Annotated in this window: 48 protein-coding genes (2 of these 48 cut by a window edge); 35 read left to right on the top strand and 13 right to left on the bottom strand. The window is 66.2% G+C overall.

Features of this window, described 5'->3' with window-relative positions; translation table 11 throughout:
- Positions 1-189, bottom strand: the 5' end (the start) of a protein-coding gene (locus BQ8008_RS05030) for a DEAD/DEAH box helicase (protein ID WP_108833071.1). 2382 nt of this gene lie to the left of the window's left edge; 189 of the gene's 2571 nt are visible here — the first part of the coding sequence; its start codon is at positions 187-189; its stop codon lies beyond the left edge, outside the window.
- 423 nt (positions 190-612) lie between these two features.
- Between BQ8008_RS05030 and BQ8008_RS05025 the strand changes: the two genes are divergently transcribed.
- The 6 genes from BQ8008_RS05025 (at position 613) to aspS (ending at position 9885) form a co-directional block, all read left to right on the top strand.
- Positions 613-978 carry an Imm51 family immunity protein gene (locus BQ8008_RS05025; RefSeq protein ID WP_108833070.1) on the top strand — a complete coding sequence of 122 codons (366 nt, stop codon included), beginning with the start codon at positions 613-615 and terminating at the stop codon, positions 976-978.
- A gap of 137 nt (positions 979-1115) precedes the next feature.
- Positions 1116-2528 (top strand): enterochelin esterase domain-containing protein, encoded by a 1413-nt coding sequence (locus BQ8008_RS05020; RefSeq protein ID WP_325048118.1) that lies wholly within the window; start codon positions 1116-1118, stop codon positions 2526-2528.
- 262 nt (positions 2529-2790) lie between these two features.
- Positions 2791-4317, top strand: a complete 1527-nt coding sequence (locus BQ8008_RS05015) for an ATP-binding protein (protein ID WP_159086768.1) — start codon at positions 2791-2793, stop codon at positions 4315-4317.
- 449 nt (positions 4318-4766) lie between these two features.
- A complete protein-coding gene (locus BQ8008_RS13425; RefSeq protein ID WP_199907935.1) occupies positions 4767-7100 on the top strand; it encodes a hypothetical protein in 2334 nt (777 codons plus the stop codon).
- 87 nt (positions 7101-7187) lie between these two features.
- The gene (locus BQ8008_RS05000; RefSeq protein ID WP_234415235.1) at positions 7188-7955 is read left to right on the top strand and encodes a DNA-directed RNA polymerase II; all 768 of its coding nucleotides are present in this window, start codon (positions 7188-7190) and stop codon (positions 7953-7955) included.
- 130 nt (positions 7956-8085) lie between these two features.
- Positions 8086-9885: an aspartate--tRNA ligase gene (gene aspS / locus BQ8008_RS04995; protein ID WP_108833065.1), complete on the top strand. Its 1800-nt coding sequence runs from the start codon at positions 8086-8088 to the stop codon at positions 9883-9885.
- A 96-nt stretch (positions 9886-9981) separates the two neighbouring features.
- On the opposite strand, the gene BQ8008_RS04990 is transcribed toward aspS, so the two are convergent.
- The 3 genes from BQ8008_RS04990 to BQ8008_RS04980 form a co-directional block, all read right to left on the bottom strand.
- Positions 9982-11535, bottom strand: a complete 1554-nt coding sequence (locus BQ8008_RS04990; protein WP_108833064.1) for a serine/threonine-protein kinase — start codon at positions 11533-11535, stop codon at positions 9982-9984.
- Between the two features lie 212 nt (positions 11536-11747).
- A complete protein-coding gene (locus BQ8008_RS04985) occupies positions 11748-12071 on the bottom strand; it encodes a hypothetical protein (protein WP_043539125.1) in 324 nt (107 codons plus the stop codon).
- Complete coding sequence (locus BQ8008_RS04980) at positions 12055-12384, bottom strand: ArsR/SmtB family transcription factor (protein WP_108833063.1); 330 nt, start codon at positions 12382-12384, stop codon at positions 12055-12057. Before BQ8008_RS04980 ends, BQ8008_RS04985 begins: the two co-directional genes overlap by 17 nt.
- 695 nt (positions 12385-13079) lie before the next feature.
- Here BQ8008_RS04980 and BQ8008_RS04975 point away from each other — a divergent pair.
- The 16 genes from BQ8008_RS04975 to BQ8008_RS04900 all read left to right on the top strand — a co-directional run bounded on the left by BQ8008_RS04975 (position 13080) and on the right by BQ8008_RS04900 (position 31059).
- Positions 13080-13853 (top strand): glycerophosphoryl diester phosphodiesterase, encoded by a 774-nt coding sequence (locus BQ8008_RS04975; protein WP_108833062.1) that lies wholly within the window; start codon positions 13080-13082, stop codon positions 13851-13853.
- Between the two features lie 46 nt (positions 13854-13899).
- A complete protein-coding gene (locus tag BQ8008_RS04970; RefSeq protein WP_108833061.1) occupies positions 13900-15288 on the top strand; it encodes an MFS transporter in 1389 nt (462 codons plus the stop codon).
- A 166-nt stretch (positions 15289-15454) separates the two neighbouring features.
- Positions 15455-16072: an L-threonylcarbamoyladenylate synthase gene (locus BQ8008_RS04965; protein WP_108833060.1), complete on the top strand. Its 618-nt coding sequence runs from the start codon at positions 15455-15457 to the stop codon at positions 16070-16072.
- 105 nt (positions 16073-16177) lie between these two features.
- A complete protein-coding gene (locus tag BQ8008_RS04960) occupies positions 16178-17584 on the top strand; it encodes a replication-associated recombination protein A (RefSeq protein ID WP_108833059.1) in 1407 nt (468 codons plus the stop codon).
- Positions 17585-17973: 389 nt separating this feature from the next.
- On the top strand, positions 17974-18597 hold the full coding sequence (gene rpsD / locus BQ8008_RS04955; RefSeq protein WP_108833058.1) for a 30S ribosomal protein S4: 624 nt from the start codon (positions 17974-17976) through the stop codon (positions 18595-18597).
- A 233-nt stretch (positions 18598-18830) separates the two neighbouring features.
- Positions 18831-21542 carry an alanine--tRNA ligase gene (gene alaS, locus BQ8008_RS04950; protein ID WP_108833057.1) on the top strand — a complete coding sequence of 904 codons (2712 nt, stop codon included), beginning with the start codon at positions 18831-18833 and terminating at the stop codon, positions 21540-21542.
- 72 nt (positions 21543-21614) lie between these two features.
- Positions 21615-22082, top strand: a complete 468-nt coding sequence (ruvX, locus tag BQ8008_RS04945; RefSeq protein WP_442778217.1) for a Holliday junction resolvase RuvX — start codon at positions 21615-21617, stop codon at positions 22080-22082.
- Positions 22079-23296, top strand: a complete 1218-nt coding sequence (mltG, locus tag BQ8008_RS04940) for an endolytic transglycosylase MltG (RefSeq protein ID WP_108833055.1) — start codon at positions 22079-22081, stop codon at positions 23294-23296. The genes ruvX and mltG overlap by 4 nt, the downstream gene beginning before the upstream one ends.
- A complete protein-coding gene (locus BQ8008_RS04935) occupies positions 23289-24263 on the top strand; it encodes a shikimate dehydrogenase (protein WP_108833054.1) in 975 nt (324 codons plus the stop codon). The genes mltG and BQ8008_RS04935 overlap by 8 nt, the downstream gene beginning before the upstream one ends.
- A 70-nt stretch (positions 24264-24333) precedes the next feature.
- Complete coding sequence (gene aroC / locus BQ8008_RS04930; protein WP_108833053.1) at positions 24334-25554, top strand: chorismate synthase; 1221 nt, start codon at positions 24334-24336, stop codon at positions 25552-25554.
- Between the two features lie 80 nt (positions 25555-25634).
- Positions 25635-27554 (top strand): 3-dehydroquinate synthase, encoded by a 1920-nt coding sequence (gene aroB / locus BQ8008_RS04925; RefSeq protein ID WP_108833052.1) that lies wholly within the window; start codon positions 25635-25637, stop codon positions 27552-27554.
- The gene (locus tag BQ8008_RS04920; RefSeq protein ID WP_108833051.1) at positions 27551-28105 is read left to right on the top strand and encodes a shikimate kinase; all 555 of its coding nucleotides are present in this window, start codon (positions 27551-27553) and stop codon (positions 28103-28105) included. The genes aroB and BQ8008_RS04920 overlap by 4 nt, the downstream gene beginning before the upstream one ends.
- A 90-nt stretch (positions 28106-28195) precedes the next feature.
- Positions 28196-28759 (top strand): elongation factor P, encoded by a 564-nt coding sequence (efp, locus tag BQ8008_RS04915; protein ID WP_108833050.1) that lies wholly within the window; start codon positions 28196-28198, stop codon positions 28757-28759.
- Positions 28759-29250, top strand: a complete 492-nt coding sequence (gene nusB, locus BQ8008_RS04910) for a transcription antitermination factor NusB (RefSeq protein ID WP_108833049.1) — start codon at positions 28759-28761, stop codon at positions 29248-29250. Before efp ends, nusB begins: the two co-directional genes overlap by 1 nt.
- A 376-nt stretch (positions 29251-29626) precedes the next feature.
- Positions 29627-30214 (top strand): hypothetical protein, encoded by a 588-nt coding sequence (locus BQ8008_RS04905; protein WP_234415234.1) that lies wholly within the window; start codon positions 29627-29629, stop codon positions 30212-30214.
- Positions 30211-31059 carry an SDR family oxidoreductase gene (locus tag BQ8008_RS04900; protein ID WP_108833048.1) on the top strand — a complete coding sequence of 283 codons (849 nt, stop codon included), beginning with the start codon at positions 30211-30213 and terminating at the stop codon, positions 31057-31059. Before BQ8008_RS04905 ends, BQ8008_RS04900 begins: the two co-directional genes overlap by 4 nt.
- 25 nt (positions 31060-31084) lie before the next feature.
- Here the strand turns inward: BQ8008_RS04900 and BQ8008_RS04895 are convergent, their stop codons facing one another.
- Entirely contained in the window at positions 31085-31948 is an 864-nt protein-coding gene (locus BQ8008_RS04895) for a glycoside hydrolase family 16 protein (RefSeq protein WP_108833047.1), read from the bottom strand.
- A gap of 391 nt (positions 31949-32339) precedes the next feature.
- On the opposite strand from BQ8008_RS04895, the gene pyrR reads away from it, so the two are divergent.
- The 12 genes from pyrR to BQ8008_RS04835 all read left to right on the top strand — a co-directional run bounded on the left by pyrR (position 32340) and on the right by BQ8008_RS04835 (position 47062).
- A complete protein-coding gene (gene pyrR / locus BQ8008_RS04890) occupies positions 32340-32993 on the top strand; it encodes a bifunctional pyr operon transcriptional regulator/uracil phosphoribosyltransferase PyrR (RefSeq protein ID WP_108833046.1) in 654 nt (217 codons plus the stop codon).
- Positions 32990-33979 (top strand): aspartate carbamoyltransferase catalytic subunit, encoded by a 990-nt coding sequence (locus BQ8008_RS04885; protein WP_108833045.1) that lies wholly within the window; start codon positions 32990-32992, stop codon positions 33977-33979. The genes pyrR and BQ8008_RS04885 overlap by 4 nt, the downstream gene beginning before the upstream one ends.
- Positions 33976-35283: a dihydroorotase gene (locus BQ8008_RS04880; RefSeq protein WP_108833044.1), complete on the top strand. Its 1308-nt coding sequence runs from the start codon at positions 33976-33978 to the stop codon at positions 35281-35283. The genes BQ8008_RS04885 and BQ8008_RS04880 overlap by 4 nt, the downstream gene beginning before the upstream one ends.
- Entirely contained in the window at positions 35276-36499 is a 1224-nt protein-coding gene (carA, locus tag BQ8008_RS04875; protein ID WP_108833043.1) for a glutamine-hydrolyzing carbamoyl-phosphate synthase small subunit, read from the top strand. The genes BQ8008_RS04880 and carA overlap by 8 nt, the downstream gene beginning before the upstream one ends.
- A gap of 1 nt (position 36500) precedes the next feature.
- Positions 36501-39851, top strand: coding sequence for a carbamoyl-phosphate synthase large subunit (gene carB, locus BQ8008_RS04870; protein WP_108833042.1), 3351 nt, complete (start codon positions 36501-36503; stop codon positions 39849-39851).
- Entirely contained in the window at positions 39848-40732 is an 885-nt protein-coding gene (gene pyrF, locus BQ8008_RS04865) for an orotidine-5'-phosphate decarboxylase (RefSeq protein ID WP_108833041.1), read from the top strand. Before carB ends, pyrF begins: the two co-directional genes overlap by 4 nt.
- 120 nt (positions 40733-40852) lie before the next feature.
- Positions 40853-41164: an integration host factor, actinobacterial type gene (gene mihF / locus BQ8008_RS04860; protein WP_108833040.1), complete on the top strand. Its 312-nt coding sequence runs from the start codon at positions 40853-40855 to the stop codon at positions 41162-41164.
- Positions 41165-41209: 45 nt separating this feature from the next.
- Entirely contained in the window at positions 41210-41803 is a 594-nt protein-coding gene (gene gmk, locus BQ8008_RS04855; protein WP_108834679.1) for a guanylate kinase, read from the top strand.
- A gap of 45 nt (positions 41804-41848) precedes the next feature.
- The gene (gene rpoZ / locus BQ8008_RS04850; protein WP_108833039.1) at positions 41849-42247 is read left to right on the top strand and encodes a DNA-directed RNA polymerase subunit omega; all 399 of its coding nucleotides are present in this window, start codon (positions 41849-41851) and stop codon (positions 42245-42247) included.
- 11 nt (positions 42248-42258) lie between these two features.
- The gene (gene coaBC / locus BQ8008_RS04845) at positions 42259-43593 is read left to right on the top strand and encodes a bifunctional phosphopantothenoylcysteine decarboxylase/phosphopantothenate--cysteine ligase CoaBC (protein ID WP_108833038.1); all 1335 of its coding nucleotides are present in this window, start codon (positions 42259-42261) and stop codon (positions 43591-43593) included.
- Positions 43594-43661: 68 nt separating this feature from the next.
- A complete protein-coding gene (gene metK, locus BQ8008_RS04840) occupies positions 43662-44867 on the top strand; it encodes a methionine adenosyltransferase (RefSeq protein WP_108833037.1) in 1206 nt (401 codons plus the stop codon).
- 38 nt (positions 44868-44905) lie between these two features.
- Positions 44906-47062 (top strand): primosomal protein, encoded by a 2157-nt coding sequence (locus tag BQ8008_RS04835; RefSeq protein ID WP_108833036.1) that lies wholly within the window; start codon positions 44906-44908, stop codon positions 47060-47062.
- 48 nt (positions 47063-47110) lie between these two features.
- On the opposite strand, the gene BQ8008_RS04830 is transcribed toward BQ8008_RS04835, so the two are convergent.
- From BQ8008_RS04830 to BQ8008_RS04800, 8 genes are all read right to left on the bottom strand, one after another.
- Positions 47111-47836 (bottom strand): TetR/AcrR family transcriptional regulator, encoded by a 726-nt coding sequence (locus BQ8008_RS04830; protein WP_234415233.1) that lies wholly within the window; start codon positions 47834-47836, stop codon positions 47111-47113.
- Positions 47837-48027: 191 nt separating this feature from the next.
- Positions 48028-48438 carry a hypothetical protein gene (locus BQ8008_RS13290; protein ID WP_159086767.1) on the bottom strand — a complete coding sequence of 137 codons (411 nt, stop codon included), beginning with the start codon at positions 48436-48438 and terminating at the stop codon, positions 48028-48030.
- Between the two features lie 1155 nt (positions 48439-49593).
- Positions 49594-51225: an MFS transporter gene (locus BQ8008_RS04825; RefSeq protein WP_108833035.1), complete on the bottom strand. Its 1632-nt coding sequence runs from the start codon at positions 51223-51225 to the stop codon at positions 49594-49596.
- Between the two features lie 148 nt (positions 51226-51373).
- The gene (locus BQ8008_RS04820) at positions 51374-52387 is read right to left on the bottom strand and encodes a DMT family transporter (RefSeq protein ID WP_108833034.1); all 1014 of its coding nucleotides are present in this window, start codon (positions 52385-52387) and stop codon (positions 51374-51376) included.
- A 182-nt stretch (positions 52388-52569) separates the two neighbouring features.
- Positions 52570-53697, bottom strand: coding sequence for a serine/threonine protein kinase (locus BQ8008_RS04815; protein ID WP_108833033.1), 1128 nt, complete (start codon positions 53695-53697; stop codon positions 52570-52572).
- Between the two features lie 210 nt (positions 53698-53907).
- On the bottom strand, positions 53908-54888 hold the full coding sequence (gene arcC / locus BQ8008_RS04810) for a carbamate kinase (RefSeq protein ID WP_108833032.1): 981 nt from the start codon (positions 54886-54888) through the stop codon (positions 53908-53910).
- A 3-nt stretch (positions 54889-54891) separates the two neighbouring features.
- Entirely contained in the window at positions 54892-55899 is a 1008-nt protein-coding gene (gene argF, locus BQ8008_RS04805) for an ornithine carbamoyltransferase (RefSeq protein ID WP_108833031.1), read from the bottom strand.
- 86 nt (positions 55900-55985) lie between these two features.
- A complete protein-coding gene (locus BQ8008_RS04800) occupies positions 55986-57209 on the bottom strand; it encodes an arginine deiminase (RefSeq protein ID WP_108833030.1) in 1224 nt (407 codons plus the stop codon).
- Positions 57210-57553: 344 nt separating this feature from the next.
- On the opposite strand from BQ8008_RS04800, the gene BQ8008_RS04795 reads away from it, so the two are divergent.
- Positions 57554-57671, top strand: partial view of an HAD family hydrolase gene (locus BQ8008_RS04795; protein WP_234415232.1) — the start only. 530 nt of this gene lie beyond the right edge of the window; only the first 118 of its 648 coding nucleotides appear in the window; its start codon is at positions 57554-57556; its stop codon lies beyond the right edge, outside the window.

Genomic DNA, 57671 nt, shown 5'->3' with positions numbered 1-57671 from the left:
GGAAGTGGTGTCGTCGGAGTGGTGCGGTGCGGCAACGGTGTCGTCGTCGCTGTCTGTGTCAGCCGGGTCAGCCGACCGGCCGCCGGAGAGTTCGGCGGAGAAGAGCGCGTCGAGACTCAGGGGGCCGTTGCTTTCGGTGCCCTGAGCGTCGTCGGAGGCGCCAGGCACAGTGCTGCTGGAGGTAGTCATGAAGTTTTCCCATCTCTGTCCCCGTGAAGTGCTTGGGGACTGCGGCGGAGTGTGGGGGAGGACCTTTTGTCCTCCGCTCTTTGCCGTACCTGGCCCACCACACTCGCCCCGCATCCGGACTGACCGGATGGCTCATGGGCTAACACGCACAGACTCACGGGACGCTCCTGCCGCACGCCAGGTGCGGCAGGACCCGAACGGGGTCATCAGGGCACGGATCGCTCCTGCAACCCAGGCTACGGGAAAATGGCAGTATTCTGTGCTTCCACGAGCCGGATCACAGGTGAGGTCCGTCTCTCCACAACGCTGGGAGAGACGAAAGGCGAACATGAACGGGCATGATGCCCAATACTCGTCGTACGCGAGGGGCTCCTGACGCACCAGCCGCTCCACCGAACCAGCCCACAACTCGATAGGACTTCCATGACCGACCACGACAAGAACTACGATGACACCCTCATCCTCATCAAGGATGTCGAGACTGACAGCGGCTCCTGGACCTATCTGAGCATCGACGCGGGCACCCCGCCGACAACCGAGACGATCGCCTCCATGGGTCACGAGCCGAACGGCTACTTCTGGGACGGTGTCGTGCGTCGGCTGGTGGAGCTGAACCGGACTCCGCAGCTGGAGGATGCGGATCCGGAAGGAGGCGCTTTCTTTGCCCGGGGAAGCCGGGAGGATCTCGAGGCACTGGCTGTCGCTCTGACGCCCTACCTCACTGATGACGACGCCATCACCTCGCTTGTGCGCGAGGCCGATGCCGCGGGCTTCGACTTCGACGACTGACTTCTCCTTCCCCCACTTCCCGGGACCATGGCGGTGAAGCGCCGGGACTCCCACGGCTGTCGACTTCTCCCCGGCGGCTCTATCTCTCGCGGGTGGTGCTGCGATGGGAATGGAGCGAGTCCGATAGGGTCGCCGGTGTGAGCGGTACCCGTCCTGACGATGACCATCAGGCACAGGACACCCGCTGGAGAGAGCTGCGACCGACTCCAGTGGCTCCCGGCGGCGGCTTGCTCCGCACGGCTCCGGACTGGTGGCCGTCTCATCCTGATGACAACGCCCTGGCCGCTGCTGCAGCCGGCGGTACGCCGGTACTGGGGGAGACCCGTGTCGTTGACGGTGTCGAGATGCGTGAGGCGACCTTTCTGTGGCGCGACGACCGGCGGCACGGTGCCAGTCCCAGCGTTCTCATCCATCTCAACACGCTGACGGACAATCATCGCACCCACATCTCCCCGGCGCTCGCCACCCGGGTCCCAGGAACCAGCTGGTGGGCGCACCACGTTCTGCTGCCGGAGGACGCCCTCGTGGGGTACCGGCTCGTCGTGACTCGGGAGCCGTTACCCGACGATGCCGGAGCTCGGCGGGGGACCTGGAAGCGGGTCCACGCCGAAGGGCGTCCGGATGCCTTCAATCCTGATCGCCTGCACGACGGCTTCGGCTTCGTCTCCTCCCTGTGGGAGGGACCGACGGCATCCACCCACCCGGAGTGGGCGGCCACGGAGCAGCCCTGGAGCACTTCTGAGGTCAGCGGTGGAGGGTATGGACGCAGCACTGATCTCAGCGGCACGGTCCTCAATGGCTTCGACGTCCCTGGCGACTCGGCGCGACGTGTCACCCTGTGGCAGCAGGACCTCATCGACGCCCGTCAGGGAGCCGGCTGCGGGGATGGCTCGGGGAGCACGGGGAAGGAGTACGGGCTGCTGGTTCTTCTCGACGGAGAGATCTGGCGCCGCAACGACGTCGTCGGCCGTCTTGGTGCCAGGGCGGCGTCCTGGGACCTGTTGCTCATCGACTCCGGCGACCTGTCCATGCGTGCACGGGATCTGGCGGATCCTCGACGCAGCAGGGAACTGCTGATGAGGTGCCTGAAGGCCGCGGAGGAGGGCCGGCGACGCTGGAGCCCGCAGCAGGTGGTGGTGGCCGGTCAGTCGCTGGGTGGCTTGGCCGCGGCGGATCTCGTCCTGCACAGGCCTGATGTCGCGGGACGAGCCATCGCTCAGTCGGCGTCCTTCTGGTTGGGATCGGGCCGCCGGGGCGAGGGTGAGGGAGAGCTCCTGGCCTGGTTGCGCCGTCGGGGGGATTCGGGACATATGGGCGCGAATGAACCCTTGTCGGCGCGGCTGGTGGTTCAATGCGGCGTGCATGAGGGGGTCCTGCGTCAGGGAGCGCGGACGGCGGCGGAGCTTCTCATGGCCGAAGGGGCTCTGCTCGGCTACCGGGAGGAGCGCGGAGGCCACGACTACGCATGGTGGCGCCATGGACTGTCCTGGGGACTCGACGCCCATGAGCAGGATCTCGACTCGGGGCGTGAGCCGACAGTGACAAGGTGACCGTTGTCGCACTGAAGCACAATAAAAAATGTTAGCGTTGCTAATATCGCTTAGGTCTACCTCTCCTGGAGGCCAGGTGATCCGGCGCAGCTCAGTGCGCCTCCCCCGAATGTTCCGGACACGGTGCCGGACGAGCTCACGGAGGTACTCCATGGACCGTCACCAGCAATCCCCTCCATCCCCATCCGACCCCACACCCCTGTCCGTCTCCCGGCCGTGCCGCAGGTCGGCTCTGACACGAGTCGGGGCGTTCACATCCGCTGTGGCGCTGAGTCTGGTTGGAGTCGTCGGGACGGCTGCCTATGCGGCTGACGAGACGCCACGTCCCGCGGCGGGCTCCGCAGCTACCGCGGCCGCCGAGGCGTCGTCGACATCGGCCGGCACTGAGGCCCAGTCCGATCCTTCAGGAGTCGACAGGAATGCCGCTGTGACCCCCGTGCCGGGAACCACCGGTGAGCCTGGAAGCGTTGTCGGAGTCGAGTCGTCCATTGCGCCCGGCCTCTACCAGACCGCCTACTCACCCAGCCGCAGCTCCCTGTACGTCACCTCCGCCGTGGGGCGCCCGCCCGTCACGCAGTCCTCGTTGATCAAGCTCGACGCAGACACGCTGGCTTACCAGAATCACGTCGTCCCTGAGGTGGACCCGACTGCGACCGGCAGAGACGGCAAGCCGCTCGAGGGGGCTCGCTATGCCGTCTACGGGGTGGCCGTCGATGACGAGCACGGCACCGTGTGGGTGACCAACACCCGTCAGAACACCGTCGCCGTCTATGACGCCGACACGCTCGCCCTCGTCAAGCAGTTCGACAAGGACATCGTCTCCCACAGCCGCGACGTCGTCATCGACGCGGCGCGCGAGCGCGCCTACGTCAGCAGTGCGCGTTCCAACAAGATCGCCGTGTTCGACACGTCCACCAACACCCAGCTGGCCGACATCACCGTGGGTAAGGACTCAGACGACTTCAGCGCCATGTCCCTGTCCCTCGACGAGGCCTCGGGAACCCTGGTCACTGTTTCGGCCTCCAGCACCAAGGCCGCCATCATCGACGTCGCCTCCGGCAGTATCACCGAGGTGCCCCTGCCCGCCAATGTCGCGCGCGCCTCCGGAGTCGCCTACAACCCGGCAACCGGGCGGATCTATGTCGCCAGCCAGGGATCCGGCGACCTCGTCGTTGTCGAGAAGGACGGTACGGTGGTCAATCAGGTCGTCACCGCCACAGACGTGAAGGACGCCGACGGCAAGGATGTCTCCTCAGGGGCGCTCAACGTTGCGCTCGATCCGATCAACTCCCTGGTCTATGTCACCAACCGCAATGCCGGGACCATCACCGTGCATGATCGTGACGGAACGATCAGGCAGACGATTGACGCCGGTCGCAACCCCAACCACGTGCTGCATGACGGGCGGGGGAACGTCTACGCCGTGAACAAGGGCGGCAGTCGCGATGGCAGCACCAAGAACGACTATGTTCAGCGCTTCTCCGTCGTCGCGGCCTCTCTTCCCTCCGCGACGCCCACTGCGGCACCCGACGCCGCGCCGACCAGACCCAGTACCCCCTCACCGGCAACGGTGAGCACTCCCAGTGCGATCGCGTCTGCCGCCGTTCAGACCTCCGGTCGCGCTGAGGGCCGGAACGACGGCGCCAGCGTGGTGGCGGTCTCCGTCTCTGACGGAGGCGGGAGCGGTTCGGGTCTGGCCAGGACGGGGGTCTCGCTGGGAGCCGCGGTCGCCGCGGCAGCCCTCGTGATCGGCGGGGTCTTGTTGGTGCGCGCTCGGCGTCACGCCTGACCAGCCGCCACCCGCACCGGACCATCCGGTCTGATCGGGAGAGCGGGACGATTGCTGTTGGGGTTGTTCAATGCGCGGTTCGCGTTGAACAACCCCCAGTTCGTTCTCGCGCTAGAAACCGTGACTGAAATGAAATCTGAGCAACGGCATGATCACACGCCCTGATTTATCGTTACCAACACAGGAGTTTCCTCAGTGATTTCAGAGTTGAATGGTCTCGCTCCGACCGATTGTCGGGTTACTGCTGTGTATACTTAACCTGGAATCGACGTCGTAAGCGATGTTTTCTCAAGATGTGGATTCTTAGAAGGGAGTAGTCCATCTATCATCGCTTACGAAAGGCAGTCGTATCTGTTGCTTGGTGCGTTCCTTTCCTCGTCGTCCGCTCCAACCGGCTGCGGACTGTGCGAGTAAGTCCACCTGCCCCCGTCCACGAACGAGATCCCTCGATGCACTACCCTCAGCGGCTACTGGCCGCCCGCCCTGTCACCAGGACTGGTGCGCGTTCGATTCTTGCCGTCCTGACGGCCTTCGGTATTCTGACCACCACCGCCGGTGTCGCGGCCGCACCCCTCCTGACCGGAAGTGAGATCGTCAATGACGCCGGCGCGAAGACCGAATGCCGCCCTGCAGCCTCCCTGAACTATCCCGAGGGGCAGTCGAAGCCGGAGTACGTGGTCCCGGTCTACAGCACAGGGGCGATGGGCGGTGTTGATGCCTTTCTGACCGGCTGGTGTCATGACGGTGGCAGGCTTCTGTCAGACCCGAGCGTCACTGTCAACGTCATCGACGGTGGCACGGTGTCGTCCTACCCTATTTCCTGGCTCAAGGTTGAGCTTGATCCAAAACTCGGGAGCGGTGACCAAAGCGCTTTCATTCCCACCGACTACCTCGTCAAAGGAATGCGGGAGGCAACGGGTGACCAGAGCTGGGATGTCGGGACGAAGCTCTTCAGTCTGACCTACACCAGTGGCACCGTGAGTGCCACAACGGGCATGTTCTCCTTCGTCAAGCAGGACCCGAACATCGTCGATCCTCCGGTGCCTGAGCCCACACCCGAGCCCACTGCGGAGCCGACGTCCGAACCGACTGTGGAACCGACGTCCGCCCCCGCACCGGAGCCCGAGCCCACCACAGAGCCGAGTTCAGAACCGGCTCCCACCACCACTCCCACAGCGGATTCTGCTACTGATCCTGCAACAGAGCCCACAGTCGAGCCCACGAGGACCCCCGAACCGACCTCTGCGCCCACGCAGTCCGCCGCGCCGGAGCCGCTGCCTACGGCAGAGCCGAGCCCATCACCCAGCCCGACGCCGTCGCAGACTTCAACGGCTCAGGCCTGCCAGGCCAAGCCGGTCGTCACCGTCCTCAATCCAGACGGCTCAGACCCCAAGGACGGCTACCCCGACTACAAGCCCGAACGCAGCATCAGGATCGCCGGCAGCGGCTGGTGTGAGAACGGAGCGATGCTCGACGGCGACAAGCAGATCGAGATCAAGCTGGTCGCCTACGGCGGCTACGGGGTTCCGGGAACCGTCTCGTTGCCCGTCACCTTCACACAGGGATCCTTCGACGCCCAGCTCAACCTGTCCTCCCTTTACGCCGGGACGCATCTGACGACCAACCGCTACTTCCTCCAGGTCTCCCCGATCGGTAGCGGGCTGACCGAGTCGACCAACGTCTTCAGCTACGAGGTCCCGGTGGCTCCCGAACCCACACCGACACCCGCAGTGACGCCTTCCCCGTCTCCGACTCAGACGGTCGCCCCGCAGCCAGAACCTTCTCCGGTTCCTTCTGCGGAGCCTGACGATCCTTCCAATGAACCATCCACAGCGCCATCAACGGCACCTTCGCCCCCGTCCCCACAGACTGCCACGCCGGTACCGCACTCGGATCCTGGGTCAACCACCTCTGACCAGACAGACCCCACTGATCAGGGGGGCGGCTCTGGAGACCTCCCCGGTTCCGCTGACTCCTCTGGTTCGTTGGAATCACAGTCCGGTGCCGGTTCTCATGCAGGCGGTGGCTCTCACAGCGCGCCTCAGCGCGCTCCTGGTGCCTTCGACCTGAGTGCGGACTCCTCGTCTGGCAGTGCCTCTGCCGAGCGGAGCGCCGATCGAAGCCGAAACCAGCGCAGCGCCCAAGAAGGTGGCCTAGGCGATGGTCGAGGTAGTGACGCCGGTTCCTCTGACGCAGAGGACTCAGAGTCCTTGTCACAGGCCTCCGCCGGCACCGCAGAGGACCGTACCGTCCGTCCCAACAGGAACCCGGTGCCCCCGGTGACCAGCGCGGCGCAGCTGAGTGCGGACAACGCCGGATCCCTGTCCGGCTCGCGCCAGGGCAACATCGTCAATCTTGTTCTTCCCAAGGCCAAGGCCTCAGCGGGGGAGTGGGTCTCGGTGTTCGTCTTCCCTGGAGCAACCACCAAGGGCTGGGTGCAGGTCGATGACGCCAACAGCGTCTCCATCGACATCTCGACATTCGGGTCAGGATCCTACGAGCTGGCGGTGGCCGATCGTGACAATAGTCTCCTGGGATGGGCGAAGCTGGAGATCACCTCGGCCTCCTTCGATCCCCAGAGTCCGAGCCAGGCCCAGCTCCTGACGTTCCCGGACAAGGGTGCCTCAACCTCCAAGGGGCTCAGTGCCAACGACATGCTCCTAGGGGGAGCCGGAGGACTGCTCGTCATCGGAGCGGGCAGCCTGCTGGTCGCCGCACGTTCAGGACTTCCGCTCCGTGCGCCGAGGATCCCCCGACGGCTGCAGACGCCGCGTGGACGCTGAGCGGCCCCGGGAAACCGCTCAGGACATCATCAAGGAAACAGTCCACGGAGTCAGAACATGCAGCGACAGAAAGGAGGTGAGGGACAGATGATTCAGTTGAGCCAGTTGATGCCGGTAGGTCGGCGTCGTATCGCCAACCGGTACCTGGTGCGGATAGCACGTACGCTTCTCATCGTCTGCTCCGTCCTACTCGCCTCCTTGGCGGCACTGGTCTCCACCAGTCCCATTGCCAGAGCGGACACCAAGACGGACCCCTCCACCACGGGCACCGCCTCGACCGTCAGCCCGTCGACGGTCGCCGTCGGAGGAACGATCATGTACACGGTCTCTGGATTCCCGGGAGGTGTGATGGTCCAGGTCCTCATTGACGACGGAACGCTGGTCAGTTCTCACCCCTCGGAGTCCGAGGTGGTCACCACTTTCACGATCGCCCAGGACGGAACCGCCTCCGGCTCCTTCGAGCTGCCCGACTACGTCGATCAGGGCAACCACTGGTTACGCTTCCGCGTCTTCGGGGCCCAGGGGATGAGTGCCCAGGAGGGTAATGCGGCGGACTACACCAACAAGAGCCCCTACTTCACCGTCTCAGGCGTCACGGTCATCGGAGGGGCCGCCCCTCCCACCGTGCCGGCAGCGCCGACGCCGCCGCCCCACCAGGTCGCTGCGCCGGGAGGCTCGGGGCGATCGGGAGCCTCGGGCATCCAGGCGGCCGGCCCGACCACCGAGCCCGTCGGATTCCCGATCATCGGAGCCTCTATCCTCGCACTCAGTATGATCCTGGTCGTGTTGTCGGTGCTCGTCGCGGTCAACCGCCGCAGAATGGCGGCCTATCAGCGCCGTCGGGTCACGGCCTGACACGGTGTGAGGTTGCCGCGTCAGCGCCTGAGCGCCGGGCTCCTTGTAAACTGCCGCCGGCGCCCACCCGTCTCGTGGTGCGCCCCGACGGGTACCGGTTCAGTGCCCCACACGGAAGGAACACAGCACCGTGCTGCGAACCCGCACCGCAGGCTCCCTGCGCGCCTCAGACATCGGCCAGGTCGTCACCCTCACCGGATGGGTGGATCGGCGCCGTGATCATGGCGGCGTGGCCTTCATCGACCTGCGGGACGCCTCGGGCATCGCCCAGGTCGTCATCCGCGAGGAGGTCGCCCACGACCTGCGCGCCGAGTACGTCCTGGCAGTCACCGGGGAGGTGAGTGCCCGGCCCGAGGGCAACGCCAACCCGAACCTGCCCACCGGAGAGATCGAGGTGGTCGTCTCCGACGTCCGGATCCTCAACGCCTCAGCCCCGCTGCCCTTCCAGGTCTCCGACCACGCCGAGGACGCCGGGCAGGTCGGCGAGGAGGCGCGCCTGCGCTACCGCTACCTCGACCTGCGGCGCAGCCCCATGCAGCACGCCATCCGCCTGCGCGCCAAGGTCAGTCAGGCCGCTCGCAGGGTCCTGGACTCCCACGACTTCGTGGAGATCGAGACGCCGACCCTGACCCGCTCCACCCCGGAGGGCGCCCGCGACTTCCTCGTGCCCGCCCGCCTGGCACCGGGCTCCTGGTACGCCCTGCCGCAGAGCCCGCAGCTGTTCAAGCAGCTCCTCATGGTCGCCGGCATGGAGCGCTACTACCAGATCGCCCGCTGCTACCGCGACGAGGACTTCCGCGCCGACCGCCAGCCCGAGTTCACCCAGCTCGACGTGGAGATGAGCTTCGTCGAGCAGGACGACGTCATCGCCGTCGCCGAGGATGTGCTGCGCGAGGTGTGGGCCCTCATCGGCTACGACCTGCCCACCCCCATTCCTCGCATGACCTACCACGACGCCATGGAGAGGTACGGCTCGGACAAGCCCGATCTGCGCTTCGGATGCGAGTTGGTGGACCTGACCAGCTACTTCAAGGACACCACCTTCCGGGTCTTCCAGAACCCCTACGTGGGCGCCGTCGTCATGCCCGGCGGGGCCTCCCAGTCGCGGCGCACCTTTGACGCCTGGCAGGAGTGGGCCAAGCAGCGTGGTGCCAAGGGTCTGGCCTACGTGACCGTCGCCGAGGACGGGACCCTCGGCGGTCCCGTCGCCAAGAACATCACCGACGCCGAACGGTCCGGCCTGGCCCAGGCGGCCGGTGCCGAGCCCGGTGACTGCATCTTCTTCGCGGCCGGCCCCGTGGACTCCTCGCGTGCCCTGCTGGGTGCCGCTCGCCTGGAGATCGGCAAGCGCTGCGGTCTCATCAACGACGACGAGTGGTCCTTCGTGTGGGTCGTGGACGCCCCGCTGTTCAAGCCCTCCGCCGAGGCTCGGGCCGACGGTGACGTGGCCCTGGGCAAGTCGGCCTGGACTGCGGTCCACCACGCCTTCACCTCGCCCAAGCCGGAGTGCCTGGAGTCCTTCGACAGCGACCCGGGCAACGCCCTGGCCTACGCCTACGACATCGTGTGCAACGGCAACGAGATCGGCGGCGGCTCCATCCGTATCCACCGCAGCGACGTCCAGGAGCGTGTCTTCAACGTCATGGGGATCGGCGAGCAGGAGGCTCAGGAGAAGTTCGGCTTCCTGCTGGACGCCTTCAAGTTCGGTGCTCCGCCGCACGGCGGTATCGCCTTCGGATGGGACCGCATCGTCTCCCTGCTGACCAAGGCCGACTCCATCCGCGACGTCATCGCCTTCCCCAAGTCCGGCGGCGGCTTCGACCCGCTGACCGAGGCGCCCGCTCCAATTACGCCCGAGCAGCGCAAGGAGGCCGGGGTCGACGCCGAGCCTGACAAGGCTGAGAAGCCTGCGGGTGCCAACAAGGCCTGAGAGCCGGCCGAGCTCTCGGCGCACCGATAGTCAACGGGTGCGTGCCAGAGCGATCGCTCTGGCACGCACCCGTGACGGCTCGGAGGTTCTGTAGATCTACAGCCGGCCCAGGACGCAGGCGAAGCCGCGATCGCCTGCGGCCCACTCCTGATCACTGGGACCAAGTGTATTGATCGAGTAGCTGGTGGACAGGTCGAGTCCGTAGAGCTCCGCGTAGGTGCTGGTGCAGGCGGCCCTGACCTGGGGGTCATCCGTCATGGCCTCGGTGGCGCTGGAAGCGGTCGTGGCAGGGTCGAAGGTGCCGCCGGCGAAGACGATCCAGTCGGCCTGGGAACAGTCGACCTGGCTGACGCTCGTGCCGCCTACGACCGAGGTGGTTCGACTCAGGCAGGTCCCCAGGGGCCACGGCATGTCGTCGGAGTAGGGGATGCCCTGAGCGTTGACCTGTGCCGGAGCTGGAGCGGTCGCCGGAGACGGTGAGGCCTTCTCGGAGCCGAGGACAGTTGCCTGAGCCGTGGCCGTGGCGTCACCGGCATCCTGACTCGCCAGGGTGCCGGTGCTCGAGACGGGTGTCGCCGGGGCCTGCTGGGCGGTCCGGTTCGCCGAGGATGCCGATGGAATGAGGCTCGCGGTCGCGAGTACGACGGCGGAGATGGCGACGCCTGCTGTGACGCCGAGTGTCAGGAGCACGAATGCCCTGCCTGAGCGTCTTGCACCGGATGCAGCGGCAGGGACTGGGGCAGCGGCGGGATCGGATGTCCGCATCGCTGCGTGAGGGGTATTGATCACCGAGCCTGAGATGCCGCCGACCCGGGCCAGTGCCTCGGCGAGCTCATTGCCGTCACGGTAGCGCCGCGCGGGGTCGGGGTGCAGTGCCCGATCGAGGATCGAGCGCAATGCCTTGGGTATACGCGGGTCCGAGGTGTCCGCGGGCAGGGACAGGCGGTTGATGATCTCCGGTAGGCTCCGGGCCGTACCGTCGGCGGTGCGACGAGGACCGCGGCCGATCAGGAGCGTGAACAGGACGGCCCCCATCGACCATACGTCGCCGCTGGGTGAGGGCTCCACCAGGGTGAAGGCCTCCGGTGGAGCGAAGTCCGGCGTCATCGTCTCCAGGGTGACGGAGGACTGGATGCCCTCGCGCTGGATGGCGGCAAGGCCGAAGTCGCTCAGGCGTGGGCTTCCGTAGGCGTCAATGAGGATGTTTCCGGGCTTGATGTCACGGTGGAGGACCCCGGCTTCGTGAGCGGCCCCCAGGGCGGATGAGACGGCCGTGACGATGCTGACGGCCTGGGCTGCGCTGAGCTCGCCGCGCTCCAGGACCTGGGCCAAGGAGCCTCCGTCGCAGCGTTCCATGACCAGGTAGGGACGTCCGTCGGGCAGTACTCCGGAGTCGATCAGCGAGACCGCGTGCGGGTGTCCGCTGATCCGGCTGGCCGCCGCCATCTCCCGCATGAAGCGTCGACGGTTGCGTTCGTCGTGCAACGGCCTGGAGTCGATCTTGACAGCCACCGGACGCCGCAGTGAGACCTGCTCCCCGGCGTAGACGGTGGCGAAGCCTCCCTGCCCCAGTGGCTCCCCCAGACGCACACCGGGCACAGGCGGTGCGACGTGCGCAAAGGCGTCGGGAACGGGGAAGGGACTGCTCATGGGCTCATGATCGTTGCGAGCGCGTATCGGCGCAAACCTGTTCGGACCCGATCATCAGTCTCCACTCGCTCATCTCCGATCTGTCTGCGCTCGTCCTGATCACGGCGCCACGAACCCCAGTGGGGGCCTCCTACCGAAGATCTTCCTCCGGCAGGAGGCCCCCACAGCAGTACGCTGCAAGCGGTGCGCGTACAGGGTTACGACTGAATCGACTAGGCGGCGTGCGTGCAGGTGGGGCAGGAGCAGTCCTCACAGGCGCACGAGGAACAGGAGTCCGAGCAGTGCTCACACGAGCAGGTGTTGTGGTTGCAGGTCGGACAGGTGCAGTCCTCGCACTCGCAGACGGCGCAGGAGTCCGAGCAGTGCTCACACGAGCAGGTGTCACACTCGTCGTAGTGGCCGTTGTCCTCGTGGTGGGCGTGGCCGTTGTGGATGTAGTCCACGTGGTCACCGTGGATGACGGCGAGGTGGCCGCAGTTCGGGCCGTGAGTGTGGTGGTGGGCCTCCGCGGGGCGGTGCTCAGTGGTGGCAGTCATGGTCATGCTCCTTCGTGTGCTCGAGGGTGTCGATGAAGATCGATGCGACATGGTCGTCGATGAGGGAGTAGCTCTGGCGTCTGCCGTCACGGACCGACTCGACCAGGTGGGCCTTGCGCAGGACCCGCAGGTGGTGAGAAACCAGAGGCTGAGATACACCGAGAAACGTCACCAACTCGGTGACGTCAGCCGGTGAGCTGATGAGGCGGTAGACAATGCTTGCCCTCATGGGGTGAGCGAGCGCCTTGAACATCTGCACCACGGCGGAGTCGTCCCCGAGAGGGGCCTCCGGTGGAGTTGCGACCTTTCGCATGCAAGAGATTTTATATCAAAGTAACTTGATGTCAAGGCTTCAGTCGGCCCGTTGTGCAGCCAGGTATGGGGTGAGTCCGCTGGCCAGGAGCGGTTTCATCCCCATTCATCATCGAGTTCGGCAACCGGCTAGGACGCTGCACCGCAGCCGCTGAGAGAAGGCGCTGCGGTTGACCCGAGATTGACCCAAAGTGACTTCACTCACTCTTTGACGGGAATGTCGGTGAGGCTGAGGGGGTGTTGGGGCGGGTAAGGCGCTTGGAGGTTTCAAGGTCGAGAGTGACGGTGTCCTGTCCGGTATCGGGCCACACCAGCGTCAGGGTGGTGGCGTCGCCGTCGCCCGGCAGAACCCGATCCCGCGCCGCAGGATGCCGCTGAGCCGTTGTTCTTCTTCCTCCTGCTCTCCCGGCCCAGGCAGGCGGCCAGGACCGCTACCACCAGAACCGATCAGCCACCCACCAGCAACGCACGAGCAACGCACGCCCCAGCACCATCACTCCCTCTCCACACAACGCACCATCACCTCTGAGCCCATCCCAGCCACAGAGACGTACTCGAACAGGACAACCACCACACTAGGACTCGGCTCTCTGCAGGCGCGCCCTTGAGCACCATGTTTTTCCTCCGTGTTCTCGGCCCTATTCGCAGGCTTCGACGATCCCCGGGTGCTGCCGCCGCTCCTGTAGCATTCGGCCCATGTCATCGGTGACTACAGAGAGTGACAGGTTCTTGTCCAACGGCGAGCGCATCATCATCGGGCATCGAGGCCTGAGCTCGCTCGCCCCGGAGAACACCATGGCCGCCTTCCGCAGCGCGGTGGACCACCAGGTGGGCTGGGTGGAGGCTGATGTCGACATCATCGCTGACGGAACGATCATCATCTGCCACGACTCGACTCTGGATCGCACCACGAACCGGACCGGCCGGTATGACGACCTGACTGTTGCCGACCTGGCGGGCATCGACGCCGGCGGCTGGTTCTCCTCCCAGTTCGAGGGCGAGCCGCTCCCCGCCCTGCGGGACCTCATCGAGCTCATGAACGAGGCCGGTCTCAACGCCAATATCGAGATCAAGCCCAATGAGGGCGGTAAGGAGGCGACGCTGCGGCTCATCGACGGCGTGGTCGCTCAGCTCGAGCGACTGCGCCCAGGGCTGAAGGTCATCGTCTCCTCCTTCAGCCACCTCCTGCTCCACCTGTTCAAGCAGCGCGCTCCACACGTGCCCGTGGGCTGCCTCTACGAGAGTCGCACGCTCTCGGACGACTGGAGGAGCACGCTGGAGATCGTGGGAGCCGACTACATCCACCCTGAGGACTCGGGGCTGACACGCGAGAAGGTCCAGGCATTTCGGGCAGCGGGATACGGTGTCAACGTCTGGACCGTCAACTCGCTCAGCCGGGCGAACGAGCTCTTCAACTGGGGAGCCACCGGTGTCTTCTCCGATATCGCCCACCAGATCCCTCGCCGCTGACGTTTCGCTCGACTTACTCATCCTTCGAAAGGACGGACCGGGTCCCATGACTGCGTCCTCACCTGAGTCCTCCCCCCACTCGCCCGCCGATACGATCTCGGTCCCGATACCCGACCGACGTACCGATGCTGAGCCGCATGACGGCCCGGCCGGCCACCGGCGCCCGGTATTTCTTCGCCGTGACCGCCTCGGCGCATTCCTCAGCATCGTGCTGTCCGGTCAGCTCGTGTACTCCGCCTTCGAGGCGCTCAAGGGCTCCCTCATGCTGCAGGTCTCCGACGTGCTGGGGATCGGAATCGATGGTTTCGGCGCCATGATGAGCATCATCGGTTTGGCCATGTACATGTACGTTCCGGCCGGCTGGATCAACAATCGCTTCACCATCCGGTCGATCCTGGTGACGTGGTGCGCCTGGAGGCTTGTCACGCTTCTGACCATCTACCTGGCTCCTGGGCTGTCATTCAGAATGATGCTTGTCATCGCCTTTACGTGGGCGATCTGGGACGCTATCGGGTGGCCGGCGGTGGTCAATGGCCTCACCTTCATCTCCCGGGATGATCGCGGCCAAGGCAGGGGCATGATCATGGGCTTCTTCGAGGCGATCAGGCGTGGCGTGGAGTTCATCCTGGCCACGATCGTCGTCGGCTGCGTCTGGGCCTTTCCTCAGCACTGGAAGGTCATCGTCATCGGCTTCGCGGTCGGCTATTCCCTGCTGCTCATCCCGCTGATCGCCTGCCTGCTCCACTTCGTACCGAGGAACGCGATCGCCCACCAGGACAACACCTCGGCGAACACCGCCGCCCTCATTGGGCTGCTCAAGGTGATGGCGCGCCCCCGTATCTGGCTGGCCGGGCTGGCGGCCATGTGCTTGTACTGGACCTACGTCAACCTCATTTACTCCTCGGCCCCCTACCTCAAGCTCGTCTACAACGTCTCCGACGGCGTCTCCGGACTGTTCGGGGCTGCCGCCACCAGCCTCGTCGGCGCGCTCATCTGCATCCCGACGGGATTCGTCGCCGACTACGTCTTCAGGTCGTCGGCCGCCATGATGACAGCGGCTCTGACTGTCATCGCGATCAGTGCCGCGGCGGTGTATATGCTGCCGTCGTCGAAGATGATGATGTGGCCGGCGATCATTCTCCTCATCGTCATGTCAGTGGGGGTCTTCATGGGTAAGTCGGTCATCCTGGCCCCGATCGCCGAGCTCGATCTGCCTGAGGAGATCAATGGCTCCGCCATGGCGGTCGCGTCGTTCCTCGCCTACGCCTCTATTATCTGGGGCAACTCAATGACCGCCGGGATCGTGGAGTCTTATCGTCACAACGCCTACGAGGGATACCAGATCATCTTCCTCATCACCCTGGCCGTGGCGCTGGCAGGCGCTGCTTGCGCCTTCGCCCTGGCCGTCGTCGGACGCCGCCGTCAGCAGGGGTGAGGGGCGGGCGCGTTGCGCCGGGTTGTGCGGCACGAACCCACCGTTGGACCGGAGAGGAGGATACGGGACGCGTCGTCACAAGTCCCAATGCCTTCCCTATCGTGGCTGACGCAGTGCATGGTCCGGAATGCCGTGTGAGCGCAGTCACCAGGGGTAGGGTGGAAGCATGTCACGCTACATCGAGCTCCATCCCGTCAACCCGCAGGCACGTCTGGTTGAAAAGGTCGTCGACACGCTGCGCGACGGCGGCCTGGTCGCCTATCCCACCGACTCCGGCTACGCCCTGGCCTGCGCGCCCGGGAATAAGGAGGGCCTGGACCGTATCCGCACCATCCGCCAGCTCGACGGCAAGCACAACTTCACCTTCGTGTGCGCCGACTTCGCCCAGGTGGGCCCCCTGGCCATCGTGGGCAACAACGCCTTCAGGCTCATCAAGCGCCTCACCCCGGGACCGTGGACCTTCATCCTCAAGGGAACCAAGGATGTTCCCCGAATGACGCTCAACCCCAAGAAGCACACGCTGGGCGTGCGCATCCCCGACCACGCCATCACTCAGTCCCTCGTGGCGGAGTTCGGCGCCCCCATCCTGTCGTCCACCTTCATCCGTCCCGATCAGGAGGAGCCGGAGACCAACGGGTGGGAGGTCGAGGAGTCCCTCGGTCATCTCATCGACGTCGTCATCGAGGGGCCCGTGGGACAGGGCGAGCCGACCACCGTCGTCGACCTGACCGATGACGTCCCCGAGGTGGTTCGTGAGGGCGCGGGAGACATCAGTCTGCTCTGAGCGATCCGGCTGCAGCCCTTTCCGCGGCACTCGCCGGGCCCGCATCGGCGTCGGCCCCGTTCTGTCACCGTGATCGGGGGAGGACGGGGAGGATAGGGTCGGTACATGGATCTGTTCGAGTCGGCCGGCACTGATGAGGCCGGACTCCCCGCGGACTCCCACGCACCGCTGGCCGTGCGGATGCGCCCCCGCACGCTCGACGAGCTCGAGGGGCAGGCGCACCTGTTGGCGCCCGGATCACCCCTGCGACGCCTTGTGGAGCCGTCACAGACCGCGGAGCAGGTGGATACGGTTGCGCAAGGAGGCTCTAAGGCTCGGCGGCCCGGAGCGTCCCTGTCCTCAGTCATCCTGTGGGGCCCTCCCGGTACGGGGAAGACGACGCTCGCCTACCTGGTGGCGCGGGGCAGTGGGCGACGCTTCGTGGAGCTGTCGGCGGTGACCGCGGGCGTCAAGGACGTGCGCGCCGTGGTCACCGATGCCCGACGGCGTCTGGCGTCGGGGGAGGAGACGGTGCTTTTCATCGACGAGGTCCACCGCTTCTCCCGTTCCCAGCAGGACGCTCTCCTTCCCAGTGTGGAGAACCGCTGGGTCACTCTCATTGCCGCCACCACGGAGAACCCCTCTTTCAGCGTCGTCTCCCCGCTCTTGTCCCGCTCCCTGCTCCTGACTCTTCACCCACTGGTGGCAGACGACGTCGAGCGCCTGGTAGACCGCGCCCTGAGCGACGAGCGGGGCCTTGCCGGAGCCGTCCAGATCAGTGAGGAGGCCCGCGAGCAGATCGTGCGCATGGCCGGGTCTGACGCGCGCAAGGCCCTCACCCTGCTGGAGGCTGCCGCGGGCACGGTGCTGGCACAGGAGGACGATCTCAGTTCCCCGCCCCTGATCGAGGTGGCCGACGTCGAGCAGGCCGCCGACGTGGCAGCAGTACGTTACGACCGCGCCGGGGACCAGCACTATGACGTCATCAGCGCCTTCATCAAGTCCATGCGCGGCTCAGACCCCGACGCCACCATGCACTACCTGGCGCGCATGATCGCGGCGGGGGAGGACCCCCGTTACATCGCCCGTCGCATCGTCATCCACGCAGCGGAGGACGTCGGACTGGCCGACCCCGGGGTGCTGTCCACCGCCGTGGCCGCACAGCAGGCGGTCGCGATGATCGGGATGCCCGAGTCCGGGCTCATCCTGGCCCAGGCTGCGCTCGCCGTGGCCACCGCTCCCAAGTCCAACGCGGTCACCGTGGCTCTGAACGAGTCGCTGGCGGATGTGAGCTCGGGCAAGGCCGCAGCTGTGCCCGTCCACCTGCGCGACGCGCACTACGCGGGCGCCGAGGGGCTCGGGCACGGCAGGGGATACCGTTACCCGCACGACTTCCCGCACGCCGTCGTCGGCCAGCAGTACCTGCCCGAGGGGCTCGAGGGCAGCCGGTACTACCGGCCCACAGGCAACGGCTTCGAGAAGCAGCTGGCCTCCCGCCTCGAAGCCGTGCGGCGCATCCTCGAGAAACGATGACAACGATGGCGCCGCGGCCCTGGCCGTCCCGGCCGGAACCGCCGTCGCCGCGCGCGTCAGTCCCGAGATCGGCAGCCTTCTGTTCAACCTCTCCCTGGCCGCAGTCGTGCTCAACACGCGGCTGAAGGAGCGTCGGCATCTCGAACTGGCGAAACGTCATGGGCGACGTTGAGGACCGCCTCACACCGGTGGTTCCGACATGGGTTTTTCCTGACAAGCGCGCTAGAGTTCTCGAGTTGTTCACATCGAAGACGACGGACGGCACCAGCAGGTTCCGTCCGTCGGTGACGATGTGGGCCTCCTGGGGTCCCGGCCCGAACCGCGGCTGACCCCGCGCCGTCGGCACCAGCCCACGGCGTGCGACCACCAATCCGACAGGAATGAAACACATGAGCTCTTCGCGCTCCCGCCGCCAGGTGCGTCTGTCTCGCGCCCTCGGCATCCCGCTGACCCCCAAGGCCGTGCGCTACTTCGAGCGCCGCCCCTACGGTCCTGGTGAGCACGGCCGTGCCCGCCGTCGCACCGAGTCCGACTACGCCGTCCGTCTCAAGGAGAAGCAGCGTCTGCGCGCCCAGTACGGCATTCGCGAGGCCCAGCTCCAGCGCGTCTTCGAAGAGGCCCGTCGTGGCCAGGGGCTGACCGGTGAGACCCTCGTCGAGCTGCTCGAGATGCGCCTGGACGCCCTTGTCCTGCGCTCAGGGATCGCCCGTACCATCGCCCAGGCCCGCCAGGACGTGGTCCACCGCCACATCCTCGTCGACGGCAAGGTCGTGGACCGCCCCTCCTACCGCGTCAAGCCCGGCCAGACCATCCAGGTCCGTCCCCGCTCCCAGGTGATGGTGCCCTTCCAGGTCGCCGCCGCCGGCGCCCACCGCGACGTGCTGCCGCCCGTCCCGGACTACCTCAACGTGGACCTCGAGAAGCTCTCGGCCACGCTGGTGCGCCGCCCCAAGCGCGACGAGGTCCCCGTGACCTGTGACGTCCAGATGGTCGTCGAGTACTACTCGCGCTGACGCCCACGCAAACCTGACGCCGGGGCGCCCCGGACCCATGAGAGGTTCGGGGCGCCCCGGCGTGGGAGTAGGCTCGCCAGGGAGCAACCAGACCGGCTCGTAGTCTCTTCGGCCTCCTGGACACCAATTGGATACGAATCCTGCCGGTCAACCACACCACACCGTCCACACGCCCCAGCACGCGGCCCGAGCGCCACGTGAGCGGGCACCCCTCGAACAGGATGAGGACCCCCATGCGCACATCCGAGATCCGCAGCCGCTGGCTGGACTACTTCGCCGCGAACGAGCACGAGATCCGCCCCTCGGTCTCCCTGGTGTCCCCCGAGCCCTCCATCCTGTTCACCGTGGCGGGCATGGTGCCCTTCATCCCCTACATCCTGGGTACTGAGAAGGCCCCCTGGCCCCGGGCGGCCTCGGTGCAGAAGTGCATCCGCACCAACGACATCGACAACGTCGGCATCACGACGCGTCATGGCACCTTCTTCCAGATGAACGGCAACTTCTCCTTCGGCGACTACTTCAAGGAGGGGGCCATCTCCTACGCCTGGGGCCTGCTGACGGGCCGTCGCGAGGAGGGCGGCTACGGCCTGGACGGCGAGCGCCTGTGGATGACGATCTGGGAGGAGGACCAGGTCTCCTTCGACTACTGGACCCGTGAGATCGGTGTTCCCGCCGAGCGGATCCAGCTGCTTCCCTTCAAGGACATCTCCTGGTCCACCGGTCAGCCCGGCCCGGCCGGATCCTGCTGCGAGATCCACTACGATCGCGGCAGCGCCTACGGGCCCGACGGCGGGCCCGCCGTCGACACCCAGGGCGACCGCTTCCTTGAGATCTGGAACCTCGTCTTCGACGAGTTCCTGCGCGGAGAGGGCAAGGGGCACGACTTCGAGCTCCTGGGCAAGCTCGACCAGACGGCCATCGACACCGGTGCCGGCCTGGAGCGCCTGGCCTTCATCATGCAGGACAAGCCCAACATGTATGAGATCGACGAGGTCTTCCCCGTCATCAGGGCCGCCGAGGAGCTCTCCGGCAAGGTCTACGGCCGTGGTGCCGCAGGCCCCGAGGCCGGGGACGCCTACCACGACGACGTGCGCATGCGAGTCGTGGCCGACCACGTGCGCTCGGCGCTCATGCTCATCTCCGACGGTGTGCGCCCCGGCAACGACGGGCGCGGCTACGTCCTGCGCCGACTCATCCGCCGTGCGGTGCGCTCCATGCGTCTGCTCGGTGTCGACGAAGCCGCCATGCCAACGCTGCTGACCGTCTCCAAGGACGCCATGAAGGCCTCCTACCCCGAGCTGGAGACCGGCTGGAGCACCATCTCCGAGGTCGCCTACGGCGAGGAGGACGCCTTCCGCCGCACCCTGGCCGCCGGTACCACGATCCTGGACACCGCAGTGGCCACGGCCAAGAGGGACGTAGACCGTACCGGGCGCCCTCTGGTATCCGGCAAGAGCGCCTTCGAGCTGCACGACACCTACGGCTTCCCCATCGACCTCACCCTGGAGATGGCCGCCGAGCAGGGGGTCGACGTCGACGAGAGCGCCTTCCGCACCCTCATGAACGAGCAGAAGGAGCGCGCCCGGGCTGACGCCCGCGCCAAGAAGACCGGCCACTCCGACATCCGCGTCTTCCGCGAGCTGGAGAAGGAGATGGGCGGTGGCTCGGCCTTCCTGGGCTACACCGAGTCCTCCTCCGAGGCCACCGTGGCCGGCGTCCTTCTCGACGGCGTCCCGCAGAGCGTCGTCACCGCCCCGGCCGAGGTCGAGGTGATCCTCGACCGGACCCCCTTCTACGCCGAGATGGGCGGCCAGCTCGCCGACCAGGGCACCATCCGCCTGGCTGACGGGGGCACCGTCGAGGTCAACGACGTCCAGGCCCCCGTCAAAGGCCTGCACGTCCATCGCGGCACCTTGACCGAGGGCACGATCGCAGTGGGCGAGAAGGCCTTCGCCCAGATCGACACGGACCGCCGCCTGGCGATCGCCCGCGCCCACACCTCCACCCACATGGTGCACAAGGCGCTCCACGAGATCGTCTCGACCAATGCCACCCAGGCCGGCAGCGAGAACTCCCCCTCCCGCATGCGCTTCGACTTCCGCCACGGCTCGGCACTCGCTGGTGACCAGGTGGCCGGCATCGAGGAGCGGGTCAACGCCAGGCTCTCCGAGGACCTGGCCGTCACCGACGAGATCATGGACATCGACGCCGCCCGCGCGGCGGGCGCCATGGCCCTGTTCGGGGAGAAGTACGGCAAGGAGGTACGGGTCGTCTCCATCGGCGGCGACTGGTCCAAGGAGCTGTGCGCCGGGACCCATGTGCCCACCACCGGGCATATCGGCCGCATCGCGGTCCTGGGCGAGTCCTCCATCGGCTCGGGTGTGCGCCGCATCGACGCCCTCGTCGGCGACGGCGCCTACGGTTACCAGGCCAAGGAGCACGCGCTGGTCTCCCAGCTCTCCACCATGGTAGGCGGCCGTCCCGAGGACCTCCCTGGGCGCGTCGAGGGCCTCATGACGCGTCTGAAGGACGCCGAGAAGCGTCTGGCCGCGGCCGAGCAGGCGGCTCTGGCGGCGCGCACCGCTGGCATCGTCTCCGACGCCGTGCGCGTGGGCGAGGTCCGTCTCGTCTCCGCAGACCTCGGCGCCGTCGGCTCGGCGGACGCCGTGCGCTCCGTGGCCCTGGACGCCCGCAGCCGACTCGGCGACTCCGATCCCGCCGTCATCGCCGTCGGCGGAGTCGTGAACGCACGCCCGGTCGTTGTGGTCGCCACCAACGCCGGTGCTCGGGACAAGGGCATTCGTGCCGGCGCGCTGGTGCGCACTGCGACTCAGGTCCTGGGCGGCGGAGGAGGCGGCAAGGATGACCTGGCTCAGGGCGGTGGGCAGAACCCCGACGCCCTGGATGAGGCGCTTCGCTCCGTCGCCGACCAGATCCAGGCATGAACCGGGGATTCTGTGTCAGATCACGTGTCAGATTCACTGGGAGACCCGACTCCGGCGGGACTCCGTCCGGGCGTGCGGCTCGCCTTCGACGTCGGAAAGGCACGTATCGGTGTCGCGCGTTGCGATCAGGACGCGATCATGTCGGTTCCTGTGGTAACTCTCAGGAGGGACCGTTATGGTGCTGATCTCGATGAGGCCGTTGACCTCGTCGAGGAGTACGGTGCCTTCGAGGTGATCGTCGGTCTGCCCAAGCACATGGGCGGCGGCAGCTCGAGCTCGACCAGGGATGCCCGCAGGTGGGCCCGAGACCTGGCGAGTATCCTGCCGCCGCAGGTGTGTGTCCGGCTGGTCGACGAACGGCTCACCACCGTCACTGCTCACCGGGATCTGCACGAGGCCGGCCTGAAGGAAAGGAGCTTTCGCGGTATCGTCGACCAAGCGGCCGCGGTCGTCATCCTTGAACAGGCCATCAGTACCGAACGGACATCCGGGGTGCCGGCCGGTGAGCGAGTCCACCCGATCAAGAGAGGCAGAGCGTGAGCCACGACGATTTCTTCGCCGAGCTCGGCATCCAGCGCGATGGAGATGCTGGCAGCGCCACCGACAAGCCCAAGAGTCGCAAGCAACGGCGCATGGAGAAGGTCGAGCGCCGTCAGCGCAAGCGGCGTCGGCACCGGTTGACGAGCATCGTCATCGTCGCCACTCTTGTGGCCGTTGGCATCGTGGGCTACAAGGCCATCGGCATTATGCGCGACGCCTCCGCTCAGGCCACCCACGCCGAGGACTACCGCGGCAATGGTGAGGGCGAGGTTACGGTGACGATCCCGGAGGGAGCCTCTGGGCTGGACATCGGCGACATCCTCCATGGCAAGGGGGTCGTCGCCTCCGGCAAGGCCTTCACCAACGCGGTCAAGAACAATCCCAAGGGCAACACCATCCAGCCGGGGACCTACAAGCTCAAGAAGAAGATGTCGGCCAACGCCGCGCTTCAGGCGCTGCTCGACCCCGAGACCAAGAGCGATCACACTCTGACGGTCTCCGCCGGCAACACCAAGCAGATCATCAAGGACCGGCTCAAGCAGGTCAGCAACTTCACCGATGAGCAGATCGAGGCGGCATACGCGGATACAGCGTCCATCGGCCTGCCCGCAGAGGCTGGCGGCAACGTCGAGGGCTGGTTGGCACCGGGCACCTATGACGTCACCGAGAACGCGACCCCCACGGACCTGGTCAAGCAGATGGTGTCTCGGACTGTCACCGAGCTCAACGAGCTCAAGGTTCCCAAGGAGAACTACCAGACGGTTCTGACCAAGGCCTCCATCGTCGAGCGCGAGGTCGCCAAGGACCAGTACTACGGACAGGTGGCTCGCGTCATCGAGAACCGGCTCGAGCAGGTCGACGGTGAGACCCAGGGCAAGCTTCAGATGGACTCGACGGTGCTCTACGGCCTGGGGCGCTCCGGTGGCATCCCCACCTCCGCCGAGCTCGCGGACGCCAACAACGCCTACAACACCTACGCTCACCAGGGGCTTCCGCCCGGTCCCATCGGCAGCCCCGGTGAGGGCGCCATCAAGGCCGTGCTCAATCCGCCGGCTGGAAGCTGGCTCTACTTCGTGACCATCGACCTGAAGACTGGTGAGACCCTGTTCGCCTCCACCAAGGAGGAGCAGGAGGCCAACACCAAGAAGCTCACCGACTACTGCTCCAAGAACAAGGATGTCTGTGAGGGCAACGAGGGCAAGAAGAATGGTTGAGGAGGCCGGCGCGGTGGTCCGCCACCGCGCCGCCGTCATCGGCCAGCCGGTGAGCCATTCGCTGTCCCCTGCGCTGCATCGGGCGGCCTATGCCGGGCTCGGGCTGGACGACTGGTCCTACGAGCGGCGTGAGACGGACTCCGAGGCACTGCCAGGGCTGCTCGACGAGCTGGCCGCCCCGGTGGGGGCCGGGCCCGCCTGGGCCGGGCTGAGCGTGACCATGCCTCACAAGCAGGTGCTTCTAGCGCACCTGGACGTTGTCGATCCCCTGGCCCAGACCGTGGGCGCGGTCAACACGGTGATCGCTCAGCGCAGCGGCACCGGAGGGGCCCTTCTGGCAGGCTTCAACACCGACGTCGCCGGCATCGTCGACGCACTGAGAAAGACCGCCGCGCGCAGTGCCGAGAGCCCTGTTCACGGTGCTGGCCGTGTCAGCAGCGCCGTCATCCTCGGCTCGGGTGCGACCGCTTGCTCCGCCTTGGCGGCACTCGGTGAGATCGGCGCCGGCAGAATCACCGTCGCGGCACGCCGCCACGCCGGTCCAGGTCGGGCACTCGGGGCCGCTCACCGCATGGGACTGGATATCGAGGCCTTGACCTGGAAACCGGCCGACCCGGCCTCCAGTACCGAGGTGGCACAGCGGATGGCCGCTGCCGACGTGGTCATCTCCACCCTGCCCGCACATGCGGCGGACCCGCTGGCGGACCCGCTGAGACGGGCCCTGGACCGGGCCGACGGCACCCGACCAGGGGCCGTCATGCTCGACGTCGTCTACGCTCCCTGGCCCACCGCCGTCGCCGGTGCCTGGGCAGACGCCGGGGGAGCCCTCGCTCCGGGATGGCTCATGCTCCTGCACCAGGCCGTGCCCCAGGTCCAGCTCATGACCGGGCAGCGACCCGATATCGGTCTCATGCGCACCGCGCTCCTGGCGGCCCTGACGGCGCCGTCAGCCCCTACCGCGGACTGACCTCCGCCACGGCCACGATCCGGGACGGGGGACGTCGGAGGCGGCATCGACGTGTGAGAGTATCTGTCTCATGCTTCGATGGATGACGGCCGGGGAGTCCCACGGCGAGGCTCTGACCGCGGTGATGGAGGGCGTACCCGCCGGCGTGCGAGTCACCAGTGAGGACATCAAGGCCGCTCTTGCCCGCCGGCGCCTGGGGCACGGCCGCGGGGCCCGCCAGGCCTTCGAGCGCGATGAGCTGAGGATTCTGGGTGGCATCCGCCACGGCAGCACCATCGGCAGCCCCGTCGTCCTGCAGATCGGCAACTCCGAGTGGCCCAAGTGGTCCACGGTCATGAGTGCCGACCCCGTGGACCCCCGTGACCTCCTCGTCGACGCCGGCACCGGTGACGAGCGCGAAATAGCCCGCAACCGCCCTCTGACCCGCCCGCGGCCAGGGCACGCCGACCTGCCCGGGATGCTCAAGTACGACCTGGATGAGGCCCGTCCGGTCCTGGAGAGGGCCTCAGCCCGTGAGACGGCCGCCCGAGTGGCGCTCGGGGCGCTGGCCGAGGCCGTCCTGGCTCAGGTCGCCGGCATCAGGCTGGTCAGCCACGTCGTACGCATCGGATCCGTCGCCCTGCCCGACGACGTTCCTCCGCCGACGGCCCGGGACACCGGGAGTCTGGACGCAGACCCCGTGCGCTGCATCGATCCTGCCACCAGCGCAGCCATGGTTGCCGAGATCGATGCCGCGAAGAAGGACGGAGACACGCTCGGCGGCGTCGTCGAGGTCATCGCGACCGGTGTCCCGGTGGGAATGGGCACCCACGTCTCCGCCGATCGCCGGCTCGACGCCCGGCTGGCCTCCGCGCTCATGGGCATTCAGGCCGTCAAGGGCGTCGAGATCGGTGACGGCTTCGCTGAGGCGTCCCGGCGCGGCTCGGCCGCGCACGACGAGATCGTCTCGGTCGCCTCCGGCGAGCTCGCGCGGGCCACCAACCGCGCCGGCGGCATCGAGGGCGGAATCTCGAACGGCTCCGAGGTGCGGGTGCGCGCCGCGTTCAAACCGATCTCGACGGTGCCGAGGGCCCTGCGCACCGTCGACCTGGCCACGGGCGAGGCCGCCACCGGGCTGCACCAGCGCTCTGACGTGTGCGCCGTCGTCCCCGGTGCCGTCATCGCTCAGGCCATGACGGCCCTGGTCCTGGTCGATCTTCTCCTGGACAAGACCGGCGGCGACTCGGTGACCGAGGCGAGGCGTAACCTTGAGGGATACCTGGCCCGCATCGCCGAGCGGACACAGTGGTGATCCGCGGCGGTGCATGAGACGCTGAACCGCATGGTGGGCCAGCCATCAGCTCCGTACTCAATGGTGAGGAAGACACGATCATGACCTGGAAGCGCGTTCCGACCATCGCTCTGCGCGACGACCAGCTGCCCCTGGTGCTGGTGGGACTGCCCGGCGCGGGCAAGACGACCCAGGCCAGGCTCCTGGCCCAGGCGCTCGGTGTCCAGGTGACTGACACCGACGCCGAGATCCGCCGTCGCGCCCGCATGACGATCCCCGAGATCTTCGACTCCGAGGGGGAGGAGGGCTTCCGCGACCGCGAGCACCGGGCTATGCGGGCCGTCCTGGACTCGCCAGCCGCTGCCCAGGGAGTCATCGCCCTGGGCGGGGGAGCGGTGCTGCGTCCCGAGAACCGCGATCTCTTGCGCGGGCACACAGTCATCTACCTGTCTGCCTCCCCGAGCACGGCCGCCAGGCACGTGGGCGACGGCACCGGACGCCCCCTCATGTCCCCGGACGCGGACTCCGACCAGACCCGCGCCGCCCAGCAGGGAGGTCAGGGACGCACTGATCAGGACAGCGTCCTGGCCCGGATGGAGGCCCTCCACGCCCAGCGCTCAGCGCTGTACTCCGAGGTCGCCACCCTCACCGTGCCCACCGACGGCCTGAGCCCTCAGCAGGTCGCCGCTCTCATCCTCGTGGCCCTCGGGGTCCAGATGCCTCAGGCGGTCGGTGTCCTGGCACCCATGTCGGCGAAAAGCAGTGAGCCCGAGTCCTCAAGATCGTCGGCGTCCTCAGCGTCCTCAGCATCCTCGACCTTCTCGGCCGCCTCCGGCGGGGCAGTCGCCTCACCTCAACGTGTCCGTCTCCGTCCGTCCCCGGTAGCAGCCGGCGACGACGGTGTCCGACGCGTCAGCGTCACCGGCGACCATCCCTATGACGTGCTCATCGGCCACGGGCTCCTGGCCGATCTGGCTCACGTCGTCCTAGACGCTCCGGGCGCAGGTGCCGGAGGCGTCGCCATCGTCCATGCCAAGGCCCTGGCGGATCATGCGGCCAGCGCCGAGAAGCAGCTGGGCTCCCAGGGCCTGCGCGTCCTTCGGCTTGAGGTACCCGACGGCGAGGCGGCCAAGAATGCTCGCGTCCTGGAGCATCTGTGGGAGCGGCTGGGCTCGTTCCGCCTGGGGCGCGACGGACTCGTCATCGGCCTGGGCGGCGGAGCAACCACGGACCTGGCCGGTTTCGCGGCCGCCACCTGGCTGCGAGGCGTCCCGGTGGTGCAGGTACCCACCACCCTGCTGGCCATGGTGGACGCCGCCGTCGGCGGCAAGACCGGGATCAACACGCCTGCGGGCAAGAACCTGGTGGGAGCCTTCCACCCGCCGACCGCCGTCGTCGCCGACCTGGAGACGCTGGCCACCCTGCCGACCGCCGAGCTGCGGGCCGGGCTCGGTGAGGTTGTCAAGTGCGGGCTCATCTCCGATCCGGTCATTCTTGACCACGTCCTGGCCGAGCCCGCCGACTGCCTGGCCTGGGACTCACCGGTCCTGACCGAACTCGTCACCCGTTCGATCGCGGTCAAGGCAGCCGTCGTGGGGGAGGACCTCACTGAGGCCGGTCAGCGGGAGATCCTCAACTACGGGCACACCTACGCCCATGCGATCGAGAAGGTCACCGGTTACTCGTGGCGCCATGGCGAGGCCGTCGCCGTCGGCTGCGTCTTCGCGGCCGAGGTCGCCCACCGCAGCGGACACCTGAGCCGCGACGCACTGGCACTGCACCGTCAGAGCCTCGAGGCGGTCGGCCTGCCCACCTCCTTCACCGAGGGCCACGGCCGATGGGAGGAGCTCAAGGCCGCGATGATGAGTGACAAGAAGGTGCGCGGCGGCAGGCTGCGTCTTGTCCTGCTCGACGACGTCGCCAGGCCCGTACGGATGCAGGCGCCCGGCGAGGATCTTCTCATCAAGGCCCACGATGCCGTCACCGGTCATGCCGACCCAGTTGGAGGGCAAGGAGCTTGAGCACTCACTCGCCTCGGGCCCTGGTCATCATCGGTCCTCCGGGGGCCGGATGCTCCAGCGTGGGGCGTGCCGTCGGGGCCGCTGAGGGCCTGCCCGTGCTCGACCTGGGCCGCAGCGTTGCCGACGAGCTCGCAACCAGCCCCGACCTGGCGCTCGTTGCAGTGCCGGAGGGCGAGTACCGCCGGGTCGAGGCCCGTGTCGCCCTCGATCTGCTCGACCGTGCGCAGGCCGAGGGCGCCGTCGTGGCGCTGGGCTCGGGATGCCTGGGGGATCCTCGGCTGCGCGATCGGCTGGAACGCCTGCGGCCCGGTGACTACGCCGTGGCCCTGACCTGTGCCACTCGCGTGCTGGCCACCCGTAATGGCCTTGATGCGCCCCGGTCGGTGGCCCTGGGGACCGTCCACCACCAGTTCGTCCAGATGCTCCATGAGCGTCAGGCCAGGTGCCGGGAGCTCGCCGACGTCGTCGTCGACACCACCTCGACAACACCTCGGCAGGCCGGTGAGCAGGTCATCGAGGCCGTGCGGTCCGGTTTCTCCCATCACCAGTGACTGGCGTGACACGCCCGTCCTGGGGAGAGCGCGCTACGTCGCGGTAGTATCAGCGAGTCCCAGATGCAACGCAACAGTGAGGAAACCCTCGTGGCAACGACGAACGACCTGAAGAACGGCATGGTGCTCAACCTCGAGGGCCAGCTGTGGCAGGTAGTGGAGTTCCAGCACGTCAAGCCCGGTAAGGGCCCCGCCTTCGTGCGCACCAAGATCAAGAATGTCCTGTCCGGCAAGACCGTGGACAAGACCTTCAACGCCGGTCTCAAGGTTGAGACGGCCACGGTCGACCGGCGCGACATGCAGTACCTCTACAAGGACGGCGACGACTACGTGTTCATGGACGTCAAGTCCTACGAGCAGACCTACGTGCCCTCGGCCACCGTGGGCGACGCCGCCACCTTCATGCTGGAGAACCAGGACGTCATCGTGGCCTTCCACGAGGACGCCGTCCTGTTCGTCGAGCTTCCGGCCTCCGTGGTCCTGACGATCTCTCACACCGAGCCCGGCCTCCAGGGCGACCGCTCCAGCGCAGGCACCAAGCCCGCCACCGTTGAGACCGGTGCCGAGATCCAGGTCCCGCTGTTCCTCAACACCGGGGACAAGGTGAAGGTCGACACCCGCTCCGGCTCCTACATCTCCCGCGTCAACGACTGATGGCCGAACGTCCCGAGGAGGGCTCATCCAGCTCGAGCCCTGCGTCACGCCACCCGGTCACAGCCCGCACCAAGGCGCGCCGGCGTGCGATCGAGATCCTCTTCGAGGCTGATCAGCGGGGGATGCTGACTACCGATGCCGCTGAGGACCTGCGCTCCTTCGCACAACTGCGCGCCGTGAGCTCCGCCAACCACACTGAGGCCCCCGTCTACACCCGGGAGATCCTCGACGGCGTGTGCGACCACCTGGCCGATGTCGATGAGACGATCCAGACCTATGCCCAGGGCTGGACACTGGGGCGCATGCCGGCCGTCGACCGGGCCATCGCCCGAGTCGCAACCTGGGAGATCGTCTACAACGACGAGGTGGATGCGCCTGTTGCCGTCGATGAGGCCATGACGCTGAGCCGGATGCTCTCCACGGACGAGTCGCCTCGGTACCTCGGGGGATTGCTCGGACGTATCGGTGACCTCGCGGACACGTTGCGCTGATCCACTGCTCGCCCGGCTCACGGCATGGGGTGCACTCCCTATGCCGCGAGCTGGGCTCAGCCTGGTTTCGTGTCCTAACCTGTGTCGAGTTCATCCGCCAATGCCGGAGTAACCCGTGACCCAGCTTCCTCCCCAAGATTCCAGCGACTACCCCTATATCAAGGGGGCCTCTGCGTCCATTGACGGGGCGTATGGCTCGAGGCCCCCCACGCCCTCGAGCCCCGCCTTCAATGTCGGCCGGCCCTTTCCCGGGCCGGACGCGGGCTATCCCGGCGGGCCGCCCCCGCTCCAAGGAATCCAACAGCATCCTCCAGGACCTGGCAGCCATCCATGGAGCGTCCCCGCACCTGTCCCGTACATTCCCTACGGCCCCGTGATGCTGGTTCCCGCCCCTGGAATCCCCTGGAACGACCCGGTCCTCACGGCGGAGCGGAAACGCTCCACGAACCGTCGAGTCGCGGTCTGGGGCGGCATCGTTGGGCTTGTGACGGCGATTATCCAGACAATTGTGACCGCAGCACTCTTCCTGGGTGCCGACCACTTGGGTGATGGCGACGCCGGACTGATATTCCTGGCCCTTCTCATCATCGTGTTCGGCCCGATGATCGTCGGCGTCGGGTGGATCGCCAGCTTCATCGTCGCTCTCATCGCCTGCACACAGGCGCATTCTCAGACTGACAGGATCCAACCCGATGGATGGACCGAGGCCAAGATGCCGACATCGGCACAGCTGGCCGCCAGCATCGTGCTCGGGATCCCCACCGTAGTGATGTACGTGGCCCTGTACCGGTACGCCTCCGTAGAGATAGACATGCTCCCCGACACGGCTTTCGTAGCAGTGATCATCATCTGCGCACTGGTCCAGGTCCTGATCGCGGTGGCCTATGCGGTTCTTCTCAGAAAGAATGCAGCACTGGATGTCGCTGTAGGAACCGCCTATGCGTCGGAAGGAGAAGCACAATGACTACGCCTCTGATCGCTGTCACCGGCGCCACTGGGAAGATCGGCGGTGCGGTCGCTGAACATCTGCGCGATGCCGGACTGGCCCCGCGGCTCCTGGTCAGAGACGCATCCCGGGCCCCCCGTTGGGCGGACGACGTGGCCGTGGCTGAATACGGCAGCGAGAAAGCCGTCATCGAGGCGCTCACCGGTGTCGACATCCTCCTCATGGTCTCGGCGGCCGAGTCCGAGAACCGCCTGGAGCAGCACCGCGCCTTCATCACCTCAGCGGCTCAGGCGGGGGTCAAGCACGTGGTGTACACCTCGTTCGTCGGAGCCGCTCCGGGAGCGACTTTCACCCTCGCCCGTACTCACTGGTACACGGAGGAGGCTCTGCGCGAATCCGGCAAGGGGTACACGTTCCTGCGGGACTCCTTCTACGCCGACTTCTTCATCGAGATCTCCGCCGAGGGCTCCATCACCGGTCCCGCTGGCGATGGGCGAGTCGGCGCAGTGGCGAGGGAGGACGTTGCCGCCTCAGCGGCCGCGATCCTCACGGATCTTGCAGCGGGCGATCATCGCCATAACGGCGTCACCTATGACCTCACCGGTCCGGAGGCCTTCACCATGGAGGAGATGGCTCGGATCATCACCGAGGTCACGGGACGGGAAACGGTCTACCGTGAAGAGACCGTCGAGGAGGCGTACGCCTCCCGGGCCCACTACGACGTCCCCGACTGGGAGAAGGACGCCTGGGTGAGCACCTACACCGCCATCGCCGCCGGCCAGCTGAATGTGCTCTCCGACGCCGTCGAGCGGTTGACCGGGCGCCGCCCCCTCAGCCTGCACGACCTGCTCGTGAAGGGCTGACCGGGCGAAGGCCGAGGGGATCCGGCTACTGATCCATCGCACGGACAACGATGTAGTCGATATCCACCTGGGCCTGCGTGAAGCCCTCGTGGTTGAGCCTCCCCCGGTGAATGCTGCCGGTGTGGGTGGTCAGGCAGATGTGGTAGGCGGAGCCGGGACCGAAGCAGGTGTCGAACTCCTGCGGCGAGGCCGAGCGTGGGACCTCGTGATACGGCTGGCCGTCGAAGAGGAACAGTATCCTCTCCGGGGTCTTCTCCATTCCGTAGGTGTGCCAGGCGGTGAGATCGGGCTGTGGGGAGACCCCCAGATTACTTCCCTTGCCTCCTGCCTGACCGAAGTGGACGGTCGACTCTGCGATGCCGGTGGCGCTGCCGCCGCCATAGGTCTCGACGACGTCGATCTCGCCCCCGTTGGTCCCGCTGTCGGCCCGCAGCCAGATTCCGGCGAACAAGCCCTCATCCGACTGCGGGAAACGTGCTCTGGTCTCCAAGGCGCCGTAAACGAAGGAGAACAAGCCCTCAGTGGTGATGAAGGCCTGGTCGACGTAGCGGATGGTCTCCTCCTTGTCGAAGCGGTTCTGAAAACCCTTGAGAGGCGTGGCGCGCTTGCGCCACAGGAGGTGCCCCGCGCCGTCACTGACGCTGTGGGTGTCCCGAGTGAACACGCCCCAGTCGTAGCTTGTGCACGACTCGGGCTCGGAGCGGTTGTCCCTCCAGCGGGATGGGGAGAAATCGGGTCCTTGGGAGAACTGCTCGTCAAAAACAAGGGGGCCGAAGTCGTGGGTCTGCTCGTCTGCGACGGCGGGGGAGTGCGAGAGCAGGCCGGCCGCGGCCAAACCGGCCCCGGTGCCGAGGCCGGTGATGATCGAACGTCGAGTAGGGAGTGTCATGTCTTTCCTTGCTTGAGAAGAAGTCACTGACGCAGCAGAGACGCCGGTCCTTGTTCAGCCTGGCGGGAATCGTTCAGCTCTTAATCGGGCTCAGATGGATCCGGCACTCACTTCTCAAGCTCTCGACACGCGTTCACGACCTCGCGCTCGACGCCCGACGACGCCGCGGCATTGTGCCAAGAGTATGACATTGATACGGAGAATATGTAGATGGGGAACATTCTCTGCTGATGCCGTTGTCAGGCGGCGCAACGATTCGCGGCACATGGGGGTGACCTTCGTCTCTGCGAGTCCTGTGGTTCTGTCTCGCGGAGTCCTCCGGGGCGACGTAGACTTGCGGGCGACCAACATCCTTTAAGTCCGTCCAGAGAGGCGGGGAAGGGGGCCGGCAATGGCCGAACGTTCGTCAGGCGCTTCCAGCGCACCATCCCAGGGCAAGGAGATCCTCGGTCCCCCCGAGATAGCCCGTTCCCTGTTCCGTATCGCGCACGAGATCTTGGAGCGCAACCACGGAGCCCAGGACGTTGTCGTCCTGGGGATCCCCAGCGGGGGAGTCCCTCTGGCTCAGAGACTGGTCGAGGCGCTCGCCGTTGCCGCGGCCGGAGGAATGCAGCAGCCCGCAGCCACGGCCCCCAGAATCCCGGTCGGCACGCTGGACATCACCATGTACCGCGATGATCTGGGGCGTCACCCCATCCGCGTGCCGCGCCCCACTGAGATCCCCCAGGGCGGCGTCGACGGCAAGGTCGTCATTCTCGTCGACGACGTCCTTTACTCCGGCCGCACGATCCGGGCGGCCCTTGACGCCCTGGGCGCCATCGGTCGCCCTCGAGCAGTCCAGCTGGCGACCCTCGTGGACCGAGGTCACCGCGAGCTACCCATCCGAGCCGACTACGTGGGCAAGAACCTGCCGACGTCCCGCTCCGAGAAGGTCGTGGTCTCCCTGACCGAGCTCGGCGCCTCCACCGACGCCGTCACCATCGTCCCCGCAGATGTGCCCGCCGAGTCCTCGAGCGAGCGTTCCGACCAGGAGGCCACCCGATGAAGCACTTGCTCTCCGCCAAGGACCTGACCCACGACGAGGCGGTCATGGTCCTGGACACCGCTGAGGCCATGGCCGCCACCCAGAGCCGCGCGGTCAAGAAGCTGCCCACCCTGCGCGGCAAGACCGTGGTCAACCTCTTCTTCGAGGACTCCACCCGTACCCGGCTGTCCTTCGAGGCGGCTGCCAAGCGCCTGAGCGCCGACGTCATCAACTTCTCGGCCAAGGGCTCCTCGCTGTCCAAGGGGGAGTCCCTCAAGGACACCGCCCAGACGATCATGGCCATGGGGGCGGACGCCGTCGTGGTGCGTCACTCGGCCTGCGGGGCCGCCCACCTCCTGGCACACGCCGGTTGGATCAACGTGCCCGTCCTCAACGCGGGCGATGGCACCCACCAGCACCCCACCCAGGCGCTCCTGGATGCCATGACCCTGCGCCGCTGGTACATCCCGGGTGCGCCAGCCACGGCGGACGGCAGCCCCGCCCCCCAAGGACGTGATCTGGAGGGGGCCCGCGTCATCATCGTCGGAGACGTCCTGCACTCCCGGGTGGCGCGCTCCAACGTGGACCTCCTGACCGCGCTCGGCGCCCAGGTCACCCTGGTGGCGCCCCCGACGCTGCTTCCCGTCGGCATGGACAACTGGCCCTGCGAGGTCTCCTACAACCTCGACGAGGCCCTTGAGGAGGTTCAGCCCGACGCCGTCATGATGCTGCGCGTCCAGCGCGAGCGCATGAGCGCCGCCGGTGGCGGCTTCTTCCCGAGCCCCGCCGAGTACTCCAGCGTCTACGGCCTCAACTCCGCCCGTCGCCGGGCCATGCCGGAGCACGCCATCGTCATGCACCCCGGTCCCATGAACCGCGGCCTCGAGATCACCGCCGAGGCCGCAGACGACCCCCGCTCGCGCATCATCGAGCAGGTCGGCAACGGCGTCTCCGTGCGCATGGCCGCCCTCTACCTCCTCCTCGCTGACGAAGGGAACCAGCTGTGACCTCCCACCTCCTGACCGGTGTCCGCCCCTACGGCGAGGACCCCACCGACATCCTCATCACCGACGGAACCATCACCGCCATCGGCCCCGACGCCGCGGCGAAGGCCCCTGCCGACGCCGTGCGCCACGACCTGGACGGGCTCATCGCCCTGCCCGGGCTCGTCGATATCCACACCCACCTGCGCGAGCCTGGCGGGGAGTCCGCTGAGACCATCTACTCCGGTACCCGTGCCGCGGCCGCCGGCGGCTACACCGCCGTCTTCGCCATGGCCAACACCACCCCGGTGCAGGACAGCGCCGGCGTCGTCGAGCAGGTTCTGCGTCTGGGGCGCGAGGCCGGCTGGGTGGACGTCCACCCCGTCGGCGCCGTCTCCGCAGGCCTGGCCGGCGAGCACCTCTCCGACATGGGAGCGATGGCCACCTCCGCCGCCCGGGTGCGCGTTTTCTCCGACGACGGCAAGTGCGTCTCCGACCCCGTCCTCATGCGCCGGGCCCTGGAGTACGTCAAGTCCTTCGACGGCGTCATCGCCCAGCACGCCCAGGATCCCCGCCTCACCGAGGGCTCCCAGATGCACGAGGGCGTCGTCTCCGCCGAGCTGGGCCTGCGCGGGTGGCCGGCGGTGGCCGAGGAGTCGATCATCGCCCGCGACGTCCTGCTGGCCGAGCACGTCGGTTCGCGCCTGCACGTGTGCCACCTGTCCACCGCCGGCAGCGTCGACATCATCCGCTGGGCCAAGGCCCGCGGCATCAACGTCACCGCGGAGGTCACCCCGCACCACCTCCTGCTGACCGATGAGATGGCGCGCACCTACTCGCCCCTGTACAAGGTCAACCCCCCGCTGCGCACGGCCGAGGACGTCGAGGCCGTCCGCCAGGCCCTGGCCGATGGCATCATCGACGTCGTCGGGACCGACCACGCCCCCCACCCGCTGGAGGACAAGGACTGCGAGTGGCAGGCCGGAGCCTTCGGCATGACGGGCCTGGAGACCGCGCTGAGCGTCCTGATCGAGACAATGGTGAGCACCGGTCGCATGACCTGGCGCGACATCGCCCGGGCCATGTCCTCGGCGCCGGCCCGCATCGGCCGCCTGACCGACCAGGGGCGCGAGCTCGAGGTCGGTGTCCCGGCCAACATCACGGTGGTGGACCCCGAGGTGCGTCGCACCGTCGACGGTGCTGCTCAGTGGACCAGCTCCACGAACACCCCCTACGCGGGTATGGAGCTGCCGGGGCAGGTCATGGCCACCTTCCTCCACGGCCGCCCCACCGTCCTGGACGGGACTCCTGTCGAGGCCCATGCCTGAGTCGACCCGCCGCCCAGCCGCCCTCCTCGTTCTGGAGGACGGCTGGGCCCTGCGGGGCCGCAGCTACGGGGCTCAAGGACGCACCATCGGGGAGATCGTCTTCTCCACCGGGATGACCGGGTACCAGGAGACCCTCACCGACCCCTCCTACCACCGCCAGATCGTGGTGCAGACCGCGCCGCACATCGGCAACACCGGGGTCAACGACGAGGACGCCGAGTCCGGCCGCATCTGGGTCGCCGGCTACGTCGTGCGAGAGCCCGCCCGGCGGGCCTCCAGCTGGCGCTCTCGCCGAGAGCTGGAGGACGACCTGTGCAGTGCCGGCATCATCGGGATCTGCGAGGTCGACACCCGGGCACTGACCCGCCACCTGCGTGAGGCCGGCGCCATGCGCGGCGGCCTCTTCTCCGGGGAGGCCCTGCCCGCCGGAGCCACCGACCCCGGCGGTCCCAGCCGGGCCTGCATCGACATCTGCCTGGAGGCCGTGCGCAGCGAGCCGCCCATGAGCGGCCGCGCTCTGGCCGCTGAGGTGACGACTCCCTCCGGTTACGTCGTCGAGCCCAGCGGGCCGGCCGAGGGCGACCAGCCGGTCGCGGTGCTGGCCGCTATCGACCTGGGCATCAAGTCCCGCACCCCGTGGCAGCTCGCCGAACGCGGCGTGCGCGTCCACGTCCTGCCCCAGTCCACGACCCTCTCCGAGATCCTAGCCCTCAGGCCTGACGGGGTCCTGTTCTCCAACGGCCCCGGCGACCCCGGGACCGCGGAGGCAGAGATCGAACTCCTGCGCGGTGTGCTCGATGCTCGCATCCCCTTCTTCGGTATCTGCCTGGGCAACCAGCTCCTGGGACGGGCCCTGGGCTACGGCACCTACAAGCTCGCCTACGGGCACCGCGGCGTCAACCAGCCCGTCCTGGACCGGGCCACCGGCAAGGTGGAGATCACCGCCCACAACCACGGCTTCGCCGTCGACGCTCCGATCGACGCGCCGTCCGTGGCCCCCTTCGACAACGGGCGCTACGGCCGGGTGGAGGTCTCTCACCTGGGACTCAACGACGGCGTCGTCGAAGGACTGCGGGCACTGGACCTGCCGGCCTTCTCCGTCCAGTACCACCCCGAGGCCGCCGCCGGACCCCACGACGCCGAGCACCTCTTCGACCGCTTCATCCGCCTCATGCGCGAACACCGCCGGGGCCAGGACCGCGAGGACAAGAACTGACATGCCCGCTCGCCCCGACATCACCTCCGTCCTCGTCATCGGATCGGGACCCATCGTCATCGGGCAGGCCTGCGAGTTCGACTACTCCGGCACCCAGGCCTGCCGTGTCCTGCGCAACGAGGGCATCCGCGTCATCCTGGTCAACTCCAACCCGGCCACGATCATGACCGATCCGGACATCGCCGATGCCACCTACATCGAGCCGATCACCCCCGAGGTGCTGACCACCATTATCGCCAGGGAACGGCCCGACGCCCTCCTGCCCACCCTGGGCGGGCAGACGGCCCTCAACGCCGCCATGAGCCTGGTCGAGCGCGGTGTGCTCGAGGAGTACGACGTCGAGCTCATCGGTGCTTCCGCCGCGGCCATCAACGCCGGGGAGGACCGCGACGAGTTCAAGGACGTCGTCGAGCGCTGCGGGGCCGAGGTCGCCCGAAGCGTCATCGCCCACAGCATGGACGAGTGCCGCGACGGCGTCGAGGCCCTGGGCGGCTACCCGGTCGTCGTGCGCCCCTCCTTCACCATGGGCGGCCTGGGCAGCGGTGTGGCCTTCGATGACGCCGACCTGCGTCGCATCGCCGGCGCCGGGCTGGCGGCCTCCCGCACCACCGAGGTTCTCCTGGAGGAGTCGATCCTGGGCTGGAAGGAGTACGAGCTCGAGCTCATGCGCGACACCGCCGACAACGTGGTGGTCGTGTGCTCCATCGAGAACGTCGACCCCGTGGGCGTGCACACCGGTGACTCCATCACCGTGGCCCCCGCCCTGACACTGACCGACCGCGAGCTCCAGCGGCTGCGGGACATCGGCATCGCCGTCATCCGCGAGGTCGGGGTCGACACCGGAGGCTGCAACATCCAGTTCGCCGTCAACCCGGCCACCGGTCGGATCATCGTCATCGAGATGAACCCTCGTGTCTCCCGGTCCTCGGCCCTGGCCTCCAAGGCCACCGGCTTCCCGATCGCCAAGATCGCCGCCCGCCTTGCCGTGGGCTACACCCTCGATGAGATCCCCAACGACATCACCGCCTCCACCCCGGCCTCCTTCGAACCGACCCTGGACTACGTGGTCGTCAAGGTTCCGCGCTTCGCCTTCGAGAAGTTCCGGGGCGCCGATCCCAGACTCACCACCACCATGAAGTCGGTTGGGGAGGCCATGGCCATCGGCCGCTCCTACACCGAGGCCCTCCAGAAGGCCATGCGCTCCCTGGACAAGAAGGGCACCGTCTTCCACTGGGACGGCCCGGCTCCCACAGCGCAGCAGACCGCCGAGCTGCTGGAGTCCATAACCACTCCCAGCGAGCACCGTCTGGTCGATCTCCAGCAGGCCGTGCGCGGAGGCGCCACGATCGAGCAGCTCCACGAGGCCACCCGCATCGACCCCTGGTTCCTGGACCAGATGCTGCTCCTCCAAGAAGTGGCCCAAGAAGTCAAGGACTCCGCCGCTCTCACCCCGGAGATCCTGGCCCTGGCCAAGCGCCACGGGTTCTCCGACGTCCAGGTCGCCGCCCTGCGCGGCATCAGTGAGGACACGGTGCGCGAGGTCCGCCACGCCTTCGGCCTGCGGCCTGTTTACAAGACCGTCGACACATGCGCCGCCGAGTTCGCCTCGCGCACCCCCTACCTTTACTCCAGCTACGACCTGGAGACCGAGGTGGAGCCCCGCGAGCGCGAGGCCGTCATCATCCTGGGCTCGGGCCCCAACCGCATCGGCCAGGGCATCGAGTTCGACTACTCCTGCGTCCACGCCGCCATGGCGCTGTCCGAGCGCTACGAGACCGTCATGGTCAACTGCAACCCCGAGACCGTCTCCACCGACTACGACATCTCAGACCGGCTCTACTTCGAACCGCTGACCTTCGAGGACGTCATCGAGGTCTACGAGGCCGAGCTGGCCGCCGGTCCGGTGGTCGGCGTCATCGTCCAGCTCGGTGGGCAGACGCCCCTGTCCCTGGCCGCCAGGCTGGCCGAGGCCGGGGTCCCAGTGCTGGGAACGAGCCCCGAGGCCATCGATGCCGCCGAGGACCGGGAGGCCTTCGGCGTCGTGCTCCAGCGCGCCGGCCTGCCCGCACCGGCGCACGGGACCGCCTTGAGCGACGAGCAGGCCCGCTCGGTGGCTCAGGGCATCGGCTACCCGGTCCTGGTGCGCCCCAGCTACGTGCTGGGCGGACGCGGCATGGAGATCGTCTACGACGCCCAGGGACTCGACGACTACCTCCAGCGCGCCGGTCGTGAGCCCGGAGGCGTCTACGGGACCGGGCCGCTGCTCATCGACCGCTTTCTCGACGACGCCATCGAGATCGACGTCGACGCCCTCTACGACGGGACCGAGCTGTTCCTCGGCGGTGTCATGGAGCACATCGAGGAGGCCGGGATCCACTCTGGCGACTCGGCCTGCGTCATGCCCCCCATGACCCTGTCCGACACGGAGATCGCCCGCATTCGCCGCTCCACTGAGGAGATCGCCGCCGGCGTCGGTGTGCGCGGGCTGCTCAACATCCAGTTCGCCCTCGTCTCCGATGTCCTCTACGTCATCGAGGCCAACCCCAGGGCCTCACGCACGGTCCCCTTCGTCTCGAAGGCATCCGGCGTCCAGCTCGCCAAGGCTGCGGCCCTCATCATGACGGGGGAGACGATCGCCTCGCTCAGGCACTCCGGTCACCTGCCCGAGGCCGACGCCGCCGTCACCGATCCCGATGACCCCATCGCCGTCAAGGAGGCGGTCTTGCCCTTCAGGCGATTCCGCACCACCGAGGGGCGCGTGGTCGACACGATCCTGGGACCCGAGATGCGCTCGACAGGGGAGGTCATGGGCTACGACATCGACTTCCCTCGGGCCTTCGCCAAGTCCCAGGCCGGAGCCTACGGGGGACTCCCCACAGAGGGAACGCTGTTCGTCTCGGTGGCCGACCGGGACAAACGGGCCATCATCCTGCCGGTGGCCCGGCTGGCCGAGCTGGGCTTCACGGTCCTGGCCACCACCGGTACGGCCCAGGTGCTGCGCCGCAACGGTATCGATGCCGTGGCAGTGCGCAAGATCAGTCAGGGTGTCGGCGCCCACGGCGAGCAGACCATCGCGGGACTCATCGAGTCCGGCGCCATCGACATGGTCGTCAACACCCCCAAGGGTCAGGGCGCCCGTGCCGACGGCTACTCCATCCGGGCGGCCACTACTGGTGCTGACCGGCCCATCATCACCACCGTCCAGCAGCTCCAGGCCGCGGTCCAGGCCCTCGAGGCCCAGCTGAGCGGCCCCTTCAAGGTCTGCAGCCTCCAGGAACACATTGACGCCCGTCGGTCACGGCGGGATTCCGCACCTGAGCCCCGCCCCATTGCCGATAAGGAGACCCGATGAGCCCCGCCGAGAACCATCAGTCCAGACGGGCCCCGAGGCCCTTCGGCGCCCGTCTGGCCGACGCCATGGAGGACCAGGGCCCCCTGTGTGTCGGGATCGACCCACATCCGGGCCTGCTCGATTCCTGGGGCCTGACCGACTCGGCCGCGGGACTGAGGGACTTCGCTCTACGGACCGTTGACGCGGTGGGCGGGCGCGTTGCCGCCGTCAAACCGCAGTCCGCCTTCTTCGAGCGCCACGGCAGCGCCGGTATCGCGGTGCTCGAGGAGACGCTGGCGGCCCTGCGCGACGTCGGCACCCTGTCGGTCCTCGACGTCAAGCGCGGCGACATCGGTTCCACGATGGCCGGCTACGCCCAGGCCTACCTGTCCGACGGCGCGCCCCTGGCCGCCGACTCCATCACGGTCTCGCCCTACCTGGGCTACGGTTCTCTCACCCCCGCGCTGGACCTGGCGGAGGCGAACGGGCGGGGCATCTTCGTCCTGGCGCTGACCTCCAACCCCGAGGGGGCCACCGTCCAGCACGCCGTCCGCGGGGACCAGGCGGTGGCTGCCGGCGTCGTAGAGGGAGTGACCGCCTCCAACGCCTCCGCGAGTGGCGAGGGCAGGCTCGGCAGCATCGGGCTGGTCATCGGAGCCACCGTCGGAGAGTCCGTCTCCCGGCTGGGGATCGACCTGCTGCGTGCCAACGGCCCGCTGCTGGCTCCCGGCGTCGGCGCGCAGGGAGCGGGGCCGGCTGAGCTGGAGTCCGTCTTCGGGGCGGCTCGCCGCCAGGTCCTGGCCTCCAGCTCGCGCGGGGTCCTGAAGTCCGGCCCCTCCATCGAGGCGCTGCGGACGGCTGCGCTGGCGGCGACGCACGAGGCTGCCACTGCTCTGCGCTGAGCGTGTGTGCGGGAACACGAAGTCAGTGCCGGAATACCGGTCCCTGCGAATGCGAGTGCACCCAACCCGACTTATGCTTGTGGTGCGGGTCACTGGTATTGGACTGGGGAGGAGACCAGCATGACGCTTCCTACACTGACACCTGAGCAACGAGCTGAGGCGCTGGAAAAGGCCGCTGCGGCGCGATCGCAGCGTGCCCGTATCAAGTCCGAGCTCAAGAGCGGAGAGCTCAAGCTCTCGGAGTTCTTCGCCGCCTCCGAGAGCGACGAGGTTCTGGGCAAGATGAAGGTCAGGGCACTGCTCGTCTCCCTTCCGCGAGTGGGCACCACAACAGCCGACGCCATCCTTGAGGACGTGCATATCGCCGAGTCCCGGCGGGTGCGGGGCCTGGGGGCGAACCAGCGGGCGGCGCTGGTCGAGCGTTTCGGCTGAGACGCCGGGTCGTGCTGGCGGTGCCCGGTAGGTCATCATGTGATCATGACCGACGCCGTTGCCACCGATTCGTCCACCCCCGCCCTTGCTCGCCTGACTGTCCTGGCAGGACCGACAGCGGTGGGCAAGGGCACCGTCGTCACCGAGCTGCGCAGACGTCACCCCGACCTCTTCGTCTCGATCTCCGCCACCACCCGCAAGCCCCGTCCCGGGGAAGTCGACGGCGTGCACTACTACTTCGTCAGCGCCGAGGAGTTCGACTCCCTGGTCGCAACCGGTCAGATGCTGGAGTGGGCACTGGTCCATGGGGCGCACCGTTACGGCACTCCCCGGGGCCCGGTCCAGGACCAGCTTGACGCTGGGCGTCCCGCACTCCTGGAAATCGACCTGGCCGGTGCTCGCCAGGTTCGCGAGGCCATGCCGCAGGCCCGACTCGTCTTCCTCGCACCGCCGAGCTGGGAGGAGCTCGTCAGCAGGCTCGCGGGTCGTGGGACGGAGGGCTCCGAGGAGCAGAATCGGCGCCTGGCCACGGCGCGCACCGAGATGGGCGCGGTCGATGAGTTTGATCATGTCGTCATCAATGACACCGTGGCGAGCGCCACCGCCCAGCTCGAGAGACTCATGGGACTTGGCAGTTAGAATATCCCGGCGCAGCACTATCGAGAATGAACCGGAGGCACCCACATGCTCGGAACCTCTCCCCAGCCCGAGGGCATCACCAATCCGCCGATCGACGACCTTCTGGAGAAGGTCGACTCCAAGTACGGGCTCGTGGTGGAGGCCGCCAAGCGCGCCCGCCAGATCAACACCTACACCCAGCAGCTCGAGGACAACCAGTTCGAGTTCTTCGGGCCGCTGGTCGACTCCGAAGTCGGAGAGAAGTCACTCGGCATCGCCCTGCGGGAGATCGCCGAGGACAAGCTCGAGGTCATTCCCGGGGACATCGCCCGAGCCCGCCGCGCCGAGGCAGAGGAGGCCCGTCGCGCTGCCGAGGCCGACATGTTCAGCGACATCTCCCTGGACGCCCCTGTCTCCCTCGAGGAGGGGGAGACGACCACCAGCCTCGACGACATCCAGTTCTGAGTCACGCTCGCATGGACGAGCTGCACACTGCTGTGAGTGGACGCGCCGCGACCGCCCCCCGGGCACCGCGGCGCGTCGTCGTCGGCGTGGCCGGGTCCATCGCCGCCTACAAGGCCCCCTTCGTCATTCGTCTGCTGCGCCAGGCGGGGCACGAGGTCAAGGTGGTGGCCACCGAGTCGGCGCTGCGATTCATCGGGGCGCCGGCACTGGCGGCAGTCAGTGGCCAGACCGTGTCCACTGGCGTCTTCGACGATCCAGCGGCGGTCGAGCACGTGGCCGTGGCCGAGTGGGCTGAGCTCGTCCTGGTCGCGCCGGCATCGGCGGATCTGCTGGCAAGGGTGCGTGCCGGCCGGGCCGACGACCTGCTCACCGCGACGATTTTGGCGACCGAGGCCCCCGTCGTCCTGGCTCCGGCCATGCACACCCAGATGTGGCTCAACCCCGCTACCCGAGACAATGTCTCCGTGCTGCGCGGACGTGGCCTGACGGTTATCGAGCCCGACTCCGGCCCCCTGACCGGCAAGGACTCCGGAGTGGGGCGCATGCCCGAGCCCGAGCAGATCGTCTCCCGGGCCCTGGCTGTCCTGCGACAGCCGGAGCACGGGGATCACGACGCTGTCGCCTCGACGGAGGTGACCGGGAGCCTTGAGGGACGGCACGTCGTCGTCTCCGCCGGCGGCACGCGCGAGCCCATCGACCCGGTGCGGTACCTCGGCAACCGTTCCTCCGGTCGCCAGGGCTGCGCGCTGGCGACGGCCGCCGTCGAGCAGGGCGCCCGCGTCACTCTGGTGCAGGCGCATGTTGCTTCGGACCTGCTTGACGCTCTGCCGCCGAGTGTCTCCGTCGTCTCCGCCAGTACCGCCCGTGAGATGCTCCACGTCGTGCGTGAGGCCGCCCGCGATGCCGACGCCGTCATCATGTCCGCCGCCGTCGCCGACTACCGGCCCGTCACGGTGGCCGCCACCAAGATCAAGAAGCACCCGCCGTCTGCGCCGGATCACCCGGGCGAGCCCTCGACATCGATCCAGCTCACCTCCAATCCGGACATTCTGGCCGGACTGGTGAAGGATCCGCCTCGGGCCGGTCAGATCGTCGTCGGGTTCGCCGCCGAGACCGGGGACGGCGACGGCGACGTGCTCTTCCACGGCGCCGCCAAGGCTCGTCGTAAGGGAGCCCACCTCCTGGCGGTCAACGCGGTGGGGGAGGACCTCGGCTTCGGCGACGTCCCCAACGCGATCGTGGTCCTGGATGCCCAGGGCGCGGAGGTCGCCCGTGGGCAGGGCAGCAAGCTGGAGGTCGCCCGTCTCCTCATCCGCCTCACTGCGGACCTGATGAGCGGTTCCTGAAAGCCTGCGGTGCACTTTCGTGGGTAACGCCACCACGGATCGGTGCGGGTGGTGACTACGATGGACGCGTGAGTTCCTCCTTGCGTCTGTTCACCTCCGAGTCAGTCACCGAAGGACACCCGGACAAGATCTGTGACCGCGTCTCTGATGCCATTCTTGACGCCATCCTCGAGCAGGACCCCACCGCGCGCGTCGCAGTCGAGACCATGGTGACGACCGGCCTGGTGCACGTGGCCGGAGAAGTGACCACCGAGCGGGCCTACGTCGAGATCCCCGAGATCGTACGCCGAGAGATCTCAGCCATCGGCTATACCTCCTCGGACGTCTGCTTCGACGCCCGCTCCTGCGGGGTCTCGGTGTCGATCGGCCAGCAGTCCCCGGACATCGCCGCCGGAGTCGACAAGTCCCTTCAGGCCCGCCAGGACACCGGAGACATCGACCCCCTCGACCTGCAGGGCGCCGGCGACCAGGGACTCATGTTCGGATACGCCTGCGATGACACCGCGGCCCTCATGCCGCTGCCCATCCACCTGGCGCACCGTCTGGCGGAGCGGCTGGCACTGGTGCGCAAGCAGGGGATCGTGCCGGGTCTGCGGCCCGATGGCAAGACCCAGGTGACGATCGGGTACGACGGCCAGCGCCCTGTGAGCCTGGAGAACCTGGTCATCTCCACCCAGCACGACGAGGACCGCACCCGTGCGTGGCTCACCGATGCTCTCCAGGCCGAGGTCATCGCTCCGGTGCTGGAGGCCGAGGCCGAGGCGGGCACCGAGCTCTTCACCGCCGGCGCCGAGGTCCTCATCAACCCTTCGGGGCAGTTCGTCATCGGCGGCCCGGTGGGTGACGCAGGTCTGACGGGACGCAAGATCATCGTGGACACCTATGGGGGCATGGCCCGTCACGGCGGGGGAGCCTTCTCCGGTAAGGACCCCTCGAAGGTGGACCGCTCCGCCAGCTACGCCATGCGCTGGGTCGCCAAGAACGTCGTCGCCGCAGGACTGGCCAGGCGCTGCGAGATCCAGGTCGCCTACGCCATCGGCTCGGCCCATCCGGTGGGTATCTACGTGGAGACCTTCGGCACGGCCGCCGTTCCCGAGGAGCGCATCTTGGCGGCCGTCAATGAGGTCTTCGACCTGCGCCCTGCGGCGATCGTACGGGACCTCGACCTGCTGCGCCCCATTTATCGCGCCACCAGTGCCTACGGACACTTCGGGCGTCCCGGCTTCACCTGGGAGGTCACCGACCGCGTCGAGGCACTGCGTCAGGCCATCTGAGCCCTGCCACCATCCGGCGAGACCCTTCCAGAGGCTGTATGGCAACCGGGTACGACGACGGTGCTCCCATCCTCGGTGAGCCGACCGGACTCACGCGTCGTTCCGAGGTGAACAAGCAGGGTGAGCTGCTGGACCCGCCTGAGCCCGGCGAGCGCACGGTAACGGTCGCAGGTGTCACCGACCCTGTTGCCAGAGTTCTTCTGGACTCTCCCGTACCGCACCTCGACCGTACCTTCGACTACCTGGTCCCTGTGGCGATGGCGCAGGAGGCTCGTCCCGGGACCCGTGTGATCGTCCGCTTCGGCGAGCAGGAGATGCGGGGGTGGATCTGGGAGCGGGGAACTACGACGACGCACATCGGTCGGCTCTCAGCGCTGCGCCGCGTGGTCTCGGATCTCCAGGTCCTGCCGGAGAGCTCTCGCCGGCTCATCGAGGCCGTCGCCGCTCGCAGCGCCGGGACACGCTCCGACGTCGTTCGTCTGGCGCTTCCCGCCAGGCACGCCACCACTGAGAAGTCCGAGCGGGGCAAGGCCCCGCAGGACCTGGTCACCTGGAATCCTCCTACGTCCGAGTGCGGCTGGCAGCACTATGACGGAGGGGAGAGCTTCCTGGCCCGGCTGGTGGACGGCGAAGCCCCAAGGGCGGCCTGGCGCGCGCTGCCGGCACGCGGTAGGTCTCCCGGCGCGTCGCGGTCCAGGAGCGATGGTCGTGACGACAACAAGCAGGGGGCCGTGATCGAGCCGTGGCAGGTGTGCCTGGCTCGTGCGGTGCAGGCCACGTTGGCGAGCTCCCGGGGAGCGGTCATCGTGGTGGCGACGACGGAGCAGGCTGAGGGCCTGGCAGGCAGGCTTCGCCAGGAGCTGGGAGAGGAGCCGGTCGTCGTGCTCTCGGCCGAGCACGGTCCGGCCCGACGCTATCGGGCCTTCCTGGCTCTGCTGCTTGGACGTGCCCGGGTGGTGATAGGGACCCGGGCGGCAGCCTTCGCCCCGGTGCGACGTCTGGGCCTGGCGGTCATCTGGGACGATGCGGACAATCGGTTGGCCGAGCCCCACGCTCCTTACACCCATACGCGCACGGTGCTGGCACTGCGATCCACTCTTGAGGGCGCCGGCCTGCTCATCGGTGGGTTCTGCCGTTCCGTGGAGACCCAGTCACTGGTGGAGCAGGGCTGGTGCCAGGACCTGATGGCTGAGCGGCAGATGGTGCGCAGTGCGGTGCCTCGCACCGAGGTGCCGGGACCGGCTGAGCTGGACCGGGAGGGCGCCTCCGGGGCGGCCCGGATCCCATCGCTGGCGCACCGCGCGCTGCGGCACGCTCTCCAGGAGGGACCGGTCCTCATCCAGGTCCCGCGTTCCGGCTACGCGCCACTGGTGGCCTGTGCGCGCTGCCGTGCTGCCGCCCACTGCTCGTTCTGCGGGGGGCCGTTGTCGATGGACCGCCAGGGCCGCACGACCTGCCGATGGTGCGCTCGGTCGGTGGGGCAGTGGACCTGCCCGGAGTGCGGTGGCCACGCCCTGAGGATGGTGGCGGTTGGCTCCACGCGCACGGGGGAGGAGCTCGGACGAGCCTTTCCCGGTATCCCCGTGGTGGTCTCGGGGGCCCGGGAGGCCCACGGTGTCGTGGACGAGGTGGACGGCTCCCCGCGTCTCGTCGTATCCACACCCGGGGCTGAACCGGTGGCCGAGGGAGGATACCGGGCTGTGCTGCTGCTGGACGGCGGCGTCCTATCCTCACGGCCCGATCTGGGAGCTGCCGGTGAGGCACTGCGACAGTGGACGAATGCCGCGGTGCTGGCGGCGCCGTCGGCACGCGTCATTCTTCTGGGAAGACCGGATCCGGTGGTGGCACAGGCACTGGTGAGATGGGATCACGCGGGATTCGCCCGCAGGGAGCTGATCGAGAGGGCTGAACTGCATCTGCCGCCGGCGTGGCGGGTGGCACGCCTGGATGGACCGGTGCGTGGTGTGGAGTCTCTCCTGGCTCAGGCCGAGGCAGATGGTTTTGAGGTGCTGGGACCGGTGGCGCCACCACCGGTTCACGGTCAGGTGGCCCCTGGCGGGGCCAGGGCACTGGTGCGCGCTCCGCTGACACGTGGCCGAGCGCTTGCGAACATGCTCGGGGTAAGACTGCGTGACCGGTCGGCCCGGCGGGAGGAACCGGTGCGAGTTGAGATGGATCCCACCCGTTTGTGGTGAGTCAGCCAGCAGAAGCGGCAGGGCACCCACACCAGTGAAACGGTGGTCCTAGCGGGTGCTGCTACTCGCCTTCACTGCCGCAGGCAGTGTCGCATTGGCTGCGGCAGCGCCCACCGCGGCACCAGGCACTTGGAAGGACGGCATGCCGTGGGCCAGGGAAATGAGATCAGTCAGCAGTCCCGCCGCGGTGGACTTGACGTTCCATCCTTCACTGAGGGCGGTGACGGCCGCACCGTCGACGACTGCGATGACCATCTCCGGCTCCAGCGGGCTGTCCAGCTGACGTAGGACACGGCGCAACGCAACGTTGAGGCGTTGCCGACCTTGACGATAGGCCTGTTTGACCGGGGCCGCCTGGCTCGCCGAGATGAGTTGGAGGTAGTGACCGAAGTAGCCGCCATGAGCCGGCAGTGTCGCCTGCAGGATGAAGCGGACTCTTTGGGACAGGTCCGGAACTCCTTTGAAGGCCTCCACCCGGTCCGCGACTCGCTCGGCACGCGAGGCCCACAGTCCGATGTTGACCAGTCCGGCTTGGTGCAGGAGGTCCTCCAGGCCATCGAAGTAGTAGGTTGTCGCAGACAGGGAGCAACCGGCCCTCTTGGCGACGCTACGGTGGCTGACTGCCGAGGGACCCGACTCGCGGATAATGGCGGCCGCAGCATCGATGATGGCCTGGCGGCGATCCTCACCTCGCGGAGTAACCCGAACCTCTGAACGAGAGCGCGTGCGAGCAGGGGTATTGTCATTGACGGCGTCTGTATGGGTGTCAGCCATACCCCTCATCCTACGACCACTGCACCGTCTTGTCCGTAACAAGACGGTGATAATTACCTCGCATGAAGGACTGACTCGAAGCTCACACTAAATTTATGATTTTCATCAATCACATCCAGAACCTAAAATAATGCGTGCTTGAGCATGTGAGTGACTGCCATCATCTCACACAGGAGATGCCGCAGGAAGGATCACTGAGCTTCACATTCCGTAATTATGCCGTTCACTTCTTTGAACTGGATACCTTTACCTCCGGCAGTGCAGTTTCTCACTGCTGTCTGATTCTTCCAGGCCCACCCGAAAACAATCCCAGTGGCCGCTCCAATCTGCCAATTCTTAGACCTAGAAGTCAAGATACTTGTAAAGCCTGCAGCATCCTTTACGTCACTATATGCATCAACAAGCTCCCTGGCCTTACAGGAATCGAGCTTTACTTGCCACGTTTCTCCCCCTGTAAGAGGATTCACAGACTCAATAGTTCGTCCAGTTGCTCCATTGCAGACCTCGGCTTCCGCTATCGGCTGCGCCATTGCACAGACACCACCAGCAAAAGCGAGAATACTAGCAGTTGCCACAGCAATTCTCTTCGTTCCAAGCATCATGATTCCTCTCATTCAAACGTGAGTCGGATGATGGTGGGGGAGGAGCGCTTCTCGGTATTCGAGGCTACAGTGACGCATCACTCTTCGCAACCCGGTTTAGCTTCAGCAACCGGTAGACATCAAGAGAGATTACCGCCATCACAGGGAAAAGCACCAACATGAACTAACTTGAACTGCAGTGCTTGCGTCGCGCGCCTGAATCTACGAACTGCGCACTTTCCTCTGCAATATCAGTTGAAACAAGATCTGCGTGACGACGGCACATGAATCGTGCAACAAATGTTGATTGTATGCTTCACATGTAATGTCGTACAACTAAAATTTGTGTTGCCGGTTGGTTGCTGACCTAATTAGTAACCGTTCATGTGGCTCGCAAGCCGACGGACAACTACTCGTTCCTGGAGATCGGCAAGGGCGTCACCTTTGAGAATGAAGCAGAAGCCTCATGCGCATGGTGAAGACGAACAAAGCTGCGGTGGTTGACAGTAGTGATGGTTCTGGGGCGGAGGGGACATGTCTAAAGAACTTGAGAAGCACTTGATCAACGCACTGGGCCTCTCAACGGGCGCTCCTATTGAGTCGATCATCTGGTTGCGTCACCTGGTACTGGGATTCTTGGTCGGGATCATGTTGCAGATACCGACGCCTGCGCAGCTGGAGCAGAGCGTGTGCTCAGGCATCGGCCCCCCTCCATGCGGTGCCCCGGGCAGAAAACAAACTCGGCAGGTTTACCGGCTCTTCGCGTTTGAGGGTGCAGTAGCCAGCGCCCATTGATCTGTTCGGGTGGGTTTGGTGGGGGCGTCGCTGCATCAGGTGGGGATCAAGGCCCAGTGATGTCGGAGAGCCGCTAAGACAACCCGGCACGAGGACCTCGACATGCCTGAGACAACCTTCTAGCGCTCTGCTCTAACGACCTTCCTGGGTCCGGACGCCCTGGGACTGACCGCGGAGGACCAGTTCCTCACCCCTGGGGCGGGCGGTTGTGGAGTGCCATGCCCATTGTCTTTGACGACCACAGGCCCTGTGGCGCCCTGGGATCGGAGTCCATGTCGCTGTCAGACCGACAGTACCGCGACCCCCACCCAAGCCGAGCAGACCATCACCAACGATCCGGACCGATTTACAGGCACACACATAATCAGCATGTGTCAATGTTCAAGAACCAGTATTTGACTCGGTTAGTTCTGATCCATGAATCGTGCGAGACATGAAGATAGCCACCATGGCAAACAACGCAATAACGGTAAGATAGACTGCAGGGGCTAGCGGGGATCCAGTGACTTTGATGAGCCAGGTGACGATAAATGGTGTCGTTCCCCCAAGAATTGCATTGGCTCCATTAAAGGACAGAGCGAAACCGGAGTAGCGTACATTGGTCGGGAAGGATTCTGCCAAGAAGGTGGCCAGCGTTCCATCATTCGCAGTCAGAGCGATAGCAAACACGATCTGACACAGAACAACAGCTATGAACATGCCAGCAACCCTGGTCATTATAAGGAAAAGTGGAATGGTCAGCACGAGAAATGCGACGCAGGCAGCAATAAGCATCTGTCGGCGTCCGAAAGAGTCGGACAGATGACCCATAATAAATATTGATCCAATGTAGACCACAAGCATTATAGACGTCGCCAGCGTGGCAGTATCCTGTGAGAACCCCAGTTCTTCGTGGACATAAGTTGGCATGTAACTCAGCAGCATATAGAAGGCAACTGCATTGAGGCAAGAAACGCCAAATGTGATGGCAGTGTCCCGGCGATGATTAGTTAGAAGCTCCTGAATAGATTCGGGCAGAATGAATATCAGTAAAGCGACAATAAGATTTCGTCGTTGTCCTCGTTGATCAGTTACGCGAACAGCAAAGGAGACTGCACAGATGTAAGCAAAGATGCCGCATACGACGACAACAAAAGCGGTCCTCCTATCTAAGCCGAGCCCCCTTTGCATATAACTTGGAAGATATGCAAGTATGGCATAAAACGCGGTTGCGTGAACTAATACAGCCACCAGGGATATAACTATCCCGCGACGGTGACGGCCCATACGCTGAAATATAGAAGTAGTCGACTTCGTCGACTTTGCTGCCTGCGGTAGTTCTGCACGCATCTCCTGGTAGGCAGGGGAGTCCTCCAGGTGAACCCGAATGTAGCGACCAACGAGTCCCAGGGGACCGGCTAAAAGAAAGGGAATGCGCCATCCCCACGTGTTCATCGCTCCGTCGCTCAGGACCGAAAACATTCCTGTGACCATGAGAGAGCCGGCAAGCAATCCGCATGCAGTGGACGCAGGAACCAGAGACGTGTATATTCCACGACGAGAAGGGGGCGCGTACTCAGCTAGGAAGGTTCCAGCGCCCGCGTATTCTCCTGATGCGGAGAACCCTTGAATCATTCGCAGTAGAAGAAGGCTGATGGCGCCTGCCACACCTATAGCTGAGTATGTGGGAAGAAGGCCGATGAAAAAGGTCGATCCTGACATGATGAGAATCGACCATGATAGGGCCCAGCGACGACCCCACCGATCTCCCCAGGCTCCCCAGACAACAGCTCCGATGGGCCGCAAAATGAACGACATGGCGAATACTGCATATGTCGACATCAACCGAACAGACTTATCAGCCTCGGGGAAGAAGGCAAGGCCGATGACGGTAGCCAAGTAGCCGTACGAGGCATAGTCGAACCACTCGATGAAGTTTCCGATGAAACTCGCTTTTGCTGCGCGTCTCAGCGCAAGACTGCGTTCGGGATCGGAGTGATAGTCGTTCATGCTTCTTGGGTGGACATTACTCATGGCCTATGGCTCCGGCTCGGTCATCGTGGGTATCGACGGTGTCTATGATCTCATGTATCTGCAGATTGTGTGGACGGTTGCCGCTCGTTCCTGTCTGCCCACGACCCGGCTTCTCACCGGGTCGTGGGCAGACAGGAACGCTTTGTGCTCAGGCCTCGGACGAGCGGGACTTCCGAGTGACGGCGTCCAGAATGATGGGCGCCAGCCCTCCTCCGACAATGAGAAGACCTCCGACCATTCCCACAGGAGTGAGCTTCTCTCCCCAGACGATGAGGCCGCACAGAATGGCGACCGGACACTCCCAGTAGGAGATCGTCGAGTACTCCACAGCGGGAAGATTACGTCCAGCAACGACCAGGAATCCCAGCGCGAACAGGCCGCAGATGAGGAAGAGGGCGACTGCCCACATCCAGTTGGTGGCGGTGAAGGACGAGACGCCGTGCCATGGCTTCAGAATGACTGACATCGCAAATGTAGCAGAGGCGGCCCAGAAGAAGTTCCAGACGCCTCGTACAACCGAGTCAACGTCCTTGCGATATCCATAGAAGAACATCGCCAGACCGTAGAAGACTCCTGATAGTAGGCCAAGAAGGTCTCCCAATTTCTTCTGCGGAAACTCGGGGGACGAGGCCGACAGATCCAGCCCGAAGGTCAGACTTCCGTTCTTGAAGTCGATGATGCCGATGGTCAGCAGCATGCCGACGAACACCAGAGACAGGAAAATTCCAGAAAGCACGCTGATCTTCTCCTTGCGGAAAATGCGTGCCAGCAGCGCACAGAACAGAGGTCCTGTGTAGATGAGGAAGACGGCATTGGCGATCGACGTCATCAACGTCGAGGAGATGTAGCAGCCCAGGGACAGGCCGATGGCCACTCCTCCCAGGATCACGGTTGCGCTCAGGCGGGTGCGCCGGAACAAGCCGATCTTCCTGGTGAGAACGAGGATGAGAATGAAGCCGAGCAGCCCAACGGTCATACGCCCGAAGGCCAGGAACGATCCGATGACGGACTTGTCGGCGGGCTCGAGACCGGCGGTTGTACCGCGGCTGATGGTGCCAACCAAGCCCATTCCGGTGGCGGAGAGAAGCATGGCAATAGCACCAAGCTTCTTGTTCATCACGTACTCTGTGACAGAGGATTCAGCGGACGAAGTCTGTGACATGGTAGTTGTGTCTCCTGAGTTCTTCCCGGCATGCACAGCAGGTCGGCATCATTGCCGGTCATCATGCGGTCAGGTCGGTCGTCACCAGCTCCACGGAGAGTCCGAGGACCGCGCTGAGCATAGCCGAGAACGGTGCGGGGCGGCAGCCCGATCCATGAGCCACCGCCCCGCACTCTTTGAGATCAGACCAGAGTCGGGTCAGCGACCTGGTTGGGGAAGTAGTCCTCGCAGCCACCCTCGCGGTACACGTCCGCCGTCGCGCAGTGGAGACCACCGCCGAAGGCGTAGGCGTCACGGAAGGGGACCGGGATGACGTTCATGCCCAGCTTGTCCATCTGCTCCATCTGGTGGACCTCACTGGCCTCGACACACACGGTCTTGTGGTCGATGACGAGGCAGTTCATGGACAGCCAGACGGAGGAGTAGCACAGCGGCGGCGGAACCTCGTGGGCCGGGGGAGCGGCGTCGACGATCTGCCAGTCGTTGGCCTCGAAGATCTTGCGCTGCTCCTCGGGCAGGCGGCGGTGCGGGTTGTTGATGATCAGCCCGGGCCGCAGCGGCACGAAGGTGGCGTCGATGTGGATCGGGTAGGGGTCGCCGGGGAAGTTCACCGCGTGCACCCGCAGGTCGGGGTAGTAGCGCTTGAACCACTCCATCGCCTTGCGGTTGGTGGTCAGACCGTGCTGGATGAACAGGTCCTTACCCACACGCATGACGTCGGCTGCGTCCCACATCGGCTCAAACTCAGTGGTCACGAAGTCCTTGGCGGCGGTGCGCTCGAGGCGCTCCTCCAGGGAGATCTTCTCGTCGTAGTAGTTGTGCTTGTAGGACTTGTCCGTCAGCCGAGGACGAGGCGCCTGGGTCCACTTGAACTCCGGGTCCTCCTCGAAGTACTGGTTCATGAGGGGCCAGTAGGCGAGATACTCGAAGTAGCGGCAGCGGAACGAGTTGGCCGAGGCCATGATCTCCTCACCGATGGTGAGCAGGATGTCGCGCGGGGGCATCTGGGTGAAGCCCGACTCCGTGCGGAAGTCAGGCGTCTGGATGGCCTGGTTCCACTGCAGCGGCGTGGGCCGGTCCACCTTGACGCCCAGTCCCTCGAGGATCTTGACGTAGTTGTCAAGCTGCTCGTTGGCGGCCTCGACGGTGGCGGTGGGGCGGGGGCCCCACATGCCGCGCATCTCGGAGTCAATCGGCACCTTCTCGGAGGTGGCCGGCTCCTCGGGAGGAATAACCGAGAAGTCCGCGCGGCCGACGATGACGTGCTTGAGCGGGTCGAAATCGTTCCAAGAGTTGACGATCTTCGTCATGAGTAAGTCACTCCTTTGTGCTCGTTGTGTGGTGTGTGAATTGAGACAGGTAAGTGTGTCTGTGGTTCAACACTGTCATTCTACTCTGAAGGAACCTCAAAAGTGGCCGTAGGAGTAACTGTGTAAAAGAATGATAGCTGAACCATGGCATGGTCATATGTGGTCGACGGTTCTCACCACCTCCTTGAAGGACCGATGCCGTCGCTCTGGTCAGGCCCTGCGAATGCGGGTGTCGATTTGCTCGGGAATCGGGGGACGAATATCGTCGGGACCACCGTAGTTGCCTCCGGGGGTCACGATAGTCCCTGCCTGGCCCTCAATGATGGAAACGGCGTCCTCAAGACGTCCGATTGCCGCCATGTCTCCGGTCAGCTCAACAAATCGGCACACTGCCTCGACCTTTGGTCCCATGGATCCACTGGGAAGACCCATCGCGCGCAGCGCTGCCGGCGTCGCCCGCGGGACCTGCTTCTGGTTCTCGGTTCCGAAGTCCTCAAACACGCCGTCGACGTCGGTGAGGATGAGAAGCGCATCAGCCTCCAGCGCCTCGGCCAGGACCGATGCGGTGAGGTCCTTGTCGATGACGGCCTCGATGCCCTTGAGCTTTCCTTCGGAGCTGCGGATGACGGGGACGCCGCCTCCACCGGAGCAAACAACGACGGCTCCGGCATCCAGGAGCGTGCGCACCAGGCGGGTCTCGATGACGCGTTGCGGCTTGGGGGAGCCGACGACGCGACGGTAGTGATCGCCATCGGGCTTGACCACCCAGCCCCGTTCCTCGGCCAGTCTCTCCGCCTCCTCCTTGGTGTAGACCTCACCGACGAACTTTGTGGGGTTGGAGAAGGCGGGATCGCCGGCCAGGACCAGGGTCTGGTTGACCATCGCGGCCACATGGCGCCCTGGTAGGGCGTTCTGCATGGCCTGAAGCAGCCAGTAGCCGATCATGCCCTGGGTCTGAGCACCGAGGGTGTCGAAGGGGTAGGGCTCCGAGAGGCGCTCGTCGTTAGCGGACTGCAGGGCCAGGACACCCACCTGAGGGCCGTTGCCGTGGGTGAGGACCAGCTCGTGCTTCTCTGCCAGCTTCGCCAGCTCACGAGCCGCCACCTCGACATTGTGGATCTGAGTGCTGGCGTCGGGCTTATCGCCCCTGCGCAGCAAGGCGTTTCCGCCGAGGGCAACAACAATTCTCACGGCTCAGTCCCAGTCTCCGAGGGTTGCGACCATGACGGCCTTGATGGTGTGCATGCGGTTCTCCGCCTGGTCGAAGGCGACGTTGCGCTCGGTCTCGAAGACGTCGTCGGTCACCTCCAGGCCCTCCATGCCTGTCTTGGTGAAGATGTCCTCACCCACGGTGGTGTTGCGATCATGGAAGGCCGGTAGGCAGTGGAGGAACTTGACGTCGGGGTTACCGGTGGCCTGCACCAGCTCGGCGTTGACCTGGTAGGGGCGCAGCAGGGCGATGCGCTGGTCCCACACCTCCTTGGGCTCACCCATCGAGACCCACACGTCGGTGTATAGGAAGTCGACTCCCTTGACACCCTCAGCGGCGTCGTCGGTGACGAGGACACGGGCTCCGCTCTTCTCCGCCAGCTTCTTGGCCTGGGCCACCACCTCAGGAGGTGTCTGCAGCTCTGCGGGCGCCACCATCCGCACGTCCATCCCCATCAGGGCAGCGGAGATGAGCAGCGAGTTGGCCACGTTGTTACGGGCGTCCCCCAGGTAGGCGAAGGAGATCTCCTCGATCGGCTTGCCCGTGTGCTCCAGCATGGTCAACTGGTCGGCGAGCATCTGGGTGGGGTGCCACTCGTCGGTCAGCCCGTTCCACACCGGCACCCCCGAGAGCTCGGCCAGGGCCTCGACGTGCTCCTGCTTCTTACCGCGGAACTCGATGCCGTCGTAGAAGCGGCCCAGGACCCGGGCGGTGTCCGCCACCGACTCCTTGTGACCCATCTGCGAGCCCGAGGGGTCCAGGTAGGTGACCTGGGCGCCCTGGTCATAGGCGGCCACCTCGAAGGAGCAGCGCGTACGAGTCGAGGTCTTCTCGAAGATGAGCGCGATGTTCTTGCCGGTCAGCCGCTTCACCTCACGACCGGCCTTCTTGTCCTCCTTGAGCTGAGCCGCCAGCTTGAGCAGGATGCTCCACTCATCGGCAGTGAAATCAAGCTCCTTGAGGAAGCTGCGGTTGTGCAGGGGGTGGGTCATGAGGACTCCTTCGTCTGGGTGGTTGAGTGTTTGAGTGGGTGATGGGTTGTCTTCATTGACGCCGAAGGCGCTGATGGGGGACCGGCTCAGGCGACCGGGTCCCGCAGGATCGGGCAGCTCATGCAGTGCGGGCCGCCGCGCCCGCGACCGACCTCTGAGCCCGGGATCGTCAGGACCTCGATACCGTGGGAGGTGAGGTACTCATTGGTGTTGACGTTGCGCTCGTAGGCGACGATGACGCCGGGGGCGACGGCCAGTGAGTTGGAACCATCGTCCCACTGCTCGCGCGCGGCGGCCATGGAGTCCTGAGGCGTGATGAGGACGGTGAGGTCGTCGATGCCCAGTGCCTGGGCGATGACGCGGTACATGTCCTCCGGGTCGTTGCGGGTGACGCTGATCTGTCCGTCGCCTTCCGGACGCACAGTGAGTGTCGGCAGCATCCCCAGGCCTCCGTAGACGGTGAAGGTGCCGGCATCGACCATGGTCATGACCGTGTCCAGGTGCATCTGCGCGCGCGTCCGCTTCATCTCGACGGCGACCACATGGTTGACCTTCCCCGCGGCGAAGAGCCGGCTGGCGAGCCTCTCGATGCCCTGGGCGGTGGTGCGCTCCGAGACCCCGACCAGGACGGCGCCGTTGCCGATGATCTGCACGTCTCCACCCTCGACAGTGGCGGGACCGGCCTGGGTGCCCTCGGACCACACGGGGAAGTCGGCGTTCGCGAAGCGGGGGTGCCAGCGGTAGATCGCCTCGTAGTTGATGGTCTCGCGCTGCCTGGCCGGCATTGTCATCGAGTTGATGGACACGCCGTTGTAGACCCAGCACGACGTGTCGCGGGTGAACAGGTGGTTGGGCAACGGCGCCAGGAGCAGGTCGTCGTCGTTCATGGAGGCCAGCACCAGGGAGTCCGGGCAGGAGGTGCGCTCCAGCAGCTCGGCCTTGGTGATGCCGGCGATGAGGATCTCGGCCAGGTCGGCTCCGGACAGCCCCTGAGCCAGGGCCCGCATCGGCTCGGCGGCAATGGGGCCGTTGGTGTTCTCGTTGATGACCCGGTCCAGGACATAGTCCCTGGCCTCGGGCACCTCAAGGGTCTCGGCCAAGAGGTCGCCGAGGTAGAGCACCTCGACGTCGCGATCAGTCAGCACGCGTGCGAACTGATCGTGCTCCTCCTGGGCCCGCTCGAGCCACAGGACGTCGTCGAACAGGAGGTGGTCCTTGTTCTGCGGAGTGAGCCTGAGCATCTCACCTCCAGGCCTGTGCAGGATGACCTGCCGAAGCCTCCCGATTTCGGAATCCACGGAAAGATCCATGACTCCCTCTCTGACACAGCACTGTGTCGTTGACGTGGATCATGATACATATCACGAGCTCTGACGATTGAAATGGTACGCTTGTACCGGATTGGTACGAGCGTACCAGAGTCATTGGTGGTTGAGAAGCCCCTGATGTGAAGGAAGTTCAGGACGGAGTGATCAGACCTCTGCAGCCGGTACGTGATACTGGTCCCACCAAATGATGATGCCGTCGGCGGGGCCTTCAGGTGCGTCCCGGCCTACGGTGGGCCCGTTTCGGCCTTGGTAGAGGTCATACAAATGCTGCCGGCCCTCGGTCCGAGGAGGGGTCCTCGGGCGAGGACCGTGGAAGGATGTCGGACATGACCGCACCTCCCACCGGCCCCGTGAACGCGGTGGTCCTCGACTACGGCAACGTCCTGTACACCTGGGACCCGGTGGCCGCTGTGGCCGGATACGTGCCCCTCGATGCCTGGGACG

The organism is Actinomyces sp. Marseille-P3109 (genome assembly GCF_900323545.1).
Lineage (GTDB): Bacteria > Actinomycetota > Actinomycetes > Actinomycetales > Actinomycetaceae > Actinomyces.
This window is presented reverse-complemented; position numbering and strand designations above follow the sequence as displayed.

Coding starts and splice junctions, on each gene's coding strand:
- BQ8008_RS13290 (WP_159086767.1), bottom strand. CDS start 48,438: ATGATGCTTGGAACGAAGAGAATTGCTGTGGCAACTGCTAGTATTCTC.
- BQ8008_RS04970 (WP_108833061.1), top strand. CDS start 13,900: ATGACTGCGTCCTCACCTGAGTCCTCCCCCCACTCGCCCGCCGATACG.
- pyrR (WP_108833046.1), top strand. CDS start 32,340: ATGGCCGAACGTTCGTCAGGCGCTTCCAGCGCACCATCCCAGGGCAAG.
- alaS (WP_108833057.1), top strand. CDS start 18,831: ATGCGCACATCCGAGATCCGCAGCCGCTGGCTGGACTACTTCGCCGCG.
- carA (WP_108833043.1), top strand. CDS start 35,276: ATGCCTGAGTCGACCCGCCGCCCAGCCGCCCTCCTCGTTCTGGAGGAC.
- BQ8008_RS04815 (WP_108833033.1), bottom strand. CDS start 53,697: ATGACGAAGATCGTCAACTCTTGGAACGATTTCGACCCGCTCAAGCAC.
- gmk (WP_108834679.1), top strand. CDS start 41,210: ATGACCGACGCCGTTGCCACCGATTCGTCCACCCCCGCCCTTGCTCGC.
- BQ8008_RS04965 (WP_108833060.1), top strand. CDS start 15,455: ATGTCACGCTACATCGAGCTCCATCCCGTCAACCCGCAGGCACGTCTG.
- coaBC (WP_108833038.1), top strand. CDS start 42,259: ATGGACGAGCTGCACACTGCTGTGAGTGGACGCGCCGCGACCGCCCCC.
- BQ8008_RS04830 (WP_234415233.1), bottom strand. CDS start 47,836: ATGGCTGACACCCATACAGACGCCGTCAATGACAATACCCCTGCTCGC.
- carB (WP_108833042.1), top strand. CDS start 36,501: ATGCCCGCTCGCCCCGACATCACCTCCGTCCTCGTCATCGGATCGGGA.
- BQ8008_RS04800 (WP_108833030.1), bottom strand. CDS start 57,209: ATGGATCTTTCCGTGGATTCCGAAATCGGGAGGCTTCGGCAGGTCATC.
- mihF (WP_108833040.1), top strand. CDS start 40,853: ATGACGCTTCCTACACTGACACCTGAGCAACGAGCTGAGGCGCTGGAA.
- BQ8008_RS04900 (WP_108833048.1), top strand. CDS start 30,211: ATGACTACGCCTCTGATCGCTGTCACCGGCGCCACTGGGAAGATCGGC.
- BQ8008_RS04935 (WP_108833054.1), top strand. CDS start 23,289: ATGGTTGAGGAGGCCGGCGCGGTGGTCCGCCACCGCGCCGCCGTCATC.
- BQ8008_RS05025 (WP_108833070.1), top strand. CDS start 613: ATGACCGACCACGACAAGAACTACGATGACACCCTCATCCTCATCAAG.
- BQ8008_RS13425 (WP_199907935.1), top strand. CDS start 4,767: ATGCACTACCCTCAGCGGCTACTGGCCGCCCGCCCTGTCACCAGGACT.
- BQ8008_RS04960 (WP_108833059.1), top strand. CDS start 16,178: ATGGATCTGTTCGAGTCGGCCGGCACTGATGAGGCCGGACTCCCCGCG.
- aroC (WP_108833053.1), top strand. CDS start 24,334: ATGCTTCGATGGATGACGGCCGGGGAGTCCCACGGCGAGGCTCTGACC.
- BQ8008_RS04895 (WP_108833047.1), bottom strand. CDS start 31,948: ATGACACTCCCTACTCGACGTTCGATCATCACCGGCCTCGGCACCGGG.
- nusB (WP_108833049.1), top strand. CDS start 28,759: ATGGCCGAACGTCCCGAGGAGGGCTCATCCAGCTCGAGCCCTGCGTCA.
- BQ8008_RS04820 (WP_108833034.1), bottom strand. CDS start 52,387: ATGTCACAGACTTCGTCCGCTGAATCCTCTGTCACAGAGTACGTGATG.
- BQ8008_RS04980 (WP_108833063.1), bottom strand. CDS start 12,384: ATGCGAAAGGTCGCAACTCCACCGGAGGCCCCTCTCGGGGACGACTCC.
- BQ8008_RS04885 (WP_108833045.1), top strand. CDS start 32,990: ATGAAGCACTTGCTCTCCGCCAAGGACCTGACCCACGACGAGGCGGTC.
- BQ8008_RS04985 (WP_043539125.1), bottom strand. CDS start 12,071: ATGACTGCCACCACTGAGCACCGCCCCGCGGAGGCCCACCACCACACT.
- argF (WP_108833031.1), bottom strand. CDS start 55,899: ATGACCCACCCCCTGCACAACCGCAGCTTCCTCAAGGAGCTTGATTTC.
- pyrF (WP_108833041.1), top strand. CDS start 39,848: ATGAGCCCCGCCGAGAACCATCAGTCCAGACGGGCCCCGAGGCCCTTC.
- rpsD (WP_108833058.1), top strand. CDS start 17,974: ATGAGCTCTTCGCGCTCCCGCCGCCAGGTGCGTCTGTCTCGCGCCCTC.
- aroB (WP_108833052.1), top strand. CDS start 25,635: ATGACCTGGAAGCGCGTTCCGACCATCGCTCTGCGCGACGACCAGCTG.
- BQ8008_RS04975 (WP_108833062.1), top strand. CDS start 13,080: ATGTCATCGGTGACTACAGAGAGTGACAGGTTCTTGTCCAACGGCGAG.
- BQ8008_RS04825 (WP_108833035.1), bottom strand. CDS start 51,225: ATGAGTAATGTCCACCCAAGAAGCATGAACGACTATCACTCCGATCCC.
- BQ8008_RS04905 (WP_234415234.1), top strand. CDS start 29,627: ATGCTGGTTCCCGCCCCTGGAATCCCCTGGAACGACCCGGTCCTCACG.
- BQ8008_RS04990 (WP_108833064.1), bottom strand. CDS start 11,535: ATGAGCAGTCCCTTCCCCGTTCCCGACGCCTTTGCGCACGTCGCACCG.
- rpoZ (WP_108833039.1), top strand. CDS start 41,849: ATGCTCGGAACCTCTCCCCAGCCCGAGGGCATCACCAATCCGCCGATC.
- BQ8008_RS05000 (WP_234415235.1), top strand. CDS start 7,188: ATGATTCAGTTGAGCCAGTTGATGCCGGTAGGTCGGCGTCGTATCGCC.
- BQ8008_RS04835 (WP_108833036.1), top strand. CDS start 44,906: ATGGCAACCGGGTACGACGACGGTGCTCCCATCCTCGGTGAGCCGACC.